The organism is Mycolicibacterium setense (assembly GCF_000805385.1).
In the GTDB taxonomy this organism is placed as follows: domain Bacteria; phylum Actinomycetota; class Actinomycetes; order Mycobacteriales; family Mycobacteriaceae; genus Mycobacterium; species Mycobacterium setense.
On record NZ_JTJW01000010.1, the window covers coordinates 861,814 to 911,020 of the forward strand.

Here is a 49,207-nt window from a genome sequence, read left to right on the forward strand (position 1 = left end):
ACGGTGCGCGTCACCGGAAATGCCTCGCAGTCCGCGGGTGCCACCGCCCACGGCGGGCTGCTGGTCATCGAGGGGGACGCGGCTGCGCGTTGCGGAATCTCGATGAAGGGCGTCGACATCGTGGTGGGCGGCAGCATCGGCCACATGAGCGCGTTCATGGCCCAAGCGGGCCGGCTGGTGGTCCGCGGCGACGCCGGGGAGGCGCTCGGTGACTCGATCTACGAGGCCCGCATCTACGTCCGTGGTGAGGTGGCCTCGCTGGGCGCCGACTGTATCGCCAAGCCCATGCGGGCCGAGCACCATGCCGAGCTCGCGGAGTTGTTGGCAGCCAGTGGCTTCCGCGACGACGACACCGCGTCCTACACCCGCTACGGCTCGGCCCGCGACCTCTACCACTTCCACGTCGACAATGCGAGTGCCTACTGATGACGAACCTGCGCGAATCCGCCACCTTCGATCGGTCCACGATCGCCGACATCCAGCGCGCCGCCGAGACCGGCATCTACGACATCCGCGGTTGGGGCGCCAAACGCCGCCTGCCCCATTTCGACGATCTGCTGTTCCTCGGTGCGTCGATGTCGCGCTACCCACTCGAGGGCTACCGCGAACGTTGCGGCACCGACGTGGTGCTCGGCGACCGACACGCGAAACACCCTCTGCACCTGGATATCCCGGTCACCATCGCGGGCATGAGCTTCGGCGCCCTGTCCGGGCCAGCCAAGGAAGCCCTGGGCCGCGGCGCCAGTGAGGCAGGCACCTCGACCACCACGGGCGACGGCGGTATGACGCCCGAGGAGCGCGGGCAGAGCAAGCACCTGGTGTATCAGTACCTGCCCTCGCGCTACGGGATGAACCCCGACGACCTGCGCAAGGCCGATGCCATCGAGGTGGTGCTCGGCCAGGGCGCCAAACCCGGCGGCGGCGGAATGCTGTTGGGCCAGAAGATCTCCCCGCGGGTAGCCCAGATGCGGACCCTGCCCGAGGGCATAGACCAGCGCAGCGCCTGCCGGCACCCGGACTGGACCGGCCCCGACGATCTCACCATCAAGATCAACGAACTGCGCGAGATCACCGACTGGGAGAAGCCGATCTACGTCAAGGTCGGGGCCACCCGCACCTACTACGACGTGAAGCTCGCCGTGCATGCCGGGGCCGACGTGGTGGTGGTCGACGGCATGCAGGGCGGCACGGCCGCCACCCAGGAGGTGTTCATCGAACACGTCGGTATCCCCACACTGGCCGCGGTGCCGCAGGCGGTGCAGGCGTTGCAGGAGCTCGGCGTCCATCGCACCGGGGCGAGCGGAGCGACGGGGAATAAGGGAGTGCAGCTGATCGTGAGCGGTGGCATTCGCTCGGGCGCTGATGTGGCCAAGGCGCTGGCGTTGGGCGCCGACGCGGTGGCGATCGGCACCGCCGCGTTGATCGCACTCGGGGACAACCACCCGCGCTATGCCGCCGAATACGAGAAGCTGGGCAGCGCAGCCGGTTTCTACGACGACTTCCAGGACGGACGCGACCCGGCCGGTATCACCACCCAGGACCCGGAGCTGGCGGCCCGCTTCGACCCGGTCGAGGGCGGCCGGCGACTGGCCAACTATCTGCGGGTGCTGACCATGGAGGCTCAGACAATCGCCCGGGCCTGCGGCAAGGCGCACGTGTGCCACCTGGAGCCCGAGGATCTGGTGGCGATCACCATCGAAGCGGCGGCAATGGCGCGGGTCCCGCTGGCCGGCACCAACTGGATTCCGGGCCAATGAGCGCAACGGCAGACGTCGTCATCGTCGGGGGCGGGCTGGAGGGTGCTGCGGCGGCCTGGGCGCTGAGTCAGCGCGGCGTCACCAATGTGACCGTCCTGGAACGTAATACCGTCGGCTCCGGCATGACCGGCAAATCCAGCGGCATCGTGCGCTGCCACTACGGGGTGAGCTCACTGGCCGCCATGGCCGCCGTCGGCCTCGAGGTGTTCGAGAATGCCGAACACTATTTCGGGACCGACATCGGGTTCCGGCAGACCGGCTATGTCGTCGGCGTCGGGGAACGCAACGTCGACAACCTGCGCATGAGCCTGGCCGCCCAACGTGAGGTCGGCGTGCAGACCGAGGAGATCGACGCCGCGGAGGTGGCCAAGCTGTGGCCGTGGGCGGATCTGGAACCGTTCGCGGCCTTCGGGTGGGAGGCTCGCGGCGGATACGGCGACGCCTACCAGACCGCGCAAGCCTTCGCGGTGACGGCCAGAGCGGCGGGGGTGCGAATTCAGCAGGGCGCCAACGTTACCGGGCTGCTGCTCGACGGGGACCGAGTCACCGGCGTCGCAATGGCCGACGGCACGCGGGTCTCGGCCGGCACCGTCGTCGTCGCCACCGGAGTATGGACCGGTCCGTTCCTGGCGGCCCATGGCATCGACATCCCGATCCATGTGCACCGTGAACAGATCGTGACCATCAAACCCGGGGTGGACACGGGTCCCGTGCCCGTGTTCTCCGATCTCGTCTCGCTGCAATACATCCGGCCCGAACCCAACGGCGAACTGCTGTTCGGAAATTCCGATCTAGCCGAGTTGGAGCTTGCCGACCCCGACGATTACCTGAACCGGGCGACCGACGGGTTCATCGACCTGACCGTCGACAAGGTCGGCACCCGGTTTCCCGGTTTCCCCGACGCGGCGATCACCGGCAGCTACGCCGGCTGCTACGACGTCACCCCGGACTGGAACCCCGTCATCTCGCATTCCGGCGTCGACGGCCTGCTGGTGGCGGCCGGATTCAGCGGACACGGCTTCAAGATCGCTCCGGCGGTCGGCAGGCTCGTCGCCGACCTGGTGATCGACGACCACAGCCGCAACCCGCGGATACCCGAGTCGGATTTCCGCCTGGCCCGGTTCGCAGAGGACAATTTGCTCAAGAGCCGGTACCCGTATGTCGGTGCCGGGGAGATGCGATAGACGGGGGGCGCGCATGAGGCACAGCAAGAAGCCGCAGGCGGATTGCGCGTGAGGGACAGCAAGAAGCCGCAGGCGGATTGCGCGTGAGTGACGTTCCGCTGATCCGGAATGCCGGCACGGCCCGCGAGCGCGATCCGCACGCCCCGGTCGAGGACCTGGAATTCGAGGCCGCGATCGGGCGCAACGTGCGTCAACTTCGCCAGCAACACGGGCTGACCGTCGCCGACATGGCCGCCCGGGTGGGCATCTCCAAGGCGATGCTGTCCAAGATCGAGAACGCCCAGACGTCCTGCAGCCTGTCCACCCTGGCCCTGCTCGCCAAGGGGCTCGACGTTCCGGTGACCAGCCTGTTCCGCGGGGCCGATGTCGAACGTCCGGCGGCATTCGTCAAAGCGGGCACCGGGCCCGAGATCGTGCGCAACGGCACCAAGCAGGGTCACGAGTACCAGTTGCTCAGCTCACTGCGTGGCGAGCACAAGCGCCTGGAATGCCTTCACGTCACGCTGACCGAGAAGAGTCAGACGTATCCGCTGTTCCAGCATCCGGGCACCGAGTTCATCTACATGCTCTCCGGTGTCATGGACTACAGCCACAGCCGCTCGGTCTATCGGCTGCAGCCCGGGGATTCCCTGCAGATCGACGGGGAAGGCGCGCACGGACCGGTGGACCTGATCGAACTGCCGATCCGGTTCCTGTCGGTGATCGCCTTCCCCGATTCGCAGGTGTGAGTCACCTCTCCGGTCTACTCGTAGATGCTGATGATCCGCTGCGGGCCGTGGTGGTTGTGCCAGCCGGGTTTCATGCCGGGGGCCGGGGTGGCGTAGGTGTCGGGGCTGTAGCGGTTACCCGAACCTTCCGGTCCCTGCGCGGCGGCCGTGCCGGCCAGCCCCAGCGCGACGGCGCCGAGGAAGCCCGCGGACAGGATGGGCAGTGCCAGAGCCTTGGTGAAGTTTGACATGGTCTGAATCCTTTGTCTCAGTTGGCTTTTCGTTTTCCTTGCCGGCTTGTTGGGCCGCTGAGACAAGAATGCGCTCCGGACGCCGCCGGGTATGTCGGTCGATCAGGCCACGGGGGTGGTGAAGATGTGTTCCCCCAATCGGAGGAACCGCACGTCAACCTCTGGTTTTGGCCTGGGATTGGCGCGGAGTACAGTTGAGCGCGTGCAGCGGGTGCTCCTTCTCGGACGCCGCGACGGGGTCTGATCAGACCGGCTTCCTGTCGCGGGTTTTTGCGATGCGCCGGTCGGGTCCCCCTTCAACTCCCGGAGCAAAACCATGACCACCCCCGACATCTCTGTAGATGCCTTCAGTTCGGTTCGCACGATCAATACGCCGGCCGGTGCGCCCAATCCGGGTCAGCCCGTCTGGAACACCCAGCGCGGCTCATCCATGCCGGTCAGCCGCTACCGCAGCTTCGCCGAGGAAGTCCCCGGCGGCAGCCCGGCATTCAGCCCGGCTCCCGTTCCGTTCGACCGCACCTGGCCGGATCGCGTCATCGACAAGGCACCCATGTGGTGTGCGGTCGATCTGCGCGACGGTAACCAGGCCCTGATCGATCCGATGAGCCCGGCGCGCAAGCGCCGCATGTTCGACCTGCTGGTACGGATGGGCTACAAGGAGATCGAGGTCGGCTTCCCGTCGGCCAGCCAGACCGACTACGACTTCGTCCGCGAGATCATCGAGGACGGCGCGATCCCGGCCGACGTGACCATCCAGGTGCTGACCCAGTGCCGCCCCGAGCTGATCGAGCGCACCTTCGAGGCGTGTGCCGGGGCGCCACAGGCGATCGTGCACTTCTACAACTCGACGTCGATCCTGCAGCGCCGCGTGGTGTTCCGCGCCGACCGCGACGCCGTCAAGAAGATCGCCACCGACGGCGCCCAGCTGTGCGTCGAGGAGGCCAAGAAATACCCGCAGACGCGGTGGCGCTTCGAGTACTCCCCCGAGTCGTACACGGGGACCGAGCTGGAGTACGCCGTCGAGGTGTGCAACGCGGTCGCCGACATCGTCAAGCCGACGCCCGAGTGGCCGCTGATCGTCAACCTGCCTGCCACCGTCGAGATGGCCACCCCGAACGTCTACGCCGATTCGATCGAGTGGATGAGCAGGCACCTGACCCCGCGCGACTCGATCATCCTGAGCCTGCACCCCCACAACGACCGCGGAACCGGTGTTGCCGCAGCCGAATTGGGCTATCAGGCCGGTGCCGACCGGATCGAGGGCTGCCTGTTCGGCAACGGCGAGCGCACCGGCAACGTGTGCCTGGTGACCCTGGGGCTGAACATGTTCAGCCGCGGCGTCGACCCGCAGATCGACTTCTCCAACATCGACGAGATCCGTCGCACGGTCGAGTACTGCAACCAGCTGCCCGTGCACGAGCGTCACCCCTACGGCGGTGATCTGGTCTACACCGCGTTCTCCGGCAGCCACCAGGACGCCATCAACAAGGGCCTGGACCAGATGAAGTTCGACGCGGACGAGGCTGACCTCGATGTTGATGATCTCCTGTGGCAAGTTCCCTACCTGCCCATCGATCCCAAAGACGTCGGCCGCACCTACGAGGCCGTGATCCGGGTGAACTCGCAGTCCGGCAAGGGCGGCGTGGCCTACATCATGAAGGCCGACCACGGCCTGGTGCTGCCGCGCCGGCTGCAGATCGAGTTCAGCCAGGCCATCCAGACCATCACCGACGGTGAGGGCGGCGAGGTGTCACCGAAGGAGATCTGGGACGCGTTCTCCGAGGAGTACCTGGCCCCGATCACGCCGCTGGAGCGGATCCGCCAGAAGGTCGTCGCGTCCGAGGTCGACGGCGGTACCGACACCATCACCGCGATCGTCAAGATCGACAGCGTCGAGCGCGAGATCATCGGTGCCGGCAACGGCCCGCTGGCGGCGTTCGTCGACGCCCTCGGCGCCATCGGCTACGACATCAACGTGCTGGATTACTCCGAGCACGCGATGTCCTCGGGTGAAGAGGCTCAGGCCGCGGCGTACGTCGAGGCGTCGATCGGCGGCAGGACCGTGTGGGGCGTCGGCATCGCCACCTCGATCACAACTGCATCACTTCGCGCGGTCGTATCTGCCGTCAACCGGGCAGCGCGTGCTTAGCTGACGTCGGCGTAGATCTCTGCGCCTCCGCCAACTTCAAGGAGCAGTCCATGGACTGGGGTTCGACCTGGGATTTCCTCTGGCATTTCCTGATCATCTTCGCTTGGATCGCCTACTTGCTGGTCCTGTTCCAGATCCTCACCGACCTGTTCTGGCGTGACCACAAGACCTCCGGCTGGGTCAAGGCGGTGTGGGTGGTCTTCCTGATCGTGCTGCCGTGGCTCACCGCGCTGGTCTACCTGATCGCCCGCGGCCAGGGCATGTCCGAGCGTGCCCAGGCGGCGGCACTCGCGGCCAAGAAGGAAACCGACGACTACATCAAGCAGGCGGCGGGCCGGTCTCCGGCGCAGGAGATCGCCGACGCCAAGGCTCTGCTGGATGCCGGCACGATCAGCCAGGCCGAGTTCGACGGGTTGAAGGCCAAGGCGCTCAGCTAGTCAAAACACCGCGGCAAGCCGCGAATCAAAACAGCGTGTACTGATCGCTCTCGGCGCCGGTGTCGTGGAACTCCTCGATGCTCGTACCCCCGAGGACATGGGTCAGCAGGCCCATGAACGTCTCGTCGTCGAGGAGCGGTACACCCGACTCCACGGCCTGGTAGCCCTTGCCCTGATCGGGTGCGGGCTCGTTGCAGATCACCAAAGACGTCTGCTGGTCGACCAGGTCCGTGTAGGCCAGCCCGGCGTGCAGGATGCGCTCGATGAGCTCCTCATGGGTGCGCGCCACCTCTGCCGAGAGCGCCACGCGCATGCCCTGCACCAGTGGCCTGCCCGCGACGTGGACCCCGGGGTTGGCGTACTCGCACGGCAGCCGCGAGGCCAGGACCTTCAACGGGCGCAGCTCTTCATGGGTGATGTGGCCGTTGGGCCAGCGGCGCCGGCTCACCTCCCGCAGGGGCAGCCACACCTTGCGGTCCCGCGCACGGGCCAGGGTGGGTTTGAGGATCTGCGCCAGCACCAACGCATCGTCCAGCGCGTCGTGTGGCTTCATCTGGCTCACGCCCCAGTGCGCTGCCAGCGTCTCCAGGCGCAGATTCTCGGTGCCCAGCGCCAGGCGGCGGGCCAGCTCGACGGTGCACATCACGCTGTCGATCGGCAGCTCGGCGCCCACCAGCTCGGCCTCGGCGGCCAAAAAGCTGTAGTCGAAGCCCACGTTGTGCGCCACCAGCGTGCGTCCCCGCAGGATCTCGCTCACGTCGGCGACCACGTCGCCGAAGGTCGGCTGGCCCTCGAGCATCTCGGCCGTCAGACCGTGCACATGGGTAGGCCCCGGATCCACCCCGGGATTCAGCAAGGTGGACACGCTGCGCTCGACATTGCCGTCATCCCCGACGGCCAGGGCGGCGACGCTGACGATGCGTGCCTGACCCGGCCGAAACCCGGTGGTCTCCACGTCGACGACGGCCCAGCCCGCGCCCGGCTCGGATGCCGGCCTGCCCCACGCGCTGCTCATATTCGCCAGGATGGCACGCGAGCCCGACAGAGTCCGATTGACGCGCCGCGTCGCCTCGCTCGGCAGCCCAGCGTGTCGTGCCCCTAAAATCGCCGGAATGCTGACCCTTCGCGGGCGTGCCGCTCTGGCCGCCGGATCAACCGCGCGCTGGGCGTCGCGGGTCACCGGCCGTGGCGCGGGCGCGATGATCGGCGGCCTGGTGGCGATGACGCTGGACCGCTCGATCCTGCGTCAACTGGGCCAGGACCGCCGCAGCGTCGTCGTGACCGGCACGAATGGCAAATCGACCACCACCAGGATGACGGCGGCCGCGCTGGCCACGATCGGCTCGGTGGCCAGTAACTCCGAGGGCGCCAACATGGACGCCGGGCTGGTAGCCGCGCTGGCCGGGGCGCGCGAGGCCACGCTGGCCGCGCTGGAAGTCGACGAGATGCACGTCCCGCACGTGTCGGACGCGGTGAACCCGGCTGTGATCGTCCTGCTGAATCTGTCGCGCGATCAGCTCGACCGGGTCGGTGAGATCAACCACATCGAACGCACCCTGCGCGGCGGGCTGGCCCGCCATCGCGACGCGGTGATCGTGGCCAACTGCGACGACGTGCTGATGACCTCGGCCGCATATGACAGCCCCAACGTCGTGTGGGTGGCGGCCGGTGGCAGCTGGTCCGGCGACTCGGTGAGCTGCCCGCGATCCGGCGAGATCATCGAGCGCAACGGGCGGGACTGGCACTCGACGGGAAGCGACTTCAAACGTCCCAGCCCGCAGTGGTGGTACGACGACACCCACATCTACGGTCCCGACGGCCTCGCGCTGCCGATGACGCTGGCCCTGCCGGGCGCCGTCAACCGCGGTAACGCCACCCAGGCGGTCGCGGCCGCCGTCGCTCTCGGCGCCGACCCTGCCGCCGCGGTGGCCGCCGTCTCCGGCGTCGACGAGGTCGCCGGGCGGTACCGCACCGTGCAGATCGGCTCGCATACCGCGCGGATCCTGCTGGCGAAGAACCCGGCCGGCTGGCAGGAGGCCCTGTCGATGGTGGACAAGCACGGCGCCGGGGTGGTGATCGCGGTCAACGGACAAGTTCCCGACGGCGAGGATCTGTCGTGGTTGTGGGATGTTCGGTTCGAGCACTTTGACGACACGGTCGTCGTCGCCGCCGGGGAGCGCGGGACCGATCTCGCGGTGCGGCTGGGCTACGCCGGTGTCGAGCACTCACTGGTGCACGACACCGTCGCCGCGATCGACTCCTGCCCACCCGGGCATGTCGAGGTGATCGCCAACTACACCGCGTTCCTGCAACTGAATCGGCGGATCCCATGAGTGGCGCGCGCGCGAGGAGCAATAAGGCCCCGGTGCAGATCGGGCTCGTGCTGCCCGACGTGATGGGAACCTACGGAGACAGCGGCAATGCCGTGGTGCTGCGACAACGGTTGCGGTTGCGTGGAATTGACGCCGAGATCGTGGAGATCACGCTGGGTGATCCGGTGCCCTCGTCGCTCGATCTCTACACCCTGGGCGGCGCCGAGGACTACGCGCAGCGGCTGGCCACCAAGCACCTGATCCGCTATCCCGGTCTACAGCAAGCAGTTTCACGTGGCGCACCCGTGCTGGCCATCTGCGCGGCCATCCAGGTGCTGGGGCACTGGTACGAGACCTCGGCCGGTGAACGGGTCGAAGGCGTCGGGCTGCTCGACGTCACCACATCGCCGCAGGAGACCCGGACCATCGGCGAAGTGGCCTCGACTCCCCTGCTCGACGGGCTGACCCAGCCGCTGACCGGCTTCGAAAACCACCGTGGTGGAACGGTTCTCGGACCCGATGCACGTCCGCTGGCCACTGTCACCAAGGGTGCGGGCAACCGATTGGGCGACGGCCACGACGGTGCGGTGCAAGGCAGCGTGGTGGCCACCTACCTGCACGGTCCCTGCCTGGCCCGCAATCCGGAGCTGGCCGACCATCTGTTGTCTCAAGTGGTGGGCGACCTTCCGCCACTGCAACTGCCCGAGGTGGATCTGCTGCGCCGCGAGCGTCTGGCTGCCCCGCGCCGGGTGTAGTCGCCACCCCTTCTCCGCCGAAACGGCATTCCAGCAGACCGCTACTCGGACTTTTCCTGCTGGAATGCCGTTTCGGCGGGAATCAGGCGAAGACGTCGACCGCCTTGGCGATCTGCGCGGCGGCGTCGGTGAGAATCGGCTCGCCGTGGCCGAACCCGGCGCGCTGCGCGCCGGTGGCGGCGAGCCTGGCCACCGAGTCCGCGAGCTCGGAACGGTCAGAGTTGAAGACCCCGAAGATCACCTGACCGTTGAATTCGGCCACCACGTCGCCGGTGAGGACCGCATCGGCGGCGGGCAGATACAGCGCGATGCTGCCCGGCGTATGACCGGGTACGCCGATCACCCGGGCCCCGCCGGCGAAGTCGAGAACGTCGTCATCACCGACCACCCGGTCCACCCGGCACGCCGGGCCGTGCGGTGATGCGTCGAAGTCTGGGCGCAGCCCGCGTTCCGAATCGGTCAGCACCGGAAGCGGTCCGGGTTCGCCGCCGCGGACGAATTCGGCATCCCCCTTGCCCGCGATGACCTCCACGTCGGACCAGTCCGCGATTTCGGCGGCAGCGCCGCTGTGGTCCTCGTGAAAGTGGGTGAGCACGATGCGCTTGACGTGGATGCGACGCAAGCCCAGTTCGGCGAGGGCGTCGGCGATCAATCCCGCGCTGTCCGGCCAGCCGGTGTCGACCAACGTCACGCCGTCGGACTCGGTCCACAGATAGCTGTTGAGTAGGTGCGCCTGGCCACCGGGGATCCGCAGCCGATACAGCGAATCCGCCATCTGGAGTAGATCGGGCATGGGTTCGACGCTACCGGCGTGCGGCCGAGGTGAGCCCGGTCTGATGCACGCAACATCGCGTGTTGACGTCATCGTCAACTTTGGTGGACAGATCTTTAGGATGCGTTCGCGAATCGGACAAAAACGATAGCTGTGTAAACGCTGTGGTTGCCGGTCCGCGGTGGAGGACGCCGTGATCCAGGCCCGCGGAACGGTGCACAGTTACCGCAATCACATCTGACCGGCAAACTGACGCAGCTCACGTGCACGCAAAGCTACCGGCCAGTATGGACCAGTGACTAGACCATTAATCGTGACCTCGGCTAACTAGTGGCCGCAACCGACACATCGCCCACGGCCCGGCCCCTTTCAGTCAGAACTTGACCGCCAGGTGTTTGCCAGAGCGCCGAAGACTGCTTTTGCAGCTGCCGCTTGAGCAAATACTTTCCTCATTTCAAGACCCGCTGAGCCGTCTCATTATGTGGACTAACTATGGATTTGACGTGGGTTTATGTGTTCAATCTGTCCTTACTCTCAAGTAGGTATCAACTCCCCTCGGGGAGTAAGCAAAGGAATAAGGTCATGCAAACCGCTGTTCGCTCATATCTCACCGCTGGGGTGGCCCTGGCCGGCGCGGGCGTCATCGCCGTCAGCCCGGTCATGCCAACCCCGACTGACATCCAGCTGCCGGCACTCCACGCGTCGTCTGCAGCGGTAAGTCTGTCCGCCCTGACCAATCCGGTGGATGCGTGGGCGCAGACGCTGTCGAACGCGGGCGCCAATCTGCAGACGCTCGGCGAGCAACTGCTGGCCAGTGACTTCCCGATCCTGCGGACCGTCGTCAGCAATCAGATCGGCAACGCGACGGTCGTCGGCAACGCCCTTCAGACCTATGCCGACAACCTCACGGCCACGCTCCAAGGCCTACCTGAGGCGTTGCAGACGGCTTCCGAGCTGATCTCGCAGGGCGAGATCAGCTCGGCCTTGGACGGACTGACGTTGAGCCTCCTTCCGGCGATCCTCGGCCTGCTCGACGTCACGAACAACAGCTGGTCCGCGGTCAACACGACGGCGCAAAACTTCGTGAACGTGATCAAACAGGTGCCGAACATCGTGACCGCGGTGGCACTGCCGGCCGCCTTCCCGATCCTGTCCGTGGTGAACGGTTTGGCCGCAACCGCCGAAGAAGTGGTCAAGGCTGTCAACGCCGGAGATGCGGAAGGCGCCGCCAGCGCGCTCATCAACGCACCGGCGACCCTCACGGATGCATTCCTGAACGGCAAGGGCACGATTCTGGGGATCATCCCCGTCGCGGGCCTGTTGTCCCCGTCGTCCCCGCTCGGGGCCCTCGGCAGCGGACCCATCGCATCGCTGCTCGATCTCCCCAAAATGATCGCGGGGGTGCTCGACCCGAACCCGATGGCACCGGCCCCGTCGTCCGCGACAGCCACCTCCGCCAAGCTGAGCAGTTCCGCCGTCGACGCATTGACCAGCGGCCCCTCCGCGCGGAGCGTCACACTCAGTGTTCCGGCTTCCGGTATCGCAGCGGACGTGGCCGAGGCTGCTGAGACCGTTCCGGCGAAGGGCGCGGACACCGCCGAGCCCGCCGTCGCGAAGCCGGCCGAGGAGGCACCTGCCGAATCCACCGGCACTGCAACCGATTCGAGCGCGGACGCCGCGGCAGGCAGCGGCTCCGCGGCCGCTGAGGCCACCGGCTCCCCCGCGACCCCGAAGGCCTCCACAGCCAAGAAGGTCGCGACAAAGAGCCCGGCGAGGCAGATCCGCGACAACATCAAGAAGGCCGCCCAGCGGATCGCCGGGAAAACCGACAAGCGCGCCGGCACGTCGGACAGCGGTGCCGGCAGCTCGGACAACAGTGCGGGCAGCGGGCACTCCGCCGGCAAGTCCAGCCACAAGGGCAGTGGCAGCCACGACGGCTAACCACTGATCGCCATCCCGCCGAAACCGCATTCCAGCAGACCGTTACTCGAACTTTCTCTGCTGGAATGCGGTTTCGCGGCGTTTGGGGTCCCATCCACGCGCCCGCAATGCCTGATATGCCCGCTGAATCACGTCGGCCTGTCGATCCTCTTTGATCACTCGCATGACATCCCAACCGAGTTGGGCGAGCTTGGGCAGCACCCTCAGATCCTTGACGTACTGCGCCCGGTCGGTCTGGTGCTGGCCACCGTCGTACTCCGAGGCGACCTGGAAGTCCTCCCAACCCATGTCGAGGGTTCGAACGTGCCGTCCCCATTCGTCGACGATGGTGATCTGCGTTGCCGGCCGGGGCAGGCCGGCGTCGATGTAGAGCAGACGCAGCCGCGTCTCCGGCGGTGACGCCGCGCCGCCGTCGACCAATGGCAGCACGGCTTTCAGCTTGGCCACACCACGTGCGCCCCGGTAACGCTTGGCCAGTATCAGGACGTCCTCGATCGAAAACGGGCACGCGCGCATCAACGCATCGAGGCGCTCGACGGCCTTCGTGCGTGGCAGGAAACGGCCGAGGTCGAAGGCCGTGCGTGCGGGTGTGGTCACCGGTAGGCCTGCGACACAGGTGATCTCGTCATCTTCGACGCGCTCGTGGCGAACGACGATGCCGCGCGGCGAGCGGATGCAATCCCAGAGGAACTCGATCGTGATGTCGTCGTCGACCCATTGCGCCCCGTGCAATGCCGAGGCTGCAACACCGGTGACGACGCCCTCGCGTCGGGTCCACAGCCAGGCCGCGGTGGTGCGGTCACGTAGCGACAACGACTGGTCCCGCGGCACATGGACGTTCCGGAAAATCGGCCGGTACCAACGCCGGAGCTCGTGCCTTGTGACGATGCCGTCGGCAATCGCCTCGGTGCCGATCAAAATCTCCCCCATGGGCAGATGCTTGCCCTCGGGTACGACAACCCCGCCGAAATCGCATTCCAGCAGGAAAAGTGCGAGTAAGGCCCTGCTGGAATGCCGTTTCGGCGGGAAAAACTAAGCCATGGCCCGGCGGCCGGCCAACGCCCGGCCGAGGGTGAGCTCGTCGGCGAACTCCAGGTCGCCGCCCATCGGCAGGCCCGAGGCGATACGAGTGACGGTGAGGCCCGGGATGTCGCGCAGCATCCGCACGAGATAGGTGGCCGTGGCCTCACCCTCGGTGTTCGGATCGGTCGCGATGATCACCTCGGCAACATCGACGCCGTCGACCCGTTCGCCGATGCGATTGAGCAGTTCGCGGATACGCAGCTGGTCGGGCCCGATGCCCGACAGTGGATCCAATGCCCCACCGAGTACGTGATAGCGCCCCCGGAACTCCCGGGTGCGCTCGACGGCCTGGACGTCCTTGGGCTCCTCGACCACGCACACCAAGGAGGCGTCGCGGCGGGGGTCCTTGCAGATCCGGCAGCGTTCCTCATCGGAGACGTTGCCGCACACCGCACAGAACGTGACACCGTCCCGGACGCGGCCCAGCACCGCGGTCAGCCGATCGATTTCCGGCGGCTCGACGCTCAACAGGTGAAAGGCGATCCGCTGGGCGCTCTTGGGCCCGATACCGGGCAGCTTGCCGAGCTCGTCGATCAGATCCTGTACCGGGCCTTCGAACACTTAGAGCCCCGGAAGCCCGAACCCGCTCAGCCCGCCGGCGAGCGGGCCCAGGCGGCTCTGCGCCAGCGTGGTCACCTGGTTGGAGGCATCGGCAAGCGCACCGACGATGAGGTCCTGCAAGGTCTCGACGTCGTCGGGGTCGACGACCTTGGGATCGATCGCCACCGCGACCACCTCACCGCTGCCCTTCACCGTGACCTGCACGAGGCCGCCACCGGCCTGGCCGTGCACCTCGGAATTGGCCAGCGCCTCCTGCGCCTCCATGAGCTGCTGCTGTACCTGCTGAGCCTGCGCCAGCAGGGCCGACATGTCGGGCGTGCCTCCGGGTTGCATGAGTGGTCCCCTTGCCGTGTTGGTTGCGTCTTGGTCTCGACTTGGTTGCTCTCGCCTGTCGGCGGCGATTCGGACTTTCAGCCTAGTCGGCGTGCGGGCTAGCGTGGCGCCCGTGCGAGTCCCAGCCCGCGTGCGTGTCGGCGCCGCCAAAGCCAGCAGGGCGGCGATCTGCGCCCTCGTCGCCGCGGCCGTCCCGGCGATCGTCGACGCTCCTCACGCCAACGCTGCCCCGAACGTCGCCGGCATGATCGTCTTCCTCGATCCCGGCCACAACGGCGCCAACGACGCGTCGATCAGCCGCCAGGTGCCCACCGGCCGCGGCGGCACGAAAGACTGCCAGGCCAGCGGCACCTCCACCGAGGACGGCTTCCCCGAGCACACCTTCACCTGGGACACCACGTTGCGGGTACGGGCCATCCTGAATCAGATGGGCGTGCGGACCGCCATGTCGCGCGGCAACGACAACGCGCTGGGACCCTGTGTCGACGAGCGGGCCTCGATGGCCAACGCACTGCGGCCCAATGCCATCGTGTCCATCCACGCCGACGGCGGCCCGGCCAACGGCCGCGGTTTCCACGTGCTCTACTCGTCGCCGCCGTTGAACAACGTGCAGGCCGGACCGTCGGTGCAGTTCGCCAAGGCGATGCGCGATCAGCTGTCCGCCTCGGGTATCCCGCCGGCCACCTACATCGGTTCCGGCGGTCTGGATGCCCGCTCGGACATCGCCGGGCTCAACCTGGCGCAGTTCCCGTCGATCCTCGTCGAGTGCGGCAACATGAAGAACCCGGTCGACTCGTCACTGATGAAGACGCCGGACGGCAGGCAGAAGTACGCCGAAGCCATCGTGCGGGGCGTCGCCGCCTACCTGGGCAGCCAGGGCGGCACCCCGGCGCGTTAGCGCTCGATGGTCGGGCGCTACGCGCTCTCCACTTCCTTCTTCAGGTTGGCCAGTACCTCGGCCTGGATCTTGCGGAGGCCCAGCGGCGCGAAGGTCTTCTCGAAGAAGCCCTTGATCCCGCCGGCACCGGTCCAGCTGGTCTTGAGATTGACCGAAGATCCGGTGCCCGCCGGGGCCACGGTCCAGTTGGTCACCAGGCTGGAGTTGGCGTCCTTCTCGATCACGGTGTGGCCGGCCACATCCACCGACGCCTTGATGTCACGCACCCGGGACTCGGTCGCCTGCAGCTTCCAACTGGCCACGGTGCCCGCGCCCTGGCCACCCTCGAGAACCTGATAGTCGCGGTAGTGCGAGGAGAGAATCTTCGGGCGCACGGTCTGGTAGTCCGCGATCGCGGCGAACACAGCGGCCGGCTCGGCGTTGATCAGAACCGTGCTGACCGCACTGACCTGTCCCATGATTGAAACTCCTTCAACTCGTGTCTGCGGTCGCATCGTCGGCAACCTCCGACTAGCGTATATGTGTGTCTGTTGTTGCGACTGACGCACAAGCTGTCCATGCCACAGGCGTGCAGCGCCTGTTGGACAGTTACCGCGCCATACCACCGAATTCGACCGTGCGGCTTGCCAAGCCCACGTCGAACCTCTTCCGTGCGCGCGCTCGCAGCGATGTCAAAGGCCTGGACGTGTCGGGGCTGACCAATGTGATCGCGGTCGACGCCGACGCCCGCACCGCCGACGTGGCCGGCATGTGCACCTATGAGGATCTGGTGGCCGCGACGCTGCCGCACGGCCTGGCCCCGCTTGTGGTGCCGCAACTCAAGACCATCACGCTGGGTGGCGCGGTCACCGGGCTCGGCATCGAGTCCACGTCGTTCCGCAACGGTCTGCCGCACGAATCGGTGCTGGAGATGGACATTCTCACCGGAACCGGCGAGATCGTCACCGCCTCACAGCAACACCACTCCGACCTGTTCCGTACTTTCCCCAATTCATATGGCACCCTTGGCTATTCCACCCGGCTGCGGATCGAGCTGGAACCCGTCACACCATTTGTCGCGTTGCGCCACCTACGGTTTCATTCGCTGACCGAACTCGTCGCAGCCATGGACCGGATCATCGAGACCGGCGGGCTCGACGGCGAGCCGGTCGATTACCTCGACGGGGTGGTGTTCAGCGCCGACGAAAGCTACCTGTGCGTCGGTTTCAAGACGACGACGCCGGGGCCCGTCAGCGATTACACCGGCCAGGAAATCTACTACCGCTCGATCCAGCACGCCGAAGGCGAGAAGCACGACCGGCTGACGATTCACGATTATCTGTGGCGGTGGGACACCGACTGGTTCTGGTGTTCGCGGGCTTTCGGCGCACAGAATCCCACGATCCGCCGGTTCTGGCCCCGCCGGCTGCGCCGCAGCAGCTTCTACTGGAAACTGGTCGGCTACGACCAGCGGTTCAACATCGCCGACCGGATCGAGAAGCATCACGGACGTCCTCCGCGTGAGCGGGTGGTGCAGGACGTCGAGGTGCCGGTGGAGAACTGCGAACACTTTCTCAACTGGTTCCTGCACAACGTACCGATCGAGCCGATCTGGTTGTGCCCGTTGCGGTTACGTGAGGACGACCGCAACGGTGCGGGCTGGCCCCTGTATCCCCTTCGCGCTCACCACACCTACGTCAACGTCGGATTCTGGTCCTCGGTGCCCGTCGGGCCGGTGGAGGGCCACACCAACAAGCTGATCGAAGCCAAGGTCAGCGAGCTCGACGGACACAAGTCCCTCTATTCCGATTCCTACTATCAGCGTGAGGATTTCGACGAACTCTACGGCGGAGAGACGTACAAGACCGTCAAGAAGGCCTACGACCCCGATTCGCGTTTGTTTGACCTGTATTCGAAAGCCGTCCTGCGCCGATGAACGGAGAACAGCGATGACAACCTTCAAAGAACAGCCCACGCACGCAGGGGATCACAAGCTCAGCCTGGCCGAGATCCTGGAGATCTTCGCCTCGGGCTCCCAGCCGCTGAAATTCACCGCCTACGACGGCAGTACGTCCGGTCCGAGCGATGCCACCCTCGGCCTGGACCTCAAGACCCCGCGCGGCACGACATATCTGGCGACCGCGCCCGGGGACCTGGGCCTGGCCCGCGCCTATGTGTCCGGCGACCTGGATCTGTACGGAGCACATCCCGGCGACCCCTATCCGCTGCTGTGCGCACTGGCGGAGAAGATGGCGTTCAAACGTCCGTCCGCCCGGGTGCTGGCCAACATCGTCCGGTCCATCGGCATCGAGCACTTCAAGCCCATCGCGCCGCCGCCCCAGGAGGCGTTGCCACGGTGGCGGCGGGTGGTAGAAGGGTTGCGGCACAGCAAGACTCGTGACGCCGAGGCGATCCATCATCACTACGACGTGTCGAACACCTTCTACGAATGGGTGCTGGGGCCGTCGATGACCTACACCTGCGCGTGCTACCCGGATGCCGATGCCAGCCTGGAAGAGGCGCAGGACAACAAATACCGCCTGGTGTTCGAGAAGCTCCGGCTGCAACCAGGCGACCGGCTGCTCGACGTGGGCTGCGGCTGGGGCGGCATGGTGCGCTACGCCGCACGCCACGGTGTCAATGCGCTCGGGGTGACCCTGTCGGTGGAACAGGCCCGCTGGGCGCAGGAGGCCATCGTCAAGGAGGGTCTCGGTGACCTGGCCGAGGTGCGCCACGGCGACTATCGCGACATCACCGAAACCGGGTTCGACGCGGTGTCCTCGATCGGCCTGACCGAGCACATCGGCGTACACAACTACCCGTCGTACTTCGGTTTCCTGAAGTCGCGGATGCGTCCGGGGGCGCTGCTGCTCAATCACTGCATCACCCGCCACGACAACCGAAGTGGCGCGGCCGCGGGTGGTTTCATAGACCGCTACGTGTTCCCGGACGGAGAACTGACGGGTTCGGGCCGGATCATCGCCGAGGTGCAGGATGTCGGCCTCGAGGTCATGCACGAGGAGAACCTGCGCAACCACTATGCGATGACCCTGCGCGATTGGTGCGCCAACCTCGTCGAGCACTGGGACGAGGCGGTGGCCGAGGTGGGGCTGCCCACGGCGAAGGTGTGGGGCCTGTACATGGCCGGCTCCCGGCTGGGCTTCGAGACCAATGTGGTTCAGCTACACCAGGTTCTGGCCGTCAAGCTGGATGACCGAGGTGACGACGGCGGCCTGCCGCTGCGGCCGTGGTGGACACCCTAGGCTCCCTTCGCGTTTCGCACGGATCGCCTTTCGCACGGATCGCGCTTCGCACGGCGGAGTGGGCGAGTATCGGGCGTGTCGTGCGGGAGAACGACATATGGACGAGCCCGCATCGGTATCCGCCCGAAAATTCTGGGCAGGCGTGACAGCAGTGACGGCGCGTAACCGCTAGCTCTCGATCTTGCGGGCGCCCAGTTCCGTCTGCAGCAGCTCGAGGGCGACCTCTTCTGGATCGCGACGCGGGCCGGCCTCGGTCTGCGAAGCCTCGGCGAGCATCTCTTCCTCCTCGTCCTCCGGGGACGGCGGCGGCTCGGGGTCGGGCACCGGATCGGGTTCGGGAATGACACGGCCAGGCCGGGTCGGCACCCGTGGCGGAGGCTTGGCCGCGCGCGGCGGGGGTGGCGGCGCCGCCTCCGCGGTGCCGACCTCACACCGGATCTGCCAGTCCACCCCGAGCGCATCCTTCAACGCATCCCGGATCACGTCGGCATTGCGGGACTCGGTCAGCCGCTTGGCCAGCGGTGGCGATTCATGGGACAGCACAAGAGTTTTGTCCTCGACCGCCCGCACGATCGCCCCCGACAACATGACTTCGGTGGTACGGCTGCGGTCACGCACCTTCTCGCGCACCGTCGTCCACATCGAACGCACCGCGGCAGCGTTGGGCTCGCCCCCGGGGGCAACCGTTGCGTGCACCGGTTCGGGCTCGGGTTCCGGAGCAGGCTCAGGTTCGAAGTCAGGCTCCGGCGGCAGGGGCGCGGGCTCGGATTCGGAAGCAGGTGGTGGCGGCGGGGGCGGAGCCGCGACCGGTTCGGAGGCAGGCGCCGGTGGCGGCGCAGCTTGCGGTGCGGGTTCAGGTGCCGGTTGAGGCGCGGGAGCAGCCGGGGGTGCGGACGCAGGTGCGGGGGTGGCTGCGGGTGCGGGTGCGGACGCAGGTGCGGGTGCGGCCGCCGGGGCCTCGGCGGAAGGAGCAGCGGCCTGGCTGCGACGAACAAACGTCTTGGCCGGCTCGGCGGACCCGGCAGCCGATGCTGCGGCCTCACCGGCCGGGATCGACAGGTCCAGCCGGGTCTCGATACGTTCGATGCGCTGCAACAGCGCCGATTCGGTGTCATGCGCGGAGGGCAACAGCAGCCGGGCACACACCACTTCCAGCAGCAGCCGCGGTGCCGTGGCGCCACGCATCTCGCCGAGGCCGGCGTGCACCACCTCGGCAAAGCGGGTCAAGGTGGCCGCGCCCAACTTGGCGGCCTGCTCACGCATCCGTTCCAGCACATCGGCCGGCGCGTCCACGACACCGCGGGTGACCGCGTCGGGCACGGCCTGCAGCACGATCAGGTCGCGGAAGCGCTCCAGCAGATCGGTAGCGAACCGGCGCGGATCGTGACCCGCGTCGATCACCGCCTCCACGGCACCGAACAGCGCGGCCGCATCCCCGGCTGCCAACGCTTCGACCGCATCGTCGATCAGCGCCATGTCGGTGGCACCGAGGAGTGCGAGCGCCCGCTGGTAGGTGATGTGGTTGCCGTCGGCACCCTGCTCGGACCCGGCCAGCAGCTGATCGAGCACCGAGAGCGTGTCACGGGGTGAACCGCCGCCGGCCCGGATGACCAGCGGGTACACCGCATCGTCGACGTTGACGTTCTCGTCGGCGCAGATGCGCTCGAGCAGCGGCCGCATGGTGCGCGGGGCCAGCAGGCGGAACGGGTAGTGATGCGTGCGCGACCGGATGGTCGGCAGCACCTTCTCCGGTTCGGTGGTGGCGAATACGAAGATCAGGTGCTCGGGCGGCTCTTCGACGATCTTGAGCAGCGCGTTGAAACCGGCGGTGGTGACCATGTGCGCTTCATCGATGATGAAGATCCGGTACCGCGACTGCGCGGGGGTGAAGAACGCGCGATCCCGCAGTTCGCGGGTGTCGTCGACGCCACCGTGGCTGGCTGCGTCGAGTTCGGTGACGTCAAGATTGCCCGGACCGTTAGGCGCCAGTGCGACGCACGAATCACACACCCCGCAGGGTGTGGGCGTGGGGCCCTGTTCACAGTTGAGTGAGCGGGCCAGGATGCGCGCCGAGGACGTCTTACCGCAGCCGCGCGGCCCGGAGAACAAATAGGCGTGGTTGATCCGGCCCGCGGTCAGCGCGGTAGATAGCGGCTCGGTGACATGTTCCTGGCCAACGACTTCCGCGAAGGTTGCCGGCCGGTATTTGCGGTAAAGAGCCACGGGAGAAGGCTACCTACCGATCCCGACTAGTCGTCCAGCAGTGACTCGGTGGCCGCCAGCAGGGCGCAGGTGGCCAGGCCGTCGATCGCCTCACGCACATCGGGCAGCGCCGGGAAGGTCGGCGCGATGCGGATGTTCTTGTCCTCGGGATCCTTGCGGTACGGGAAGGCCGAACCCGCCTCGGTGACCGCGATCCCGGCATCCTTGGCCAGTGCGACAGTGCGCTTGGCGGTGCCGGGCCACACGTCCAGACTCACGAAGTAGCCACCCTTGGGGTCGGTCCACGACGCGATCTTCGACTCACCCAGCCGCTCCTCGAGGATCTCGGCGACCAGGGCGAATTTGGGGGCGATCAACTGCCGGTGCCGCTGCATCTGCAGCCGCACCCCGTCGGCGTCGCCGAAGAACCGACTGTGCCGCAGCTGGTTGACCTTGTCCGGCCCGATGGTCTTCTTGCCCGCGTGCTGCAGGTACCAGGCGATGTTGCCCAACGAGCCGCCGAGGAAACTCACACCCGCACCCGCGAAGGTGATCTTGGAGGTCGAGGCGAACACCAGCGGCCGGTTGGGGTTACCGGCCGCCTCGGCCAGGCCCAGCACGTCGACCTGACGGATGAACTCGTCGGTCAACGTGTGAACCGCGTAGGCGTTGTCCCACATCAGCCTGAAATCGCTTGCCGCCGTGCGCATTTGGACGAGACGGCGGACGACCTCCCAGGAGAAGGTGACCCCGGTCGGGTTTCCGTACACCGGAACGCACCACATGCCCTTGATCGCCGGGTCCGCTGCGACGAGTTCCTCGATCAGGTCGACGTCGGGGCCGTCCTCGCGCATCGGTACCGCGATCATCTCGATGCCCAGGGATTCGGTGATCGCGAAATGCCGGTCATAGCCGGGCGAGGGGCACAAGAACTTCACCTTCGCCTCTTGGACCCAGGGCCTGGGCGAATCCACCCCGCCGTGCAACAGCGAGAACACGATGCTGTCGTGCATCATCTCCAGGCTCGCGTTGTTGCCGGCGATGAGGTTCTGCACCGGGATGCCCAGCAGCTCGCCGAAGATCTCCCGCAGTTCGGGCAGACCGTGCAGGCCGCCGTAGTTGCGGGTGTCGGTGCCTTCGCGGTCGCGGTAGGAGTCTTTCTCCGAACCGGGCAGGCTCAGCAGCGCATTGGACAGATCCAACTGCTCGGGCGCCGGCTTGCCACGGGTCAGATCCAGGTTCAGCTTCTTGGCCTGCAGCTCTGCGTAGTTGCGCTGTTGGGCTTCGTGCTGCGCGAGCAGATCGTCGCGGCCGAGAGACTGGAACGACACCGCGCGCCTTTCACAGATGCTGAATGAGCTGGAATGTAAGGGGACCCCGCGCACCCGCCAGAGCCCATTGACCCTTGCTGCCTTCCGGCCCTGGGGGAGTTCACAGGATGGACGCCGCGCGGGGTCCAACGTGAGTGTAATACCCGCCCCCGTCCCCGGCGTTTACGGGACTGGTTCAGGCGTCGGCTACGATTGCCGACGGAGGATTCGCCTAGTGGCCTATGGCGCTCGCCTGGAACGCGGGTTGGGTTAACAGCCCTCAGGGGTTCAAATCCCCTATCCTCCGCGCTCGGGTCCGGGGTGCGACCTGCTGAATCAACCCTGATCAGCGGTTCGCACCCCGGCCCAATTAAGTACCGAGGAGGAGTATGGGCCGCACCGTCGCGGTGATTTGGCACGTGTCGTTTTCGATCGTGGCCGCCGGCCTGTTCTTCTTTTTCATCCTTCCGCGCTGGCCGGAACTCGTGGGCCAGACCTCCCCGACGCTCGGGCTGATCCTGCGCATCGTCACCGGTGTGCTGATCGGTGTCGCGGCCCTGCCGGTGGTGTTCACCCTGCAGCGCACCAAGCGTCCCGAGCTGTCCACCCCGGAGCTGGCGCTGCGGTTGCGGACCGCCTCGATCTCCCTGCATGTGGTGGCGGCCGTGCTGATCGTCGGCACCGCGGTCTCCGAGATCTGGCTGTCACTGGACAACTTCGGTCCGTGGCTGTTCGGCATCTACGGCGCCGCCGCCGCGATCGCACTGCTCGGCATTTTCGCCTTCTACCTGGCCTTTGTCGCCGAACTGCCGCCCCCGCCGCCGAAGCCGCTCAAGCCTCGCGAGAAGGCTGAGCGTCGCGGACGCAAGAAGAAGGCCGCCGGGGCGGAGGGGACCGAACCGACGGACGAGGCTGCCGACGAGGAGACCTCGGTCGACGAGAACGACAAGACCGAAGCCGAAGCCGAATCGGACGCCGAGGCCGAGGCTGAATCCGGCGCCGACGAGACCGTCGCCGACGAAGCCGAGGACCAAACCGAAGCCGAGGCCGCCGAATCTGACGAGGGCAAGTCGCTGCGCAACCGGCGCCCGTCGAGCAAGAGCGGCATCTTGCGGCGCGGCCGGCGTTCACGCGGCGAAGTCAGCACCGAAGACTGACGGACGCCAACCGCGTCGACATCGGGTATTTATCCAGCCAAGATGGGTACATGAGCAAAGTGAGCTCACATCCGTTCAGAACCATCCTCGCGGCGGCACTGACCGCTGCGGCTGCCGTCGTCGTCCCCACAGCGCCGGCCGTCGCCGCGCCCGGTGACCCGGAGACGGTGGCCGCCCAGGTCGAGCCCTCGGTGGCGCGGATCGACACCGTGGTCGACTACCAGCAGGCCTACGGCATCGGCACCGGCACCGTGCTGTCTCCCAGCGGTGAGGTGCTCACCAACTACCACGTCGTACAGGGCGCCAACACGATCAGCGCCACGGTCGGCGGCCAGCGCTATTCCGCCGAACTGGTCGGCTACGACCGGCAGAACGACATCGCCGTGCTGCAGCTGCACGGCGCGGCCGGGCTGCCTCCGGCACCGATCGGCGATTCGGGCGCGCTGGCACCCGGCCATGCCGTCGTCGCGCTCGGTAATGCCGGCGGCAGCGGCTCTCCCCTGACCCACGAGGTCGGCACCATCAGCGCGTTCAACCGGACCGTCAACGCCGAGGACGAGCTGACCGGCACCAGCGATGAGATCAACGGACTGTTCGAGTTCGCGGCACCGGTACGCGCGGGCGATTCCGGCGGTCCGGTGGTCAACAATGCGGGCCAGGTTGTCGGTATGACGACGGCCGCGTCGGTGAACTTCCGAATGGGCCCAGGCGGCAAGGGATTCGCGATCCCGATCAACAACGCGATGGCCATCGCCGGGCAGATCCGCGCCCGTACCCCGTCGGCCACGGTGCACATCGGACCGCCGACCATGCTCGGCGTCGGAGTGCGTACCGCGCAGCGCCAGAGCGGTGGCGTGATCGTCCAGGACGTCATCCCCGGCGGGCCCGCAGAGGCGGCCGGCCTGATCCCGGGAGATCTGCTCACCAGCATCGACGACACCCGGCTGGATTCGGCCCGGACCCTGACTTTGGTTCTGGATCAGCATTATCCGGGCGATGTCATCGGCCTGACCTGGCTGGACCAGGCCGGTCAGCAGCGCACCGGCAAGGCCACGCTGGCCGCCGGGCCGTAATCCGTGGTCACGCTGGACCGCCTGATCAACGTCCTGGGCGGCTACGGGGTGCGGCTACGCACCCCCGCGCATGGGCTCCGTCAGGCCGCACGCGCCACCGAGCTACGCAGCGTCGTGATGCACGAACCTGGCCAGGTCATCGGTGACGTCCTGCTGGCCGTCGGGGCCGGCTCGGTCGCCGAAGCCGTGCGGTGGGCCGCGGCCGCGCGCGCAGTGGTGGTGCTGGTCCGTGGCCCAGACCTTCCCGACGATGACGAACCGGTGATCGACGACCGCATCGCGGTGATGACCGTGGAGCCCGAAGTCTCCTGGAGCGAGTTGGCGGCGGTGGTCTACGGCGTCGTCCTCGAGGGCCGCGAGACCGAATCCGGGCGCGGCCCAACCGATTTGTTCGCATTGGCCGACAGCCTCGCCGACGCCGTGGGCGGCTCGGTCACCATCGAGGACCGGCGCAGCGCGGTGCTGGCGTACTCGCGGCTGCAACAGCACGCCGATCCGGCCCGCGCCGAGACGATCCTGAGCCGTGGGGCACCGGAACATCTGCGCACCCTGTTCGAGGCGCGCGGCGTGTTCCGGCACCTGGCCGAGTCCGATGAGCCGATATTCGTCGAAGGGGACGACGAGCGCGGGCTGACCGGGCGGATGGTCGTGGCCGCGCGGGCCGGCCGGGAACTGCTCGGCTCGATCTGGGTGACCTGCGCTGCCCCATTGCCCGACACACGCCGCGCCGCGCTGGCCGACGGCGCCCGGATGGTCGCACTGCACCTGCTGCGCTCCCGAGCCAGCGCCGATCTGGAACGCCAGGTGGAGTCGGAGCTCGTCATCCGTCTGCTCGAGGGCGCCGCCGACGCCACCACGGCCGCCAGCCGGCTCGGCCTGCCGCAGACCCCGCTGCGGGTGATCGCGCTGCGGGCCCAGACCCCCGACGAGCGGCATGCCGCCCTGTTGTTGGCGTTCGAGCGGGCGACCGCCGGCTTCGGCTGGTCACGTCCCGGCCGCAGCGCCCTGGCGGGCAACACCGTCTACACCGTGCTCCCCGGTGCCGAGGCCGAGGCCGCGAGCAGTTGGGTGACCGGGTTACGCGCCGCGCTGCCCGAGCGCGTGACGGTACTGGCCGGGATCAGCGGCCCTGCCACCGCCGCTGAGCTGTCACTGGCCCGCAGCGAGGCCGACGAATGTCTGGCCCTGCACGAGGTTCGGCGCGAAGGTCCGGCGCCGGTCTACGACGAGGCCTGGGACGAGATCCTGCTGCAGCGTCTGCGGATCGCCGCTCGCTCCGGCCGCGCCCCGCAGCGCGGTCCGGTCGCCGAACTGCGCGCCCACGATCAGGCGCACGGAACGCAGTACGCGGGCACGCTGCGCGCCTGGCTGGAGGCCCAGGGCGATCTGGCCGGTGCCGGACGCGCGCTCGGCGTCCACGAGAACACCGTGCGATACCGACTGCGCAAGATGACCGAGCTGACCCAGCTCGACCTGGCCGATGCGCGCAAACGGCTGGCGATGATGATCGAGCTCGCAGCGACCGAAGAATTGTCGTAACTCGACAATCGTGCCCCACCTGTTTGTCGGACTGCTTCAAACCAAGAGACTCTGGTCGGGCCCACCATGGGGGCATGAATGGGGTCGAGCGCATTGACGGCGGACCGCGGTCAGCGGTGGTCGTGGGTGCAGGCATTGTCGGCCTGTCCACGGCATGGTTTCTTCAGGAGCGCGGGGTCGAGGTCACCGTGGTCGACCGCCGCGGGGTGGCAGCGGGTGCCTCGTGGGGCAATGCGGGCTGGATTTCTCCGACGCTGACCATCCCGCTCAACGATCCGGCGGTGCTGCGGTACGGCCTGCGGTCGCTGTTCGACGCGGCCGCTCCCCTGCACATCCCGCTGACCTCGGGTCCCCGACTGTTGGCGTTCCTGGCCCGGTTCGCCATGAACTGCCGGCTCTCGACGTGGACCCGCGCCGCCAAGGCCAACGTGCCCTTCAACGAGGAATGCCTCGAGGCCTACGACGTACTGACCGCCAACGGCGTATCCGTCCCCACCACCGACGGACCGATCACGGCGCTGTTCGAAACCCCGCAGCAGGCCGAACACCTGATGACCGAACTGCGCCGGATGGCCGCCGTCGGCCAGACCGTCGAGGTCACGGGCCTGTCCGGTGCCGCGCTGCGTGAACACGTGCCGCTGGCGTCGGCGGCGATCGCCACAGGCATCAGCGTCGAGGGTCAGCGCTTCGTCGACCCGGGCCGGTTCGTGCAAGCTCTCGGCGATGCCGTCGTCGCGCGGGGTGCCAAGTTGGTCATCGGCGAGGTCACCGATGTTCGCGCCGAGGCTACGACCGTAACCGTGGATCTGGCGGACCACTCCCTGCACGCCGACACCGCGGTGGTCGCCACCGGGGCGTGGCTGTCGAAACTCGCCAAGCCGTGGGTACGGACGCCCGTGCAGGCCGGACGCGGTTACTCGTTCACCGTGCCGGTGCACCGCCCGATCCTGGGACCCATCTACCTGCCCGACGCGCGCGTCGCCTGCACCCCGTACCAGGGCGGGCTGCGGGTGGCCGGAACCATGGAGTTCCGCTCCCCCGACGATCCGCTGCAACCACCGAGAGTCGACGCGATCATCGCATCCGCTGCCCCACTGCTCGACGGTGTGGACTGGGACGCCCGCACCGACGTGTGGGTGGGCCCGCGTCCGGTGACCCCGGACGGGCGTCCGCTGATCGGTGAAGTGGCACAAGGGATTTACGTGGCCGGTGGTCACGGCATGTGGGGCCTGGCGCATGGCCCCGTCACCGGCCGACTGCTTGCTGAATACATCACCACCGGTAAGCAACCCGAAGTCCTACGCGAATTCAACCCGCTGCGCTGACAATTCACGACTTCGCCCTGACGGGCCAACAAGCCGTCAGGGGCGGCGCGTAAACCGGCCCGCCCCTGACGGCATCTCGAGCATCATCGGAAGGAGAGCACAATGACTGTCAGCCAACGTGTTTGGTTATCCCCACAGGCTTACGAACGCCTGCAGATCGAGCTGTCGACGCTGCGCGATCTGATTACCCACGAAGCGGCCGAGGATTCCGACGAGAATCAGGTGGCCGTTCAGCGGGCCCGCCAGACCCGCATCCAGCAGATCCACGATCTGCTGGTCAATGCCGTCATCGGTGAGGATCCGCCCGACGACGGCGTGGCCGAACCGGGCATGGTGTTGACGGTGCGTTACGACCAGACCGATGAGACCGAGACATTTCTGCTGGGTATCCGCGGCGCCGAGTACGGCGATCTGGAGGTCTATTCGGTGAACTCACCGCTGGGCGAGGCCATCGTCGGTGCGCGTCCCGGCGAGCAGCGTCACTGTCCGGTGCCCAGCGGGGAAGCCGTGCCGGTCACGCTGATCAGCGCGGTGCCGTTCGGGATGCATGAACCGATGGTCACGCAAGCCCGGTGATCAGCTGAGCCGCCCGTCCGGCGGCGTCGGTTGCCCGGATCTCCGCACCGATGGCCGCCGCGGCGTCAGCCCACCCTGGTTCAACGAGCAAGGTGATGATCGCGCGTCGGATCGCCTCGACCGACGCCGACCTGCGCAGCGTCAACCCGGCTCCGGCAGCGGCGATCGAACGCCCGATCAGCGGTTGGTCGGATAGACCGCTGGCCGGCATGATCAGCGTCGGGATCCCGTGGCCCAGTGCCCGGAACGTCGTAGCGTGACCGCCGTGCCCGACGAGCAGTGAACATGTCGGCAGCAGTTCGCCATGGTCGGCATAACCCTTGATATCCACATTCGGCGCACTGGGCAGCATGGCTGGGTCCATCACGCCGCCCGTCGTCACCACCGCATCCACCGGCAGCGTCGCCAATGCCTCGATAACACGCGCCAAGGTACGGCGCTGCCCCCGAAAGCCGTTGGTTGACATGCTGACAAGTACCCGCACACGAGCGTCCGGACTGTCGGGCTCGCGTGTACCGACTACCGCGCCAACCCATCGCACATTGCGGGGCTGCGGCCGCAGGGAGTCCGGATCGAGACGCCGCACCGTCGCGACGATATTGAGGTCCGCGGAGTTCCACAGCCTGCTCACCCGATGCCCGTAGAACCATGCCGCCGCGCCGGCCCCCAGTCGGTGCGAGCCGTTCAGATAGTCACGAAACGTATGGCTGAACACCACATTCGGAATGTCGGCGTCCTGCACAGCCCGTAACGCCGGAAGCAACATGCAATCGACAACGGCGACGTCCGGCCTGTCTCGTTCACACAACTGCCGAACATCGTCACCGATGTTCGCGTCGTTGAACATCGGTACCCACCGGAGCGGGCTTTGCTCGCGGCACGAGTCCCACGGCCGCGCAGTCGGGTAGGCCCAAAACGCGAGCCCGGCACGCTCGACTTCGCGCCGCAAGCTCTCATGTCCGATGACGCGAACCCGATCGCCTCGGTCTGCGACCGCCCGGGCCACGCCGACCATCGGCGGCACGTTGCCTCCGCCGTCCATCGTCACGAACAGAACGTTCATCGCGTCACGTCGCCCCTGAGCCGCAACTTACTCTGTTCGGATGGCAGGTGAACGCAAGGGCACGCCAGGCAGCCTGACCGCCGACGACTGGATCCAGGCCGGGTACGCCCTGCTTGCCTCCGACGGGATGCGGTCGCTGAAGATCGAGCGGCTCTGCGAACAGATCGGCGCCACCCGGGGCAGCTTCTACTGGCACTTCACGGACATGAAGGGCTACCGGGCCGCCCTGGTGGCGTCGTGGAATGCCTTTCTCGAACAGGACCGCCGCGCGTTGGCCGAACTCGAGGATCTGCCACCGCGCCAACGACTGTCGCAAATGATGAAGCAACTACTCAGTCCACAACACTGGATGCTGGAACGGGCGATGCGGGAGTGGGCCCGATCCGACGACATCGCCGCGGCCAACGTGCGCGCGGCCGATCACCGCGTCCTGGTCGCCGTCACCAAGGCCTACCTCGACTACGGGTTCAGCCCCGAGGATGCGGGCCTCCGCGGCCAGGCCACCTTCGCCACGGGCATCGGGGCGCTGCATCTCATGGACTCGGCCGACGCGCTGACCACCGCCGACCGCTATGAACGCTTTCTGGACCTGATGCTGGCTCGCTGAGCGGGCCGAGTCTCTGCGACGTCGGCGTCGATGATCGTGGCGAACAGGCGCTCGAACAGGTTGGTCAACTGGTCGGTATCGCTGTCGGTCAAGCCTGGGCTTCGCATCACCCGGCGCATCAGTAGGACACCGCTCATCACTGACAGCATCGCGTCGGTGCGGAGCTGCCGTCCGGGCTCGGGGAGCTGGCGGGCCAACCTCTGGCCGACGTGGCGCGCGATCGCGTCGCGAACGATGTTCACCGCAGCCGGGTTCGAGACCGAGCGGAGCATGATCAGGAACGGTTCCAGCGGGTCGGCATCCGGGTCGGAGCGTTCGACCAGCGCCGTGGCCGCATCGCGGGCCAGGGCGTCTGGTTGCTCAGCGACGATCGTGGGGGGCGCGAACGAGGTTTCGACTGCCTCGGCGAACAGCTGTTCCTTGGAGCCGAAGTAACGGTTCACGAGCATCGCGGTGACCCCAGCGTCTCGCGCGATCTCACGAAGGCCGACGCCGTCATAGCCGGACAGCGCAAAGTGGCGGGTCGCCGATTGCAGGATCGCTTCGCGGGTGGCGGCGGCGTTGCGTGGTCGCGAGGAACCCATGCCGAGAACGCTAGGGAATATCCGAGCACAAGTCTACGTCTGTATACCTATCGGATGTATACAGATGTAGACATCAAGCACCGAAAGTAGGTAACCGCGATGCCGTATGTATTTCTGGTCTCGGGAGCATCCCGTGGTCTGGGCCGCGCGATCGTCGAGGCTGCGTTGGACGCGGGGCACCGTGTCGTCGCCGGAGTCCGCTCCGCCGCTGCCCTGGCCGACCTTGCCGCTCATGAACCGGATCGCCTCGCCGTCGTCGAACTCGACGTGACCGACGACGCCCAGGTGCGCGCAGCCGTCGCCACGGCGGTCGAGCGGTTCGGCAGACTCGACGTGCTGGTCAACAACGCGGGCTACGCGAACATGGCGGCGATCGAAGACTTCGACTTCGACGACTTCCGCACCCAGATCGACGCCAACTTCTTCGGCGTCGTGCGGCTCACCCAAGCCGCACTGCCCGTCATGCGCGCCCAGCGCGCCGGGCACATCATCCAGATCTCGTCGGTGGGTGGGCGACTCGTGCGCGCCGGCCTGGGCGCCTACCAGTCGGCCAAGTGGGCAGTCACCGGATTCTCCGGCGTGCTCGCGAAGGAAGTCACACCTCTCGGAATCAAGGTCAGCGTGCTGGAACCCGGTGGCATGCGCACCGATTGGGCCGGATCGTCGATGCGGGTCGCCGCCGTCCGCGCGGAGTACGCCGGCACCGTCGGCGCGTCGATCGCCCAAAGCACTCCGGAGAACCTCGGTGCCAGCGATCCCGCCAAGGTGGCCGAACTGGTCCTCACCATCGCCGAGATGAGTGATCCCCCAGAGCGGTTGCTGGTCGGCCCCGATGCCTACCGGTACGCCACCGCTGCCGGGCGCGACCTGCTCGCCGACGACGAGAAGTGGGAGGCCCTCAGCCTGTCCACCGCGGCCGATGACGTCACCGCCGAACAGGTCGACCCGCTGGGAGCCGCCAAATGACGACAACGCCAAGCCCGAATCTGAACTTATGTGTCACATTTCTCTGAAAGTTCGTACATAAGCTCAGATTCGACGAGCTAGAGCCGATTGCCGTCCTCGTCCCAGTTCTCGGCGACTTTCTTGCTGGGCTGCACCCGGGGCGGCTCGCCCGGCATCTTCGGATAGCTCGGCGGATACGGCAGATCCCCGAGGCCACGCTCCTCATCGGCGGCCACCAGGTCGAGCAGAGGTTTGATCGACTGCTTCTTCGATTCGATGTCGGCCCATGGATCTTCGCGTCCGGCAAGGAAATCCGGCACAGTGGCGATGGTGTAGTCGTCGGGATCGGCCGTGCGGAGCTCTTTCCAGGACAACGGTGTCGACACCGTTGCGATGGGGGTCTTGCGGGCCGAGTACGCCGAGGCGAAGGTGCGGTCACGGGCGTTCTGGTTGTAGTCGATGAACAGCCGCTCGCCCCGCTCTTCCTTCCACCACGATGTGGTGACCGCGTCAGGCGCACGGCGTTCGACCTCGCGGGCCAGTGCGATGCCGGCGCGACGGACCTCGATGAAATCCCAGTCAGTCTTGATCCGGAGGAAGACGTGCACCCCACGGCCGCCGGAGGTCTTCGGGTAACCGACCAGACCCAACTCGTCGAGCAGCGGCTTGAGCACATCGCACGCGACCGCGGCGGCCTCGGCGAAGCCGGTACCCGGCTGCGGGTCCAGGTCGATACGCAGTTCGTCGGGATGCTCGGTGTCCGGGCATCGAACCTGCCAGGGGTGCAACGTGATGGTGCCCATCTGCGCGGCCCACGCGATGGCCGCCGGGTGGGTCACCTTGAGAGCATCGGCGGTGCGTCCGGACGGAAAGGTGACGACGCACGTCTCCAGGTAGTCGGGGTGCTTCTGCGGCACCCGCTTCTGGTAGATCTCCTCGCCCTCGATCCCGTCGGGGAATCGTTGCAGATGGGTGGGCCGGTCCTTCAGCAGCGCGACCATCCGATCGGCGACACTGAGGTAGTACTCCATCAGCTTGCCCTTGGTGCCGTCCTTGCCGAGCTTCGGGTAATACACCTTGTCCGGACTGGTGAACCGGACCTTGATCCCGTCGACGTCGAGTTCGGTTGCTCCTCCGGCTTTTTCAGCCATCTCAGCCTTCCTTCGCCAGGACGTCGTACAGGTCGTAGTTCAATGGCACATCGAGCTGGTCGAACGTGCAGCTCGACGGATCGCGGTCGGGGCGCCAGCGGATGAACTTCACCGCATGCCGGAATCGCCTGCCGTTCACGGTGTTACCTTCCATCTGGTCATACGCCACCTCGCATACCCGCTCGGGGCGCACCGGAATCCAGCGCTTGTCGGCAGCCGAGTTCCAGCGGCTGGGATCGCCCTCACGCACTTCATCGCCCTCCCGCAGCGGCTCCAGGTCGGCCAACAGCTTGAGCCGGTCCTTGACGCTGAACGAGGCTGCGCCACCGACCATCTGCAGCTCGCCGTCGGCGCGGTACAGGCCGAGCAGGATCGATCCGACTCCCTCCCCGCTCTTGTGGATGCGGTAACCGATCGCCACGCAGTCGGCGTCGCGGTGATGTTTGACCTTCACCATCTCCCGCTTGCCCGGCAGGTAGGGGCCGTCGAGTTTCTTCGCGATCACGCCGTCCAAGCCGGCGCCCTCGAAGGTCTGCAACCACTGCGCACCGAGTTCGGGATCCTCGGTGGTGCGGGTGACGTGACACCACTGCTTCGATTTCACGGCGGCGACCAGCGCCTCACGCCGGGTCCGGAACGGTTCTTGCAGCAGAGACTGGTCGCCCGTGGCGAGCGCGTCGAATCCGATGAAGTGCGCCGGGGTCTGTTCGGCGAGCATCCGCACCCTGGACTCCGCGGGGTGGATGCGCTGCGACAACGACTCCCAGTCCAGACGCACCCGACCGTCGACCTCACGCGGCACCACGACTTCGCCATCGAGGACACAGCGGTCGGCGAGTTCGTCGCGCAGCGCGTCGAGCAGCTCGGGGAAGTAGCGTCCGAGTTCCTTTCCGCTGCGTGACTGCAGCACCACCTCGTCACCGTCGCGGAACACCAGCGCCCGGAAGCCGTCCCATTTCGGTTCGTAGGACCAGACACCCGCTTCGTCAGGCACCTTCACCTGCGCTTTGGCGAGCATCGGTTCCAGCGGCGGCAGTACGGGTAGGTCCACAATCACCATCCTGGTTCATCGGTTCTCATGGATCTAGACCGCCGCGCCACCGCCAACTCATCGCGCCGACGCCGGCGGCGGGTGGGACCAGTCACGCTCTGCTTGACGCATGCCGTGGGGCCGCCTGAAACCCTGTGCTCCCGCTCTTGCCTCGCGACTCGGCCGGCGCACGATGTTGAGTAGCCAGAACGCCGGAGTTTCACACGCCCTACATCAGATCGACGACGACCTTGCCCTTTGCCCGCCCTCGGTCGATGTAATCCAGAGCGTCCTTGGTCGATTCGAACGGGAAGACCTTCTCGACAACTGACCGAATGACGCCTTGATCGATGAGGGAGGTGATCGCGCTCAGTTGTTCGCCGTCGGCCCGCATGAACAAGAATGAGAACGTCACATTGCGCGCCCTGGCTTTTCGCCTCGCGCCGAAACTCAACACCCGCACGATCGACTTGACGTACCAAGGCAGCCCGATTTCGTCGGCAAAGGCCGGATCCGGGGGACCGGATATGGAGATGAGCCTCCCGCCCGGCTTGAGCACCCGCAGGGATTTGTCCAGCGTCTTGGAGTCCTGGCTGTGCAGTACGACGTCGTAGCCGTGCAGCTTGGTCTCGAAGTCCTCCGTCTTGTAGTCGACGAGGACATCCGCCCCGAGCGCCCTGACCAGTTCGAAGTTGGCGGCGCTGGCGGTAGTGGCGACCGTCGCACCCAGGTGTTTGGCCAGCTGGATGGCGAACGTTCCCACCCCGCCGGTGCCCGCCTGGATGAACACCTTCTGCCCGGGTTGTACGTTCGCCTTCTCGACGAGGGCCTGCCACGCGGTCAAGCCGACGAGTGGAACGGAAGCCGCTTCCACCATGCTGAGCTCTCTCGGCTTCAGAGCAACGTCGGCTTCGTTCATCGAGATGAACTCCGCGAAGGTGCCGATCCGGTCCTTGTCCGGTCGCGCATACACCTCGTCGCCGGGCTTGAAGCGCCGCACCCGTGCTCCCACCTGCACGACGACGCCGGCCACGTCGTTGCCCAGAACCAGCGGGAATCGATAGGGCAGGAAGATCTTGAATTCCCCGGCAGCGATCTTCGTATCCAGGACGTTCACGCCGGCCGCATGGACCTGGACGAGTACGTCGTTGTCTCCGACATGGGGCTGCGGCAGGTCGACGATGCGGCCGCCGTCCTTGCTCTTGTAGCGATCGATCGCGAAGGCTCTCACGGCAGGCGCTCGCGGATCGGCTTGTCCATCTGCGCACGCACCGCGCGGGTCATCTCATCTGCCAGCACCTCGTCGGCGCCGGACTCGATACCGTCGAGCACTTGACGGACCACGTCGGCGGGGTCGGACTTGGGAGCGTCCGCGAACGTGGCCATGTCGGTGTCCACCAGGCCCACGTAGACGCCCACCACCTGCACACCACGCGACCCGAGTTCGAGCCGCATCGAGTCGGTGGCACTCCATAGCGCGGCCTTCGTCACCCCGTAGCTCGCGCCGATGGGCATCCATGCGAGCACGGAGGCGACGTTCACGATCGCACCGGACCTTTCCGCGATCCGGTCGGCGAATGCGGATGCCATCGCCAGCGGGCCGAACAGGTTCGTCTCCATCTGTTCGCGCAGACCGGAGCTGTCCCGGTCGAGGACCGAGGCCGCGCGGACGATGCCGGCGTTGTTGATCAGAACGCTGACGTCGGAGGCCACTTCGGCGGCTGCGGCCACGGATTGCGCGTCGGTGACATCGAGTTGAAGCGCAACGACGCGCGGGTCTGCGACGTCGATTGTCCGCGGATCACGGGCAGCCGCATAGACTTTCGCCACACCACGGTCGAGGAGCTGCGTTACGTACTCGCGGCCCATGCCGCGGTTGGCTCCGGTGACCAGCACTGTCTGCTCGGTGAGAGAGGTCATCAGATGCTCGATCCCAGGAATTCGAGCGCCTCGGGGACGAACCGCTCGTGGGCCTGGAAGATGCCGCCGTGTCCGGCGTCGGGGTAGATGCGCAGCGTCGCATCGGGCAGGCGCTGAGCCAGGTCGTAGGAGTTGCGTGTCGGGACCATACGATCGTCATCACCGTTGGCCACAAGCACGGGTTGACGGATCGTCGATAGGTCGGCCGGCTTCTCCAGGCCCCAGGCGTGGATCGCCTTGAGCTGCGTCCGGAATGCGCCGAGCGCCATCGCCTTGTCCCGATCATCGGTGCGTTCCCTCAGCCGTTTGATGAACGCCTTGGCCTCCGACTTGCCATGACCGGTCCGGGTGAAGAACAGCAGTTCCTTGGGATCCTTGAATGTGGCGAATGCGTGAAGTGTGTCGAGGTAGGTCAGCTTCGTCACGTTCGCGATGCCTTCGCCTCCCGCGGGCCCCGTCCCCGCGAGGATGATCTTGCGCACCAGTGCGGGCTGCTGCTGCGCGATCACTTGCGAGACCATTCCGCCGAGGGAGAACCCGAGAAGATCGACCTGCTCGAGTCCGAGCGCACGGATGAACGCCACGGCGTCGTGCGCCATGGCCTCGACGGAGTCTGGTGTCTTGCCTTCGGAGCCACCGACGCCGCGATTGTCGAAGGTGATCACGCGGTGCTTGGCCGCGATACCGTCGACAACTCTCGGATCCCAGTTGTCGAGGTTGGCGGCCAGGTGATTGAGGAAGACCACCGGTACGCCGGTGTCGACGCCCAGCTCTCGGTAGACGAATCGAGTTCCGTCCACGGAGACCGACTTCGTCGGCGCGTTCTGGTACGACGTACCAGGCCGGGTGCTTCGTTTGGCTGTCATGCTCAGTTCCTTTCCTTGCTTCTGATGTGACGTCGTCGTCATTTGGATGTGGTTGCCGCCGCCAGGACCGCGTCGTTGAGCGCGGTCGGTGTGATGGCGACGACGGCTTTCTGGGTACGACTGAGCATGTCGAGCAGGTAGCGACGCTTGGGACGCCTCGACGTCAGCGCGTGGTCGACAGCCTTGGTGACCCGCTTGGGATCGGCGGCGAGTTTTTGCATACGCCCCAACAACTTCCGGCTCCCTGCGAGGTGCGACGCATATAGTCGCCGATGCTCGTCACTGAGTTGTCTGGCCATGCGGTCATAGTCGTCGAGCACGTCAGCCCACATATCGGTCCGGATTGGCCCCGGCTCGATGAGCGACACCGGAATCCGCCATGGACGCAACTCCATCCGGAGGGCATCGGCCAGGGATTCGATCGCGTACTTCGATGCGTTGTAGGCGCCGGTACCCGGTGTGGTGATCAACCCGCTGACCGACGACATGAAAACCACCCGGCCGCGCGCGGCGCGGATGTGCGGCAGCACCGCCTGGGTCACGGCGATCTGCGAGATGACATTGACGCTCAACTGCTGCGTCAGATCATCGAGGGATAGTCCCTCGACCGGCCCGTTGACGACGATGCCCGCGTTGTTGACTACGCCGTTCAGCTGGGCGGGAAGCCGATCGGGCAACGCGGCGATCGCGGACCTGTCGGTGATGTCGAGTGCGAGCGCGTGCACATTCGGTAGGCGATCGAGGCTGCGCAGGGCCGTGTCGGACCGAGCGGTGGCATAGACGTCCCAACCTCGTCGGCTCATGTGCTCGGTTATCGACCGGCCGATGCCCCGGCCTGCACCGGTAACCAATACGGAAGGCATGTCACACCGCCTTTGCGGACAGGCGCCGCTGCCAGGCGAGCAGGATCGGAACTCCGATGGTCTCGAGAGCGATCGCGCCCACGGCGATGGGGTGCGGACGCCCGCGTTGCTGCCACGACCTCAGCCGTGCCACTCCTCCCAACGCTATGGTCGCAGCCGCGAAAGTCACGGCCGAGGACCGCTCGACATTCCGCAGTTGAGACCAGATCACGGGACCGACGGCGAATTTGAACACGTTGGCGTACCGCAGAGAGCTGTCGACTGTCGCGGCAACGTCAGCCGAGCCACCCGGCACCCCTTGCGCACCTCGAAGAATCTCACCGGTTGCGCTCGCCACGGGTATCGCCGCGAGCAGCCCGAGCGTCCATTGCAATCTCCGCCTGCTGCCCATGCCCACTCCTTGTATACCGATCGGTGTACTCATTGATGGTGACGCTACACGCTCATGCGATCGATGTAAACCTATCGGTATACTTGAATCATGACCGGTCGCGGCGCCCGTGAGCGCATCCTCAGCACCGCCATCGAGCTGTTCTACCGCGAAGGCATCAACGCCACCGGTGTCGAGCGACTCGCCAGCGAGGCTTCAGTGTCCAAACGAACTCTCTACCAACACTTCTCGAGCAAAACGGCCGTAGTAGAGGAATACCTGAAGTGCATCAGGCAAGCCGTTGGCGACCCGATCCAACCGGGACCGGACGCGCTGGACCGCACGCCCCGCGAACGCATTCTCGCCCTGTTCGCCACACCGTCTCCGGACGGACAGATGCGCGGCTGCCCATTCCACAACGCGGCGGTCGAGGCGGCCGAAGCGATGCCGGAAATCCACGACATCGTCCACGACCACAAGCGCGCTTACATCAAAGGCCTGATCAAGCTGGCTCGCCAGGCCGGCGCCACCAACCCCACCCTGCTGGGAAACCAACTTGCGCTTCTATATGAAGGTGCGGCCGCACTGTCGACCTCACTGGACGACCCGGCCTGCTGGACACATGCGCGTAAGGCGGCCACGACGCTGCTCGATCAGGCGGTGCGCTGACCTGGTGGGCGGTGCTGAGCGATCAGCTCCTTGAGGTGACGGGCGACCTGCGTCAGCGGCTTGGTCGACTGCGCGGCGCGGGACAGGATGACCGCCCCTTCGAGAGCCGCCACGACGGTCGTCGACAATGACTGCGCCGCAGCACGACTGATGCCGTCTTCGGTCAGCCTGTCAGCCAGCAGCTGACCCCACTCGGCAAACACATCGGCCGCGGTGCTCGCGGCCTCGGGAGCTTCGGCACGACTGAACGCTGCCGCCACAATGGGACAGCCTCCCTCGAAATCCGTGCTGACCAGCATCTCGCTCCACACACGGGTAAACGCCCCGATCGGATCCCGCTGCTCGATACAGCCACGCAGCACAGTTGACAGGTCGTCTCCCGCGGAACGCGTCGCCGCGGCGACCAACTCGGACTTGCCGCCCGGAAAGTTCAGATAGATCGTTCGCCGCGTCACGCCGCTTTCGGACAGGATCTCCGAAATCCCGGTCCCGGCCACACCGTGTCTTTGCATCAGGGTGGCCGTAGCCGACATCAGACGTTCCCGCGCTCGCATACCTTGCACTATACCATTCGGTGTACTACCGTCTCCATCGTCAGTAGACTGATCGGTATACCTGGCGGGCCGCTGGCCAATCTGCCAAAGAAAAGAGATGACTGTGTCCTCCATGGCTTCTGACGATTTCGCCTGGCTGCCGGCGACCGAACAACTGGCAGCACTCGACGCCCGAGAGGTGACGAGCGCCGAACTGGTCGACCTCTATCTGTCGCGCATCGATGCACACAACGCTTCGCTCAACGCGATCGTCACGGTCGACGCGGACGCTGCGCGACGGGTCGCAAAGGAGGCCGATGCGGCACGCTCGCGCGGAGATGTTCTCGGTCCGCTGCACGGCCTGCCGATCACCGTGAAGGACAGCTATGAGACGGCCGGCATGCGCACGGTCTGCGGTCGACCGGACCTGGCCGATTACGTGCCGACGCAGGACGCCGAGGCCGTCGCCCGGCTACGTCGCTCAGGGGCCATCATCGTCGGCAAGACAAATATGCCGACCGGCAACGCCGATGTACAGGCCAGCAACCCGGTGTTCGGCCGGACCAACAACCCCTGGGATCTGTCGCGCACCTCCGGCGGATCGGCGGGTGGTGGTGCCGCTGCCACCGCGGCCGGCCTCACAAGCTTCGACTTCGGGTCCGAAATCGGCGGCTCCACCCGGATTCCGGCTCATTTCTGTGGCCTCTACGGCCACAAATCGACTTGGCAGTCCGTTCCACTGGTCGGCCACATTCCCAGCGCGCCAGGCAATCCCGGGCGTTGGGGCGAAGCCGACATGGCCTGCGCCGGAGTGCAGGTGCGCGGCGCCCGTGACATCATCCCCGCGCTGGAAGCCACCGTCGGACCGCTTAACCCCGACGGCGGATTCTCGTACACCCTTGCCCCGCCGCGGGCGAGCGCGCTCAAGGATTTCCGTGTCGCGGTATGGGCTGATGATCCCGCCTGCCCCATCGACAAGGACACCCGCCAAGCCATCGACGAAGCCGTCGCCGTATTGCGCGACGCCGGTGCACAGGTCATGGAGCAACCCACGAGTATCCCGGTGGAGCTGACTGCCTCACATGACCTGTTCTTGAGCTTGGTGATGGGCGCGTTCTCAGTTGACCGGTCGACGATGAGCCCTCAGTTCGCCGGTGCCCTTGCCCTGCGCTCACTGATGAGCCCGCGCGGCGACGCTGCCGCCGCGCTGCGCGGGACGATCCAAAGCCACCGGGCGTGGTTGTTCCGCGATGCGGCGCGCCGGGAAATCGCTCACCGATGGGTGGGATTCTTCAAAGAATTCGACGTCCTGCTGTTGCCCGTCACACCCACCGCGGCGCCCGGTCACCACAACAAGGACCATGACCGCTTCGGCCGCACCATCGACGTCGACGGCGTCACCCACTCCTATTGGGACCAAACCAAATGGAGCGCACTGGCCAACATCGCCGGAGCACCGGCCACGACGATGCCCATCACCGCCACCGCGGCAGGTCTACCCATCGGTATCCAGGCGATGGGCCCTGCCGGGGGTGACCGCACCACCGTAGAGTTCGCCGCCCTACTCACCGAGGCTCTCGGCGGCTATCGCACCCCGCAGAACTACCGCTCACCCGTGACGAGTGTCGCCTGATGCGCCGCAACTTGTCGGGCCGAAAGCTGGTAATCACCGGAGCCGCAAGGGGTATCGGGGAGAAAGTGGCACGCCTGGCCGCCGCCCGCGGCGCTCACGTCGCCCTCATCGGGCTGGAGCCCGAACGACTGCGCGCCCTTGCCGACGATCTCGGAGCAGGTGCGTCGTGGCAGGAAGCCGATGTGCGCGACGGCGCCGCCTTACAGTCGGCAATCGACACATGCGCGATCACGATGGGCGGCATCGACTTCGTCGTCGCAAACGCCGGAGTCGCCGCGTACGGAACGGTGCGGCAGGCCGACGAGGCATCGTTCGAACGAGTCTTGGACATCAACCTCAACGGGGTTTTCCGCACGCTCAAGTACGCGACACCTCACTTGGAGCGGAGTCGAGGCCATGCGATGGTCATAGCGTCGGCGATATCCTTCACGCCGATTGCCGGGCTGGCCTCTTACGCCGCCAGCAAGGCAGGCGTCGAGATGCTCGCCCTCGCCTACCGCCAAGAGGTGGCGCACCTCGGAATCACTGTCGGACTTGTCCATCCGTCGTGGATCGACACCGACCTGGTCCGAGGCGCAGAAGCGGATCTCCCGTCATTCCAGGAACTTCGTGGCCGGCTGCCCTACCCGGGCAATGTCACCACCAGCGTCGACCGAGCGGCTACCGCGATCGTGCGCGGACTCGGGCGCCGGCGCAGCCGGGTATACGTGCCGCGCGCTGTTGTCGTGGCCAACTGGGCCAAGGCAGCGTTGAACTCGCCGGCCGCGTGGCCGTGGATGAGACGGTTCGCAGCCGAGGTGGCACCGGCGCTCGAGCGCGAGGTCGAGGCGCTGGGAAGGCATGACCAACTTGTGCCGTCGACGAAATCACAATGAAAGCAGATGCCATGACACAGCACCTCCAGATCGAGGACCACGGCGGCACCATGATCGTGCGAGTCGACGGCGGCCCGCACAGCTTGTTCGGAGTCGCGATCGCCAACGAACTCGACGAACTGGTCGATCGCGTCGACCGGGATCCGAACGTCCACGGCGTCGTGTTCACCGGGGCGCGCCCTGGCCGGTTCGTCAGCCACGCCGACGTCCGGTGGTTGCAAGAGGGCGGAGCGGTGAAACCAAAGCTGGGCCGCCGCGGTGCCTCGGCCGCCCTCCGACTGACCAGAGGCATCGACCGCGCCGGTGTGCCAGGCGCGGTGGTGGACAGAACTCCGCTGAGCGGCGCCGGCCAGCTCGACCGTTTACACGCGACGTTCATGAAGATGAATGCCAGCGGCGTCATCTTCGTCGCAGCCCTTAACGGTTCGGCACTCGGCTTGGGTGCGGAATTCGCGTGGGCATGCGACCTGCGCGTGATGGCCGACGGTGACTACTTCATCGGCCAGCCGGAAGTCCTGCTCGGGATCATGCCGGGCGGTGGTGGCTCCCAGCGGCTCACACGTCTGATCGGCACCCACAAGTCATTGGTCGCGATCCTCGAGGGCAAACCCTTCACGCCGGCGCAGGCGTTGGACAACGGCGCCGTCGACGATGTCGTGGCGCCCGACGAGGTGGTCGCCCGGGCGACCGAGCTGGCCGAATATTTCGGGAAGCGGACCAAGGCGTCAGTCGGAGCCATCAAGAGGGTGGTCTACTTCGGCGGCTCGATGTCGCTGGCCGAAGGTCTACACGTCGAGCGGACCGAGTTCTTCCCCGCGGATCAGTCCGAGACCGGACAGCAACTGATGATTCAATACCTCGCGGACACCGAGGCCACCGGCGAGCTACCGCTCTATCGCCCCGACACCTACGCGCAGGCGCTCGCATCGGGCCGAGTGCCCGCGGCCGGTGCGACCAGCGGGGCGGTGGAAAAATGAGCGCGTTCACCCGTCTCGACGTGTCGTTCGCTTCCGGCGAGGACACCTGTGCCGCATGGCTTTACCTGCCCACCGGAGTCACCTCGCCTCCTGTGGTGATTCTCGGACACGGTCTCGGCGCGACCCGTGAGATGCGCCTGGGCGCCTTCGCCGAGCGGTTCGCGCAAGCCGGTATCGCCGCCGTGGCGTTCACCTACCGGCACTTCGGTGACAGCAGCGGCGAACCCCGCCAGCTTCTGTCGATCAAACGACAGCTCGCCGACTGGGATGCCGCGATCGCCTGGATGAAGAAGCGTCGCGACGTGGACGGATCCCGGATTGCCGTCTGGGGCAGCTCCTTCGGCGGCGGACACGCCATCACCGTCGCGTCGCGCCATCCAGAACTGAAAGCTGCGGTGGCTCAATGTCCGTTCACCGACGGATTGGCCTCCGCACTCGCGCTGGGACCGGCTGAGTCTCTGAAAGTGTTGCCCCTGGTCGCGAAAGATTGCGCCGCCAGGGTTTTCGGTAAACCGCCCGCCATGATTCCGCTTGCCGGTCCCCCGGGATCGCTGGCGCTGATGAACGCCCCGGACGCGCTGCCCGGATATCAGGCGCTACTGCCGCCTGACACGACGTTCCGCAACGAGGTCGCAGCACGGGTCGCGCCGACGATAGCGACCTATCGGCCCGGCCGTTCGGCGAAGAAGATCAAGTTTCCAATCCTGTTCTGCGTGAGCAACACCGACAGCGTCACGCCGCCCGCTCAAACCCTGCGGTACGCGCGCACCGCACACCGCGGCGAGATCAAGCGATACGACGCCGGCCATTTCGACTTCTACCTCGGCGCGCCTTTCGAAGCGCTGGTCCGCGATCAGGTCGAGTTTCTCGCGCGCCACCTGCATCCGGCGGAAGCACACGTTTCATGAACTTCGCTTCGCTACCCGACCGACGGGCAGATCTCGATCCCCATGGCCCAGCCGTGTCCGACGGCATTCGGCCGCTCACCAACGCCATGCTGCTGCAGCGGGTCCGGGCGGCGGCGCACCACCTTGACGCACTGGGCGTCGGCGCCGGCGACGTGATCGCGCTCAAGTTGCGTAACCGGGTGGAGTTCGTCGTGCTGTTGTTCGCGTCGTGGCGGTTGGGTGCCACTGTCACACCGGTCAACCCGCGCCTGACCGACGGTGAGGTCACGCTGCAACTCCAGGCGTCCAGCGCGCGCCTGCTGGTGGTCGAGAACGGGGACAGCGGACCAGCCGGTGTTGCGGCGCTTCCCGTCGGGGATCTCAACACGAATGGGCCGGGCTGGGATGGGCCACCGCAGGTTGATCCTTCGGCGCTGGCCCTGCTGATCTTCACCAGTGGCACCACGGGCGCACCGAAAGGAGTGATGCTCGACCACGCCAACCTCGATGCCATGGCCGAGATGGGGCGCCAGGCGCTTCTCATCGGACCAACCGATCGGTGTCTGCTGATCCTGCCGCTCTTCCACGTCAACGGCATCGTGGTCAGCGTTCTGATGTCCCTGCTCGCCGGAGCGAGTGTGGTCCTTGCCGAGAAGTTCGATCCGCACACCTTCTTCGGCATCGTCGAACAGCACAGACCCACGTTCTTCTCCGCAGTGCCAACCATTTACAGCATGCTGGCGGCGCTGCCCGACCACGTCGCACCTGATACATCGTCACTACGGTTCGGCATCTGTGGGGCCGCCCCCGCCTCCGCGGAGTTACTGGACCGATTCGAGGCGCGGTTCGGTTTTCCCCTGATCGAGGGCTATGGCCTATCCGAAGCGACATGTGCCTCCACCATCAACCCGGTCGCCGGTGAACGCAGGGCCGGCACAGCGGGAATCGCGGTTCCTGGCCAGCAGATCCGCATCGTCGACGAACTCGGCGCGGAGGTGGCGCCGGGGGCCGATGGTGAGGTGCTCATCGCCGGCCCGAACGTCATGCGCGGCTACCTCGGACGTCCCGACGAAACCGCCCGCGTCATCGTCGACGGCTGGTTGCGCACCGGTGACATCGGCCATGTCGACGCCGACGGCTACCTGACATTGGTGGGCCGATCCAAAGACATGATCATCCGCGGCGGCGAGAACATCTACCCCAAGGAGATCGAGGACGTCCTCACCAGTGACCCCACCGTCCTGGAAGCCGCCGTCATCGGTGTTCCCGACGACAAATGGGGCGAGACTGTCGCCGCCTACGTCCAACCTCGACCCGGCTTCACTGTCGATCCCGCAGCGCTGCAAGACCTTTGTTCGCGCAAGCTGGCGGGCTACAAACGTCCCACCTCCATCACCGTGTTGGACGCCATCCCCAAGAATGCCGTCGGCAAGCCTGACAAGGCTCCGCTGCGCGCAACCCATGTGAAAGGAACATCCGCATGACTTCCCTGCAGGACCCGTTGACACTCCCCTGCGGCCAGGTGCTGCCCAATCGGATCATGAAGGCCGCGTTGAGCGAAGGACTCGGCGACAAGCAGAACGCGCCCGACGAACGCCTGGAGCGGCTGTACACAAGCTGGAGCCAGGGCGGCTATGGCCTGATCGTCACCGGCAACGTCATGGTGGACCGCACGCAACTGGGCGAGCCCGGAAATGTCGTCATCGAGGACGAGCGCAACCTGGATGCGTTGTCGCGATGGGCCAAGACCACCAAGGATGCCGGTGTTCCGATCTGGGTCCAACTCAATCATCCAGGGCGCCAGTCAAACCCGCTCGCGCTCGGCCACACGCCTGTCGCACCCAGCCCGGTGGCCCTCAACTTCCCCGGTTCGACCACGCCGCGGGAGCTGACATCTGGCGAGATCGAAGACATCATCGAACGTTTCGCGAACGCGGCGGCCGTATGCGAGACAGCAGGCTTCGACGGTGTGCAGATTCATGGCGCGCACGGCTACCTGGTCGCGCAGTTTCTGTCGCCGTTGTCGAACAAGCGCAACGACAAATGGGGCGGCGACCCGCAGCGGCGGATGCGCTTCCTGCTCGAAGTCGTGCGCCGGATCCGCTCGCGGGTGTCACCGGGTTTCGCAGTTGGCATCAAGCTCAACTCGGCCGACTTCCAGCGTGGCGGGTTCACCGAAGACGAATCACGCTTGGTGGTGGCGGCATTGGCACGTGAAGGACTTGATCTGATCGAGGTCAGCGGCGGCAGTTATGAGCAGCCCGCCATGATGGGGAAGGCAGCCGAGAGTACCCGCAAGCGCGAGGCCTACTTCCTGGAGTACGCCCGCACGGTCCGAGGTCTTGCCGGCGACATCCCCCTGGCGGTCACCGGTGGATTCCGGTCCCGTGCCGCGATGGCAGAGGCGGTCGATTCCGGTGAGTGTGACGTCATCGGATTGGGCCGGCCCACCGCCACCACGACCGACGCCGCCGATCGGGTCCTGACCGGCCGCGCCGAGACGCTGGCCTCACACTCGATACGCACCGGAATGCGCGGTGTCCTCGGCCGGTTCGTCGACCTCAAGTCACTCGACGGCATCCTCGAACTCTCCTGGCACACAGACCAATTGCACCGGGTCGGCGCCGGCCTCAAACCCGACCTCGATCGCAGTCGCATCGCCACCATGCTTGCGATGCTCCGCCGTAACGGCACTGTGTCCGTCGGGCGCAAGCGTGGTCTTTGACGTGCAGCGCTATTCACTCGTCGACAAGGTCGTCCTGATCACCGGCGCGGGGCGCGGGCTTGGCGCGGCCACCGCCGTTGCGCTTGCTCGGCGGGGAGCTCGAATCGTTCTGGCGGATGTGGATCTGCCTGCAGCGCAGCAAGTCGGGGGGACGCTGCCGGCCGGTCGCGGTCTGGCGGTGGAATGCGATGTCACCCAGCTCGATTCCGTCCAACAGTCCGTGCGGCGAACACGTGAGGAGTTCGGACGCATCGACGTCGTGATCGCAAACGCAGGCATTCTCGGACGGGGCGGCACACTCCGAACGCTCACGCCCGATCAGGTGGGTGCCGTCATGTCGGTCAACGTCGAAGGCGTCGCCAACACCGTGGCCGCCACGCTGGAATCCGTGATCAGCAGCCGAGGCCAGATCGTCCTGGTGAGTTCGGTGTTCGCATATATCAACGGCGCGGGCGCCATCCCGTACGCGATGAGCAAGGCCGCGGTCGAGCAGCTCGGCCGTGGCCTGCGCGTCGAGCTGGCCGGTCACGGCGCCTCGGCCATGACGGCGTACTTCTCACTCATCGAAACCGACATGATCCGCCGGGGCGTGGATGCCGATCCCCACGTCTCCGCCCTGCTTTCGGCGATGCCCAGATTCATCCTCAAACGGATCACGCCGCAGACCGCAGCTGTCGCGATCGCAGAGGGGCTGCAAGGGCGGCAATCCTCCATCACGGTTCCCGGGCGCTGGAAGCCCATCGCCGCGCTACGAGGGGTAGCCGGGCCGCTCATCGACACGAAGCTCGCACGAGACACCGCCGTGCAGCACGCGCTGTCCCAACTGGAGAGCCGCTCCTCGGTGTAACCGACCGGTGCTCCCGGACGGCGCGGAATACTGATCCCCATGCGGCTACCCGTCATGCCACCGGTCTCACCGATGCTGTCCAAACCGGTGAATTCGATTCCGGCGGGCATGTCGTATGAGCCGAAGTGGGACGGCTTCCGGGCGTTGGTGTTCCGCGACGGCGACGACGTCGAGTTCGGCAGCCGCAACGAACGCCCGATGACCCGCTATTTCCCGGAACTCGTCACCGCGGCCCGGAATCAACTTCCGGATCGCTGCGTGCTCGACGGCGAGATCGTCCTACCCACCGACGGCGGCCTGGATTTCGAGGCCCTGCAGCTGCGTCTGCACCCGGCGGCGTCCCGGGTGCGGCTGCTGGCCGAGCAGACGCCCGCCCACTTCATCGCTTTCGATTTGCTGGCACTCGGTGACGACGACCTCACGGGCCGACCGTTCAGTGAACGTCGCGCCGCCCTTGTCGACGCGCTGGGTTCGGGTCCGTCGTTCCACGTCACCCCGGCGACGACCGATCCGGCGACCGCCCTGCGATGGTTCGAGGAATTCGAAGGCGCCGGGCTCGACGGCGTGATCGCCAAGCCGTTGGACCTCACGTATCAGCCCGACAAGCGGGTCATGTTCAAGATCAAGCACCAGCGGACCGCAGACTGCGTGGTCGCGGGTTATCGCCTGCACAAGTCGGGCCCCGAGGCCATCGGATCGCTACTGCTCGGGCTGTACACCGAGGACGGTGAGCTGGCATCCGTCGGTGTCATCGGCGCCTTCCCGATGGCGCGGCGCCGTGACCTGTTCGCCGAATTGCAGCCGCTGGTAACCAGTTTCGAGAACCACCCGTGGAACTGGGCCGCACAGGTCGCGGCCGACCCGGAGCTGGCCAAAAGGTACGGCGGCGGCTCACGCTGGAATGCCGGCAAGGACCTGTCCTTCGTGCCGCTGCGACCCGAACGGGTTGTCGAGGTGCGCTACGACCACATGGAGGGCCGACGGTTCCGCCACACCGCCCAGTTCAACCGCTGGCGCCCCGACCGCGACCCGCGCTCATGCACCTACGCCCAACTGGAACAACCGGTCACCTTCCGGCTCGATGACATCGTTCCGGGTCTGGGCCGCCGCTAGCCGTGGTCCGGCGGCTGCAGCCAGGTGGCGATGTTGCGGACGTAATCCTTGAACACCCCGAGGAGCGACGGATCGGCGCGTATCTGCCAGCCGGGCCGATCGGTGACGAACGACGGCGCGCCACAATCCAAGTCCCAGTTGTAATCGGCGAAGTGATGGAACGTCGACTCGGCCACCGCCCGGCCCATCGGCCTGCCCTCCGGCGTGCGCTCACCGTCGAGCGCCACCGCGAGATTGAACTCCCTGCCCGTCGCGGTGCTGCGCCCCCGGGCCACCACCGTCGCGAACGGCACCCGCGCCTTCACCAATCCTTCATGCGGATGGGCCGGGAACCACTCGATACGCCCACTGGCAGTCCGGCTGGTGCGCAGCAGCTGATGCACCGGCTCGTCGGCCAACACCGGCTGGTAGTCGCCGTTGGCGCCCGAGTGGTAGTTGGGCCACGAGATACCGGGATTGTCCTGGTCGTCGCACCGTGACACCGGGTCGAGTCCGGCGTCGTGGAACTCGTTGACCTGCCCCAACGAACCCAGCCCGAGCAGGCAGCTGCCCAGATCCTGGTGATCACGCGCGGTGAGCACCCCGCCTCCGAGCCCACGGAACCTGCCGATCGCCGCACATTCCTGAGGTGTCAGACCGTTGCCGACGTCGACCGCCATCAACCACAGCTGGTCGAACCCGAGCTCATCGAGATGGCTGAGCACCGGATCCTGCTCACCCTGATCGGCCCGGTTGCGCTCCAGCACATCGTGCCCGTCGGCACGAAGCTCGGCGGCCAGCATCGAGAACCGGCTGACATCCCAATCGTCGGGACTCTCCGTGATGGTGGTCTGTAGCAGGATCGTCGCCATTCGCTGAGCCTGACGGTTGCAGTCACGCTCCGGACCCTTGAAAATCCGTGGTCTGGTGTCGGGCGTGGGCGGTTTGCCGGTCCGTAACTTGTCGGTGGCTTCTGCGATCATGAGGTTATGTCTTCGGCTGCAGCGTCTTTCACCACGGAAGGGGTGAATCCTGTGCGGCGGATTGAGGTGTTGTTCGGGGAGTTGGAGCAGTTGTGCGGGCAGCGCAACGCGATCGACGGCCGCATCGTGGAGATCGTCGCCGAACTCGACCGCGACGAATTATGCGGGTCGACCGGTGCCCGCTCGATGAAGGCGTTGTGGCGTGGAAAACCGGGGTCAGCCCCCGCAACGCCGAAACCACCGTGGCCATCGCCCGACGGATCGAGGAATTCCCGCGCTGCACCCAAGCCCTGCGCGAAGGACGCCTGTCGCTGGATCAGGTCGCGGTGATCGCCGAGAACGCCGCCGACGGCTCCGATGCGCACTACGCCCAACTGGCCTCGGTGGCCACCGTCACCCAGCTACGCACCGCGATCAAACTCGAACCCCGCCCCCAACCCGACCGCCAGCCCGAACCGCAACGGTCGTTCACCCGCACCGAAACCGATCACTACACCACCTACAAGATTCGGTTGCCCCGGGTGGAGGCGGCCAAGTTCGAGGCCGGCCTGCGGTCGCATCACGACGGGCTGGTCGCCGACTACACACGCGACCACGACATCGACCAGGACACCGGTGAGCCGACCTCGGATCAGGCACCACCGTTCCCCACCCATGTCGATGCGTTCATGAGCCTGATCGAGGCCGGTTGGGACACCGAATCCGCGCACCGCCCGCACGGGCAGCACACCACCGTCATCGTGCACCTGAACCTCGACACCGACAAGCCGGTCGCCTCGCTGCATCTGGGGCCGCTGCTCACCGATGAGGAACGCCGCTTCCTGCTGTGCGAAGCGACCCTGGAAGCGTGGTTCGAACACCACGGCCAACCCATCGGCGCCGCCCGCACCACCCGGACCATCAGCCGGCGACTGCGCCGCGCCCTGGAACACCGCGACCACAGCTGCGTGGTGCCCGGCTGCGGTGCCACCCGCGGCCTGCACGCCCACCACCTCACCCACTGGGAAGACGGCGGCCCCACCG

48 protein-coding genes, 1 tRNA gene, 1 other RNA gene and 1 pseudogene (1 of these 51 cut by a window edge) are annotated in these 49,207 nt (G+C 66.6%); 30 read left to right on the plus strand and 21 right to left on the minus strand.

The annotated features are described in order from the left end of the window. The 4 genes from QQ25_RS29205 to QQ25_RS29220 all read left to right on the plus strand — a co-directional run. Positions 1–426: the 3' portion of a protein glxC gene (locus QQ25_RS29205; protein WP_082017725.1), read on the plus strand. Its footprint begins 267 nt before the window's first position; the window shows 426 of its 693 coding nt (coding positions 268–693); its start codon lies off the left edge, out of view; its stop codon occupies positions 424–426. Next, positions 426–1,757 (plus strand): FMN-binding glutamate synthase family protein, encoded by a 1,332-nt coding sequence (locus QQ25_RS29210; protein ID WP_039325990.1) that lies wholly within the window; start codon positions 426–428, stop codon positions 1,755–1,757. The genes QQ25_RS29205 and QQ25_RS29210 overlap by 1 nt, the downstream gene beginning before the upstream one ends. Beyond that, positions 1,754–2,941: an NAD(P)/FAD-dependent oxidoreductase gene (locus QQ25_RS29215; protein ID WP_039382546.1), complete on the plus strand. Its 1,188-nt coding sequence runs from the start codon at positions 1,754–1,756 to the stop codon at positions 2,939–2,941. The genes QQ25_RS29210 and QQ25_RS29215 overlap by 4 nt, the downstream gene beginning before the upstream one ends. 83 nt (positions 2,942–3,024) lie before the next feature. After that, positions 3,025–3,669: a type II toxin-antitoxin system RelB family anti-toxin gene (locus tag QQ25_RS29220; protein WP_039325994.1), complete on the plus strand. Its 645-nt coding sequence runs from the start codon at positions 3,025–3,027 to the stop codon at positions 3,667–3,669. A gap of 14 nt (positions 3,670–3,683) precedes the next feature. On the opposite strand, the gene QQ25_RS29225 is transcribed toward QQ25_RS29220, so the two are convergent. Continuing rightward, entirely contained in the window at positions 3,684–3,899 is a 216-nt protein-coding gene (locus QQ25_RS29225) for a hypothetical protein (RefSeq protein ID WP_039325995.1), read from the minus strand. Between the two features lie 316 nt (positions 3,900–4,215). Here QQ25_RS29225 and leuA point away from each other — a divergent pair, with 316 nt between their 5' ends. Both leuA and QQ25_RS29235 read left to right on the plus strand, forming a co-directional pair. Next, positions 4,216–6,048 carry a 2-isopropylmalate synthase gene (leuA, locus tag QQ25_RS29230; RefSeq protein ID WP_039382548.1) on the plus strand — a complete coding sequence of 611 codons (1,833 nt, stop codon included), beginning with the start codon at positions 4,216–4,218 and terminating at the stop codon, positions 6,046–6,048. A 50-nt stretch (positions 6,049–6,098) separates the two neighbouring features. Then, complete coding sequence (locus tag QQ25_RS29235; protein WP_039326001.1) at positions 6,099–6,485, plus strand: SHOCT domain-containing protein; 387 nt, start codon at positions 6,099–6,101, stop codon at positions 6,483–6,485. Positions 6,486–6,510: 25 nt separating this feature from the next. Here the strand turns inward: QQ25_RS29235 and QQ25_RS29240 are convergent, their stop codons facing one another. Next, complete coding sequence (locus QQ25_RS29240; protein ID WP_039382551.1) at positions 6,511–7,500, minus strand: DEDDh family exonuclease; 990 nt, start codon at positions 7,498–7,500, stop codon at positions 6,511–6,513. A gap of 97 nt (positions 7,501–7,597) precedes the next feature. Between QQ25_RS29240 and QQ25_RS29245 the strand changes: the two genes are divergently transcribed. After that, on the plus strand, positions 7,598–8,818 hold the full coding sequence (locus tag QQ25_RS29245) for a Mur ligase family protein (protein WP_039382553.1): 1,221 nt from the start codon (positions 7,598–7,600) through the stop codon (positions 8,816–8,818). Then, positions 8,815–9,552 carry a type 1 glutamine amidotransferase gene (locus QQ25_RS29250; RefSeq protein ID WP_039382555.1) on the plus strand — a complete coding sequence of 246 codons (738 nt, stop codon included), beginning with the start codon at positions 8,815–8,817 and terminating at the stop codon, positions 9,550–9,552. The genes QQ25_RS29245 and QQ25_RS29250 overlap by 4 nt, the downstream gene beginning before the upstream one ends. Positions 9,553–9,634: 82 nt before the next feature. On the opposite strand, the gene QQ25_RS29255 is transcribed toward QQ25_RS29250, so the two are convergent. Beyond that, positions 9,635–10,345 (minus strand): MBL fold metallo-hydrolase, encoded by a 711-nt coding sequence (locus QQ25_RS29255; RefSeq protein WP_039382557.1) that lies wholly within the window; start codon positions 10,343–10,345, stop codon positions 9,635–9,637. A gap of 561 nt (positions 10,346–10,906) precedes the next feature. On the opposite strand from QQ25_RS29255, the gene QQ25_RS29260 reads away from it, so the two are divergent. Further along, positions 10,907–12,265 (plus strand): hypothetical protein, encoded by a 1,359-nt coding sequence (locus tag QQ25_RS29260; protein ID WP_131546255.1) that lies wholly within the window; start codon positions 10,907–10,909, stop codon positions 12,263–12,265. Positions 12,266–12,307: 42 nt separating this feature from the next. Here QQ25_RS29260 and QQ25_RS29265 read toward each other — a convergent pair whose 3' ends face one another. The 3 genes from QQ25_RS29265 to QQ25_RS29275 form a co-directional block, all read right to left on the minus strand. After that, on the minus strand, positions 12,308–13,195 hold the full coding sequence (locus QQ25_RS29265) for a type IV toxin-antitoxin system AbiEi family antitoxin (RefSeq protein ID WP_052236143.1): 888 nt from the start codon (positions 13,193–13,195) through the stop codon (positions 12,308–12,310). 102 nt (positions 13,196–13,297) lie between these two features. Further along, positions 13,298–13,909, minus strand: coding sequence for a recombination mediator RecR (recR, locus tag QQ25_RS29270; protein ID WP_039326011.1), 612 nt, complete (start codon positions 13,907–13,909; stop codon positions 13,298–13,300). Then, the gene (locus QQ25_RS29275) at positions 13,910–14,242 is read right to left on the minus strand and encodes a YbaB/EbfC family nucleoid-associated protein (protein ID WP_039326014.1); all 333 of its coding nucleotides are present in this window, start codon (positions 14,240–14,242) and stop codon (positions 13,910–13,912) included. It lies immediately after the preceding gene. A gap of 103 nt (positions 14,243–14,345) precedes the next feature. Here QQ25_RS29275 and QQ25_RS29280 point away from each other — a divergent pair, with 103 nt between their 5' ends. Beyond that, positions 14,346–15,140, plus strand: coding sequence for an Rv3717 family N-acetylmuramoyl-L-alanine amidase (locus tag QQ25_RS29280; protein ID WP_039326017.1), 795 nt, complete (start codon positions 14,346–14,348; stop codon positions 15,138–15,140). A gap of 17 nt (positions 15,141–15,157) precedes the next feature. On the opposite strand, the gene QQ25_RS29285 is transcribed toward QQ25_RS29280, so the two are convergent. Continuing rightward, positions 15,158–15,598 (minus strand): SRPBCC family protein, encoded by a 441-nt coding sequence (locus tag QQ25_RS29285; RefSeq protein WP_039326019.1) that lies wholly within the window; start codon positions 15,596–15,598, stop codon positions 15,158–15,160. A 65-nt stretch (positions 15,599–15,663) separates the two neighbouring features. Between QQ25_RS29285 and QQ25_RS29290 the strand changes: the two genes are divergently transcribed. Both QQ25_RS29290 and QQ25_RS29295 read left to right on the plus strand, forming a co-directional pair. Continuing rightward, positions 15,664–17,055: an FAD-binding oxidoreductase gene (locus QQ25_RS29290; RefSeq protein WP_039382561.1), complete on the plus strand. Its 1,392-nt coding sequence runs from the start codon at positions 15,664–15,666 to the stop codon at positions 17,053–17,055. A 13-nt stretch (positions 17,056–17,068) separates the two neighbouring features. After that, positions 17,069–18,382, plus strand: coding sequence for a class I SAM-dependent methyltransferase (locus QQ25_RS29295; RefSeq protein WP_039382562.1), 1,314 nt, complete (start codon positions 17,069–17,071; stop codon positions 18,380–18,382). A 168-nt stretch (positions 18,383–18,550) separates the two neighbouring features. Here the strand turns inward: QQ25_RS29295 and QQ25_RS29300 are convergent, their stop codons facing one another. The 3 genes from QQ25_RS29300 to ffs all read right to left on the minus strand — a co-directional run bounded on the left by QQ25_RS29300 (position 18,551) and on the right by ffs (position 22,046). Then, positions 18,551–20,605, minus strand: a complete 2,055-nt coding sequence (locus QQ25_RS29300) for a DNA polymerase III subunits gamma/tau (RefSeq protein ID WP_039382564.1) — start codon at positions 20,603–20,605, stop codon at positions 18,551–18,553. Positions 20,606–20,631: 26 nt separating this feature from the next. Continuing rightward, on the minus strand, positions 20,632–21,915 hold the full coding sequence (locus tag QQ25_RS29305) for an aspartate aminotransferase type Ic (RefSeq protein WP_039382566.1): 1,284 nt from the start codon (positions 21,913–21,915) through the stop codon (positions 20,632–20,634). 34 nt (positions 21,916–21,949) lie between these two features. Beyond that, an RNA gene (gene ffs / locus QQ25_RS30430) (signal recognition particle sRNA small type) lies at positions 21,950–22,046 on the minus strand. 69 nt (positions 22,047–22,115) lie between these two features. Here ffs and QQ25_RS29310 point away from each other — a divergent pair. The 6 genes from QQ25_RS29310 to QQ25_RS29335 all read left to right on the plus strand — a co-directional run bounded on the left by QQ25_RS29310 (position 22,116) and on the right by QQ25_RS29335 (position 27,564). Then, positions 22,116–22,201: transfer RNA gene (locus QQ25_RS29310), tRNA-Ser, on the plus strand. Positions 22,202–22,283: 82 nt separating this feature from the next. Next, entirely contained in the window at positions 22,284–23,051 is a 768-nt protein-coding gene (locus tag QQ25_RS29315; protein WP_039382569.1) for a lipid uptake coordinator LucA, read from the plus strand. Between the two features lie 50 nt (positions 23,052–23,101). Next, positions 23,102–24,124: a S1C family serine protease gene (locus QQ25_RS29320; RefSeq protein WP_039382571.1), complete on the plus strand. Its 1,023-nt coding sequence runs from the start codon at positions 23,102–23,104 to the stop codon at positions 24,122–24,124. Positions 24,125–24,127: 3 nt separating this feature from the next. Next, positions 24,128–25,663: a PucR family transcriptional regulator gene (locus tag QQ25_RS29325; protein WP_039326033.1), complete on the plus strand. Its 1,536-nt coding sequence runs from the start codon at positions 24,128–24,130 to the stop codon at positions 25,661–25,663. A gap of 74 nt (positions 25,664–25,737) precedes the next feature. Then, positions 25,738–26,988 (plus strand): NAD(P)/FAD-dependent oxidoreductase, encoded by a 1,251-nt coding sequence (locus QQ25_RS29330; protein WP_039382573.1) that lies wholly within the window; start codon positions 25,738–25,740, stop codon positions 26,986–26,988. A gap of 102 nt (positions 26,989–27,090) precedes the next feature. After that, complete coding sequence (locus QQ25_RS29335; protein ID WP_039326036.1) at positions 27,091–27,564, plus strand: GreA/GreB family elongation factor; 474 nt, start codon at positions 27,091–27,093, stop codon at positions 27,562–27,564. Here the strand turns inward: QQ25_RS29335 and QQ25_RS29340 are convergent. Further along, positions 27,548–28,627, minus strand: coding sequence for a glycosyltransferase (locus tag QQ25_RS29340; protein ID WP_039326039.1), 1,080 nt, complete (start codon positions 28,625–28,627; stop codon positions 27,548–27,550). The genes QQ25_RS29335 and QQ25_RS29340 overlap by 17 nt on opposite strands. Positions 28,628–28,667: 40 nt before the next feature. Here QQ25_RS29340 and QQ25_RS29345 point away from each other — a divergent pair, with 40 nt between their 5' ends. Then, positions 28,668–29,234: a TetR/AcrR family transcriptional regulator gene (locus QQ25_RS29345; protein ID WP_039382575.1), complete on the plus strand. Its 567-nt coding sequence runs from the start codon at positions 28,668–28,670 to the stop codon at positions 29,232–29,234. On the opposite strand, the gene QQ25_RS29350 is transcribed toward QQ25_RS29345, so the two are convergent. Then, on the minus strand, positions 29,198–29,818 hold the full coding sequence (locus QQ25_RS29350) for a TetR/AcrR family transcriptional regulator (RefSeq protein WP_039382577.1): 621 nt from the start codon (positions 29,816–29,818) through the stop codon (positions 29,198–29,200). The genes QQ25_RS29345 and QQ25_RS29350 overlap by 37 nt on opposite strands. Before the next feature lie 99 nt (positions 29,819–29,917). Between QQ25_RS29350 and QQ25_RS29355 the strand changes: the two genes are divergently transcribed. Further along, complete coding sequence (locus tag QQ25_RS29355; protein WP_039382579.1) at positions 29,918–30,784, plus strand: SDR family NAD(P)-dependent oxidoreductase; 867 nt, start codon at positions 29,918–29,920, stop codon at positions 30,782–30,784. A 77-nt stretch (positions 30,785–30,861) separates the two neighbouring features. On the opposite strand, the gene ligD is transcribed toward QQ25_RS29355, so the two are convergent. From ligD to QQ25_RS29390, 7 genes are all read right to left on the minus strand, one after another. After that, a complete protein-coding gene (gene ligD / locus QQ25_RS29360) occupies positions 30,862–31,914 on the minus strand; it encodes a non-homologous end-joining DNA ligase (RefSeq protein WP_039382581.1) in 1,053 nt (350 codons plus the stop codon). 1 nt (position 31,915) lies between these two features. Beyond that, complete coding sequence (locus QQ25_RS29365; protein ID WP_039382583.1) at positions 31,916–32,974, minus strand: ATP-dependent DNA ligase; 1,059 nt, start codon at positions 32,972–32,974, stop codon at positions 31,916–31,918. Between the two features lie 199 nt (positions 32,975–33,173). Beyond that, entirely contained in the window at positions 33,174–34,175 is a 1,002-nt protein-coding gene (locus tag QQ25_RS29370; protein WP_039382585.1) for an NADP-dependent oxidoreductase, read from the minus strand. Next, the gene (locus QQ25_RS29375) at positions 34,172–34,864 is read right to left on the minus strand and encodes an SDR family oxidoreductase (protein WP_039382587.1); all 693 of its coding nucleotides are present in this window, start codon (positions 34,862–34,864) and stop codon (positions 34,172–34,174) included. Before QQ25_RS29375 ends, QQ25_RS29370 begins: the two co-directional genes overlap by 4 nt. Next, positions 34,864–35,730, minus strand: coding sequence for an alpha/beta fold hydrolase (locus tag QQ25_RS29380; protein ID WP_039327055.1), 867 nt, complete (start codon positions 35,728–35,730; stop codon positions 34,864–34,866). The genes QQ25_RS29375 and QQ25_RS29380 overlap by 1 nt, the downstream gene beginning before the upstream one ends. Before the next feature lie 38 nt (positions 35,731–35,768). Further along, positions 35,769–36,593 carry an SDR family oxidoreductase gene (locus QQ25_RS29385; protein WP_039326054.1) on the minus strand — a complete coding sequence of 275 codons (825 nt, stop codon included), beginning with the start codon at positions 36,591–36,593 and terminating at the stop codon, positions 35,769–35,771. Position 36,594: 1 nt separating this feature from the next. Further along, entirely contained in the window at positions 36,595–37,017 is a 423-nt protein-coding gene (locus tag QQ25_RS29390; RefSeq protein ID WP_234712000.1) for a DUF4345 domain-containing protein, read from the minus strand. Between the two features lie 57 nt (positions 37,018–37,074). Here QQ25_RS29390 and QQ25_RS29395 point away from each other — a divergent pair, with 57 nt between their 5' ends. Continuing rightward, entirely contained in the window at positions 37,075–37,632 is a 558-nt protein-coding gene (locus QQ25_RS29395; RefSeq protein WP_039326056.1) for a TetR/AcrR family transcriptional regulator, read from the plus strand. On the opposite strand, the gene QQ25_RS29400 is transcribed toward QQ25_RS29395, so the two are convergent. Continuing rightward, the gene (locus tag QQ25_RS29400; RefSeq protein WP_039326057.1) at positions 37,617–38,186 is read right to left on the minus strand and encodes a TetR/AcrR family transcriptional regulator; all 570 of its coding nucleotides are present in this window, start codon (positions 38,184–38,186) and stop codon (positions 37,617–37,619) included. The genes QQ25_RS29395 and QQ25_RS29400 overlap by 16 nt on opposite strands. A 97-nt stretch (positions 38,187–38,283) precedes the next feature. Here QQ25_RS29400 and QQ25_RS29405 point away from each other — a divergent pair, with 97 nt between their 5' ends. The 8 genes from QQ25_RS29405 to QQ25_RS29440 are packed head-to-tail and all read left to right on the plus strand — an operon-like array spanning position 38,284 to position 47,222. Continuing rightward, entirely contained in the window at positions 38,284–39,798 is a 1,515-nt protein-coding gene (locus tag QQ25_RS29405; protein ID WP_039382589.1) for an amidase, read from the plus strand. Then, positions 39,798–40,673: an SDR family oxidoreductase gene (locus QQ25_RS29410; protein ID WP_039382591.1), complete on the plus strand. Its 876-nt coding sequence runs from the start codon at positions 39,798–39,800 to the stop codon at positions 40,671–40,673. The genes QQ25_RS29405 and QQ25_RS29410 overlap by 1 nt, the downstream gene beginning before the upstream one ends. 11 nt (positions 40,674–40,684) lie before the next feature. After that, positions 40,685–41,650, plus strand: a complete 966-nt coding sequence (locus QQ25_RS29415; RefSeq protein WP_039382592.1) for an enoyl-CoA hydratase/isomerase family protein — start codon at positions 40,685–40,687, stop codon at positions 41,648–41,650. Next, positions 41,647–42,558 carry an alpha/beta hydrolase gene (locus QQ25_RS29420; RefSeq protein WP_039382594.1) on the plus strand — a complete coding sequence of 304 codons (912 nt, stop codon included), beginning with the start codon at positions 41,647–41,649 and terminating at the stop codon, positions 42,556–42,558. The genes QQ25_RS29415 and QQ25_RS29420 overlap by 4 nt, the downstream gene beginning before the upstream one ends. Beyond that, complete coding sequence (locus tag QQ25_RS29425) at positions 42,555–44,021, plus strand: class I adenylate-forming enzyme family protein (protein ID WP_039382595.1); 1,467 nt, start codon at positions 42,555–42,557, stop codon at positions 44,019–44,021. Before QQ25_RS29420 ends, QQ25_RS29425 begins: the two co-directional genes overlap by 4 nt. After that, on the plus strand, positions 44,018–45,262 hold the full coding sequence (locus QQ25_RS29430; RefSeq protein ID WP_039382598.1) for an NADH:flavin oxidoreductase/NADH oxidase family protein: 1,245 nt from the start codon (positions 44,018–44,020) through the stop codon (positions 45,260–45,262). Before QQ25_RS29425 ends, QQ25_RS29430 begins: the two co-directional genes overlap by 4 nt. Position 45,263: 1 nt before the next feature. Continuing rightward, positions 45,264–46,109 (plus strand): SDR family NAD(P)-dependent oxidoreductase, encoded by an 846-nt coding sequence (locus QQ25_RS29435; protein WP_039382600.1) that lies wholly within the window; start codon positions 45,264–45,266, stop codon positions 46,107–46,109. Between the two features lie 39 nt (positions 46,110–46,148). Further along, positions 46,149–47,222 (plus strand): ATP-dependent DNA ligase, encoded by a 1,074-nt coding sequence (locus QQ25_RS29440; RefSeq protein ID WP_039382602.1) that lies wholly within the window; start codon positions 46,149–46,151, stop codon positions 47,220–47,222. Here QQ25_RS29440 and QQ25_RS29445 read toward each other — a convergent pair. Continuing rightward, entirely contained in the window at positions 47,219–48,073 is an 855-nt protein-coding gene (locus QQ25_RS29445) for a hypothetical protein (protein WP_039382823.1), read from the minus strand. The two genes, QQ25_RS29440 and QQ25_RS29445, sit on opposite strands and share 4 nt — an antisense overlap. Positions 48,074–48,190: 117 nt before the next feature. Between QQ25_RS29445 and QQ25_RS29450 the strand changes: the two are divergent. After that, positions 48,191–49,207: pseudogene (locus QQ25_RS29450) on the plus strand (HNH endonuclease signature motif containing protein); the annotation flags it as partial.

Excerpts from the sequence above, each read along its gene's own strand:
- QQ25_RS29210 (WP_039325990.1), top strand. The coding sequence starts at position 426 with ATGACGAACCTGCGCGAATCCGCCACCTTCGATCGGTCCACGATCGCC.
- QQ25_RS29215 (WP_039382546.1), top strand. The coding sequence starts at position 1,754 with ATGAGCGCAACGGCAGACGTCGTCATCGTCGGGGGCGGGCTGGAGGGT.
- QQ25_RS29225 (WP_039325995.1), bottom strand. The coding sequence starts at position 3,899 with ATGTCAAACTTCACCAAGGCTCTGGCACTGCCCATCCTGTCCGCGGGC.
- leuA (WP_039382548.1), top strand. The coding sequence starts at position 4,216 with ATGACCACCCCCGACATCTCTGTAGATGCCTTCAGTTCGGTTCGCACG.
- QQ25_RS29235 (WP_039326001.1), top strand. The coding sequence starts at position 6,099 with ATGGACTGGGGTTCGACCTGGGATTTCCTCTGGCATTTCCTGATCATC.
- QQ25_RS29240 (WP_039382551.1), bottom strand. The coding sequence starts at position 7,500 with ATGAGCAGCGCGTGGGGCAGGCCGGCATCCGAGCCGGGCGCGGGCTGG.
- QQ25_RS29245 (WP_039382553.1), top strand. The coding sequence starts at position 7,598 with ATGCTGACCCTTCGCGGGCGTGCCGCTCTGGCCGCCGGATCAACCGCG.
- QQ25_RS29250 (WP_039382555.1), top strand. The coding sequence starts at position 8,815 with ATGAGTGGCGCGCGCGCGAGGAGCAATAAGGCCCCGGTGCAGATCGGG.
- QQ25_RS29255 (WP_039382557.1), bottom strand. The coding sequence starts at position 10,345 with ATGCCCGATCTACTCCAGATGGCGGATTCGCTGTATCGGCTGCGGATC.
- QQ25_RS29260 (WP_131546255.1), top strand. The coding sequence starts at position 10,907 with ATGCAAACCGCTGTTCGCTCATATCTCACCGCTGGGGTGGCCCTGGCC.
- QQ25_RS29265 (WP_052236143.1), bottom strand. The coding sequence starts at position 13,195 with ATGGGGGAGATTTTGATCGGCACCGAGGCGATTGCCGACGGCATCGTC.
- QQ25_RS29275 (WP_039326014.1), bottom strand. The coding sequence starts at position 14,242 with ATGCAACCCGGAGGCACGCCCGACATGTCGGCCCTGCTGGCGCAGGCT.
- QQ25_RS29285 (WP_039326019.1), bottom strand. The coding sequence starts at position 15,598 with ATGGGACAGGTCAGTGCGGTCAGCACGGTTCTGATCAACGCCGAGCCG.
- QQ25_RS29295 (WP_039382562.1), top strand. The coding sequence starts at position 17,069 with ATGACAACCTTCAAAGAACAGCCCACGCACGCAGGGGATCACAAGCTC.
- QQ25_RS29315 (WP_039382569.1), top strand. The coding sequence starts at position 22,284 with ATGGGCCGCACCGTCGCGGTGATTTGGCACGTGTCGTTTTCGATCGTG.
- QQ25_RS29320 (WP_039382571.1), top strand. The coding sequence starts at position 23,102 with ATGAGCAAAGTGAGCTCACATCCGTTCAGAACCATCCTCGCGGCGGCA.
- QQ25_RS29330 (WP_039382573.1), top strand. The coding sequence starts at position 25,738 with ATGAATGGGGTCGAGCGCATTGACGGCGGACCGCGGTCAGCGGTGGTC.
- QQ25_RS29335 (WP_039326036.1), top strand. The coding sequence starts at position 27,091 with ATGACTGTCAGCCAACGTGTTTGGTTATCCCCACAGGCTTACGAACGC.
- QQ25_RS29340 (WP_039326039.1), bottom strand. The coding sequence starts at position 28,627 with ATGAACGTTCTGTTCGTGACGATGGACGGCGGAGGCAACGTGCCGCCG.
- QQ25_RS29345 (WP_039382575.1), top strand. The coding sequence starts at position 28,668 with ATGGCAGGTGAACGCAAGGGCACGCCAGGCAGCCTGACCGCCGACGAC.
- QQ25_RS29350 (WP_039382577.1), bottom strand. The coding sequence starts at position 29,818 with ATGGGTTCCTCGCGACCACGCAACGCCGCCGCCACCCGCGAAGCGATC.
- QQ25_RS29355 (WP_039382579.1), top strand. The coding sequence starts at position 29,918 with ATGCCGTATGTATTTCTGGTCTCGGGAGCATCCCGTGGTCTGGGCCGC.
- ligD (WP_039382581.1), bottom strand. The coding sequence starts at position 31,914 with ATGGCTGAAAAAGCCGGAGGAGCAACCGAACTCGACGTCGACGGGATC.
- QQ25_RS29365 (WP_039382583.1), bottom strand. The coding sequence starts at position 32,974 with ATGGTGATTGTGGACCTACCCGTACTGCCGCCGCTGGAACCGATGCTC.
- QQ25_RS29375 (WP_039382587.1), bottom strand. The coding sequence starts at position 34,864 with ATGACCTCTCTCACCGAGCAGACAGTGCTGGTCACCGGAGCCAACCGC.
- QQ25_RS29380 (WP_039327055.1), bottom strand. The coding sequence starts at position 35,730 with ATGACAGCCAAACGAAGCACCCGGCCTGGTACGTCGTACCAGAACGCG.
- QQ25_RS29385 (WP_039326054.1), bottom strand. The coding sequence starts at position 36,593 with ATGCCTTCCGTATTGGTTACCGGTGCAGGCCGGGGCATCGGCCGGTCG.
- QQ25_RS29390 (WP_234712000.1), bottom strand. The coding sequence starts at position 37,017 with ATGAGTACACCGATCGGTATACAAGGAGTGGGCATGGGCAGCAGGCGG.
- QQ25_RS29395 (WP_039326056.1), top strand. The coding sequence starts at position 37,075 with ATGACCGGTCGCGGCGCCCGTGAGCGCATCCTCAGCACCGCCATCGAG.
- QQ25_RS29400 (WP_039326057.1), bottom strand. The coding sequence starts at position 38,186 with ATGCGAGCGCGGGAACGTCTGATGTCGGCTACGGCCACCCTGATGCAA.
- QQ25_RS29405 (WP_039382589.1), top strand. The coding sequence starts at position 38,284 with ATGACTGTGTCCTCCATGGCTTCTGACGATTTCGCCTGGCTGCCGGCG.
- QQ25_RS29410 (WP_039382591.1), top strand. The coding sequence starts at position 39,798 with ATGCGCCGCAACTTGTCGGGCCGAAAGCTGGTAATCACCGGAGCCGCA.
- QQ25_RS29415 (WP_039382592.1), top strand. The coding sequence starts at position 40,685 with ATGACACAGCACCTCCAGATCGAGGACCACGGCGGCACCATGATCGTG.
- QQ25_RS29420 (WP_039382594.1), top strand. The coding sequence starts at position 41,647 with ATGAGCGCGTTCACCCGTCTCGACGTGTCGTTCGCTTCCGGCGAGGAC.
- QQ25_RS29425 (WP_039382595.1), top strand. The coding sequence starts at position 42,555 with ATGAACTTCGCTTCGCTACCCGACCGACGGGCAGATCTCGATCCCCAT.
- QQ25_RS29430 (WP_039382598.1), top strand. The coding sequence starts at position 44,018 with ATGACTTCCCTGCAGGACCCGTTGACACTCCCCTGCGGCCAGGTGCTG.
- QQ25_RS29440 (WP_039382602.1), top strand. The coding sequence starts at position 46,149 with ATGCGGCTACCCGTCATGCCACCGGTCTCACCGATGCTGTCCAAACCG.
- QQ25_RS29445 (WP_039382823.1), bottom strand. The coding sequence starts at position 48,073 with ATGGCGACGATCCTGCTACAGACCACCATCACGGAGAGTCCCGACGAT.